This window comes from Nostoc sp. CALU 1950, from assembly GCF_051172895.1.
In the GTDB taxonomy this organism is placed as follows: Bacteria; Cyanobacteriota; Cyanobacteriia; order Cyanobacteriales; family Nostocaceae; genus Nostoc; species Nostoc edaphicum_A.
Map to the genome: position 1 here is coordinate 1 of NZ_JBDNJQ010000033.1, position 56,562 is coordinate 56,562.

General features: G+C 43.0%; 46 protein-coding genes. 22 read left to right on the plus strand and 24 right to left on the minus strand.

What is annotated here, in order from left to right; all coding sequences use genetic code 11:
• Positions 1–369: 369 nt before the first annotated feature.
• The 3 genes from ABF638_RS11870 to ABF638_RS11880 all read right to left on the minus strand — a co-directional run bounded on the left by ABF638_RS11870 (position 370) and on the right by ABF638_RS11880 (position 3,612).
• Positions 370–1,536, minus strand: a complete 1,167-nt coding sequence (locus ABF638_RS11870; protein WP_435022916.1) for an EcsC family protein — start codon at positions 1,534–1,536, stop codon at positions 370–372.
• A gap of 426 nt (positions 1,537–1,962) precedes the next feature.
• The gene (locus ABF638_RS11875; protein ID WP_435022917.1) at positions 1,963–2,790 is read right to left on the minus strand and encodes an alpha/beta fold hydrolase; all 828 of its coding nucleotides are present in this window, start codon (positions 2,788–2,790) and stop codon (positions 1,963–1,965) included.
• A gap of 96 nt (positions 2,791–2,886) precedes the next feature.
• Positions 2,887–3,612 carry a lysophospholipid acyltransferase family protein gene (locus ABF638_RS11880; protein ID WP_435022918.1) on the minus strand — a complete coding sequence of 242 codons (726 nt, stop codon included), beginning with the start codon at positions 3,610–3,612 and terminating at the stop codon, positions 2,887–2,889.
• Positions 3,613–4,006: 394 nt separating this feature from the next.
• Between ABF638_RS11880 and metG the strand changes: the two genes are divergently transcribed.
• The 5 genes from metG (at position 4,007) to menH (ending at position 9,242) form a co-directional block, all read left to right on the plus strand.
• Positions 4,007–5,611: a methionine--tRNA ligase gene (gene metG, locus ABF638_RS11885; protein WP_435022919.1), complete on the plus strand. Its 1,605-nt coding sequence runs from the start codon at positions 4,007–4,009 to the stop codon at positions 5,609–5,611.
• A 167-nt stretch (positions 5,612–5,778) separates the two neighbouring features.
• Positions 5,779–6,408 carry an NYN domain-containing protein gene (locus tag ABF638_RS11890; RefSeq protein ID WP_094348455.1) on the plus strand — a complete coding sequence of 210 codons (630 nt, stop codon included), beginning with the start codon at positions 5,779–5,781 and terminating at the stop codon, positions 6,406–6,408.
• Positions 6,408–7,616: an LPS export ABC transporter periplasmic protein LptC gene (gene lptC, locus ABF638_RS11895; RefSeq protein ID WP_435022920.1), complete on the plus strand. Its 1,209-nt coding sequence runs from the start codon at positions 6,408–6,410 to the stop codon at positions 7,614–7,616. Before ABF638_RS11890 ends, lptC begins: the two co-directional genes overlap by 1 nt.
• Positions 7,617–7,811: 195 nt before the next feature.
• A complete protein-coding gene (locus ABF638_RS11900; protein ID WP_435022921.1) occupies positions 7,812–8,213 on the plus strand; it encodes a metal-sensing transcriptional repressor in 402 nt (133 codons plus the stop codon).
• A gap of 210 nt (positions 8,214–8,423) precedes the next feature.
• Positions 8,424–9,242 carry a 2-succinyl-6-hydroxy-2,4-cyclohexadiene-1-carboxylate synthase gene (gene menH, locus ABF638_RS11905; RefSeq protein WP_435022922.1) on the plus strand — a complete coding sequence of 273 codons (819 nt, stop codon included), beginning with the start codon at positions 8,424–8,426 and terminating at the stop codon, positions 9,240–9,242.
• A gap of 14 nt (positions 9,243–9,256) precedes the next feature.
• On the opposite strand, the gene ABF638_RS11910 is transcribed toward menH, so the two are convergent.
• Positions 9,257–9,907 carry a glycoside hydrolase family 24 protein gene (locus ABF638_RS11910; protein WP_435022923.1) on the minus strand — a complete coding sequence of 217 codons (651 nt, stop codon included), beginning with the start codon at positions 9,905–9,907 and terminating at the stop codon, positions 9,257–9,259.
• A 212-nt stretch (positions 9,908–10,119) separates the two neighbouring features.
• Positions 10,120–10,779 (minus strand): NAD(P)H-binding protein, encoded by a 660-nt coding sequence (locus tag ABF638_RS11915; RefSeq protein WP_435022924.1) that lies wholly within the window; start codon positions 10,777–10,779, stop codon positions 10,120–10,122.
• Between the two features lie 177 nt (positions 10,780–10,956).
• Between ABF638_RS11915 and ABF638_RS11920 the strand changes: the two genes are divergently transcribed.
• The gene (locus ABF638_RS11920) at positions 10,957–11,631 is read left to right on the plus strand and encodes a DUF1997 domain-containing protein (protein WP_181928806.1); all 675 of its coding nucleotides are present in this window, start codon (positions 10,957–10,959) and stop codon (positions 11,629–11,631) included.
• Between the two features lie 225 nt (positions 11,632–11,856).
• Here the strand turns inward: ABF638_RS11920 and ABF638_RS11925 are convergent, their stop codons facing one another.
• The 3 genes from ABF638_RS11925 to ABF638_RS11935 form a co-directional block, all read right to left on the minus strand.
• Positions 11,857–12,111 (minus strand): hypothetical protein, encoded by a 255-nt coding sequence (locus tag ABF638_RS11925; protein WP_435022925.1) that lies wholly within the window; start codon positions 12,109–12,111, stop codon positions 11,857–11,859.
• 65 nt (positions 12,112–12,176) lie between these two features.
• Positions 12,177–15,281: a phosphoenolpyruvate carboxylase gene (locus ABF638_RS11930; protein WP_435022926.1), complete on the minus strand. Its 3,105-nt coding sequence runs from the start codon at positions 15,279–15,281 to the stop codon at positions 12,177–12,179.
• A gap of 84 nt (positions 15,282–15,365) precedes the next feature.
• Positions 15,366–15,620 carry a hypothetical protein gene (locus ABF638_RS11935; protein WP_069072037.1) on the minus strand — a complete coding sequence of 85 codons (255 nt, stop codon included), beginning with the start codon at positions 15,618–15,620 and terminating at the stop codon, positions 15,366–15,368.
• 442 nt (positions 15,621–16,062) lie between these two features.
• On the opposite strand from ABF638_RS11935, the gene ABF638_RS11940 reads away from it, so the two are divergent.
• The 3 genes from ABF638_RS11940 to psbA all read left to right on the plus strand — a co-directional run bounded on the left by ABF638_RS11940 (position 16,063) and on the right by psbA (position 22,132).
• Positions 16,063–19,077, plus strand: coding sequence for a DUF1574 family protein (locus tag ABF638_RS11940; RefSeq protein WP_435022927.1), 3,015 nt, complete (start codon positions 16,063–16,065; stop codon positions 19,075–19,077).
• A gap of 132 nt (positions 19,078–19,209) precedes the next feature.
• Entirely contained in the window at positions 19,210–20,709 is a 1,500-nt protein-coding gene (locus ABF638_RS11945; RefSeq protein ID WP_435022928.1) for an MBOAT family O-acyltransferase, read from the plus strand.
• Positions 20,710–21,049: 340 nt separating this feature from the next.
• Positions 21,050–22,132, plus strand: a complete 1,083-nt coding sequence (gene psbA / locus ABF638_RS11950; RefSeq protein ID WP_435022929.1) for a photosystem II q(b) protein — start codon at positions 21,050–21,052, stop codon at positions 22,130–22,132.
• A gap of 53 nt (positions 22,133–22,185) precedes the next feature.
• Here psbA and ABF638_RS11955 read toward each other — a convergent pair whose 3' ends face one another.
• Positions 22,186–24,477 (minus strand): PhoD-like phosphatase, encoded by a 2,292-nt coding sequence (locus ABF638_RS11955; protein WP_435022930.1) that lies wholly within the window; start codon positions 24,475–24,477, stop codon positions 22,186–22,188.
• Positions 24,478–24,921: 444 nt separating this feature from the next.
• Here ABF638_RS11955 and ABF638_RS11960 point away from each other — a divergent pair, with 444 nt between their 5' ends.
• From ABF638_RS11960 to ABF638_RS11975, 4 genes are all read left to right on the plus strand, one after another.
• Positions 24,922–25,905 carry an alpha/beta fold hydrolase gene (locus ABF638_RS11960; RefSeq protein WP_435022931.1) on the plus strand — a complete coding sequence of 328 codons (984 nt, stop codon included), beginning with the start codon at positions 24,922–24,924 and terminating at the stop codon, positions 25,903–25,905.
• 90 nt (positions 25,906–25,995) lie between these two features.
• Positions 25,996–27,180, plus strand: a complete 1,185-nt coding sequence (locus tag ABF638_RS11965; protein ID WP_435022932.1) for a class I SAM-dependent methyltransferase — start codon at positions 25,996–25,998, stop codon at positions 27,178–27,180.
• Between the two features lie 402 nt (positions 27,181–27,582).
• Entirely contained in the window at positions 27,583–28,461 is an 879-nt protein-coding gene (locus ABF638_RS11970; RefSeq protein WP_435022933.1) for an NAD(P)-dependent oxidoreductase, read from the plus strand.
• Between the two features lie 347 nt (positions 28,462–28,808).
• Positions 28,809–30,332 (plus strand): hypothetical protein, encoded by a 1,524-nt coding sequence (locus tag ABF638_RS11975; protein ID WP_435022934.1) that lies wholly within the window; start codon positions 28,809–28,811, stop codon positions 30,330–30,332.
• A gap of 75 nt (positions 30,333–30,407) precedes the next feature.
• On the opposite strand, the gene ABF638_RS11980 is transcribed toward ABF638_RS11975, so the two are convergent.
• Together ABF638_RS11980 and hslO are read right to left on the minus strand one after the other, a co-directional pair.
• Positions 30,408–32,495, minus strand: coding sequence for a chromosome segregation ATPase (locus ABF638_RS11980; RefSeq protein ID WP_435022935.1), 2,088 nt, complete (start codon positions 32,493–32,495; stop codon positions 30,408–30,410).
• A gap of 154 nt (positions 32,496–32,649) precedes the next feature.
• Positions 32,650–33,555, minus strand: a complete 906-nt coding sequence (gene hslO, locus ABF638_RS11985) for an Hsp33 family molecular chaperone HslO (protein ID WP_435022936.1) — start codon at positions 33,553–33,555, stop codon at positions 32,650–32,652.
• A gap of 221 nt (positions 33,556–33,776) precedes the next feature.
• Here hslO and ABF638_RS11990 point away from each other — a divergent pair, with 221 nt between their 5' ends.
• Positions 33,777–34,163 (plus strand): hypothetical protein, encoded by a 387-nt coding sequence (locus tag ABF638_RS11990; RefSeq protein ID WP_435022937.1) that lies wholly within the window; start codon positions 33,777–33,779, stop codon positions 34,161–34,163.
• 243 nt (positions 34,164–34,406) lie between these two features.
• Here ABF638_RS11990 and ABF638_RS11995 read toward each other — a convergent pair whose 3' ends face one another.
• From ABF638_RS11995 to ABF638_RS12010, 4 genes are all read right to left on the minus strand, one after another.
• Positions 34,407–34,832 (minus strand): universal stress protein, encoded by a 426-nt coding sequence (locus ABF638_RS11995; RefSeq protein WP_181928793.1) that lies wholly within the window; start codon positions 34,830–34,832, stop codon positions 34,407–34,409.
• Between the two features lie 363 nt (positions 34,833–35,195).
• Complete coding sequence (hisD, locus tag ABF638_RS12000) at positions 35,196–36,497, minus strand: histidinol dehydrogenase (RefSeq protein WP_181928792.1); 1,302 nt, start codon at positions 36,495–36,497, stop codon at positions 35,196–35,198.
• 665 nt (positions 36,498–37,162) lie between these two features.
• Entirely contained in the window at positions 37,163–38,389 is a 1,227-nt protein-coding gene (gene ispG, locus ABF638_RS12005; RefSeq protein ID WP_435022938.1) for a (E)-4-hydroxy-3-methylbut-2-enyl-diphosphate synthase, read from the minus strand.
• 155 nt (positions 38,390–38,544) lie between these two features.
• On the minus strand, positions 38,545–38,715 hold the full coding sequence (locus ABF638_RS12010) for a hypothetical protein (protein ID WP_435022939.1): 171 nt from the start codon (positions 38,713–38,715) through the stop codon (positions 38,545–38,547).
• On the opposite strand from ABF638_RS12010, the gene ABF638_RS12015 reads away from it, so the two are divergent.
• Together ABF638_RS12015 and ABF638_RS12020 are read left to right on the plus strand one after the other, a co-directional pair.
• Positions 38,714–38,932, plus strand: coding sequence for a hypothetical protein (locus tag ABF638_RS12015; protein WP_435022940.1), 219 nt, complete (start codon positions 38,714–38,716; stop codon positions 38,930–38,932). The genes ABF638_RS12010 and ABF638_RS12015 overlap by 2 nt on opposite strands.
• A 123-nt stretch (positions 38,933–39,055) precedes the next feature.
• The gene (locus ABF638_RS12020; protein WP_435022941.1) at positions 39,056–40,090 is read left to right on the plus strand and encodes an isochorismatase; all 1,035 of its coding nucleotides are present in this window, start codon (positions 39,056–39,058) and stop codon (positions 40,088–40,090) included.
• A 45-nt stretch (positions 40,091–40,135) separates the two neighbouring features.
• Here the strand turns inward: ABF638_RS12020 and ABF638_RS12025 are convergent, their stop codons facing one another.
• On the minus strand, positions 40,136–41,029 hold the full coding sequence (locus ABF638_RS12025) for a LysM peptidoglycan-binding domain-containing M23 family metallopeptidase (protein ID WP_435022942.1): 894 nt from the start codon (positions 41,027–41,029) through the stop codon (positions 40,136–40,138).
• Positions 41,030–41,391: 362 nt separating this feature from the next.
• On the opposite strand from ABF638_RS12025, the gene ABF638_RS12030 reads away from it, so the two are divergent.
• Positions 41,392–42,600 (plus strand): HhoA/HhoB/HtrA family serine endopeptidase, encoded by a 1,209-nt coding sequence (locus ABF638_RS12030; protein ID WP_435022943.1) that lies wholly within the window; start codon positions 41,392–41,394, stop codon positions 42,598–42,600.
• Between the two features lie 264 nt (positions 42,601–42,864).
• Here ABF638_RS12030 and ABF638_RS12035 read toward each other — a convergent pair whose 3' ends face one another.
• The 3 genes from ABF638_RS12035 to ispD form a co-directional block, all read right to left on the minus strand.
• Positions 42,865–43,212 carry a DUF760 domain-containing protein gene (locus tag ABF638_RS12035; protein ID WP_335104656.1) on the minus strand — a complete coding sequence of 116 codons (348 nt, stop codon included), beginning with the start codon at positions 43,210–43,212 and terminating at the stop codon, positions 42,865–42,867.
• 220 nt (positions 43,213–43,432) lie between these two features.
• Positions 43,433–43,975 carry an SMC-Scp complex subunit ScpB gene (scpB, locus tag ABF638_RS12040; RefSeq protein ID WP_435022944.1) on the minus strand — a complete coding sequence of 181 codons (543 nt, stop codon included), beginning with the start codon at positions 43,973–43,975 and terminating at the stop codon, positions 43,433–43,435.
• Between the two features lie 201 nt (positions 43,976–44,176).
• Complete coding sequence (ispD, locus tag ABF638_RS12045; protein WP_435022945.1) at positions 44,177–44,860, minus strand: 2-C-methyl-D-erythritol 4-phosphate cytidylyltransferase; 684 nt, start codon at positions 44,858–44,860, stop codon at positions 44,177–44,179.
• A gap of 69 nt (positions 44,861–44,929) precedes the next feature.
• Between ispD and ABF638_RS12050 the strand changes: the two genes are divergently transcribed.
• A complete protein-coding gene (locus ABF638_RS12050) occupies positions 44,930–45,889 on the plus strand; it encodes a glycosyltransferase family 9 protein (protein ID WP_435022946.1) in 960 nt (319 codons plus the stop codon).
• A 232-nt stretch (positions 45,890–46,121) separates the two neighbouring features.
• On the opposite strand, the gene ABF638_RS12055 is transcribed toward ABF638_RS12050, so the two are convergent.
• From ABF638_RS12055 to rppA, 3 genes are all read right to left on the minus strand, one after another.
• The gene (locus ABF638_RS12055; protein WP_435022947.1) at positions 46,122–46,496 is read right to left on the minus strand and encodes a DNA-binding protein; all 375 of its coding nucleotides are present in this window, start codon (positions 46,494–46,496) and stop codon (positions 46,122–46,124) included.
• 199 nt (positions 46,497–46,695) lie between these two features.
• A complete protein-coding gene (locus ABF638_RS12060; protein WP_435022948.1) occupies positions 46,696–48,159 on the minus strand; it encodes a sensor histidine kinase in 1,464 nt (487 codons plus the stop codon).
• A gap of 3 nt (positions 48,160–48,162) precedes the next feature.
• Positions 48,163–48,840 carry a two-component system response regulator RppA gene (rppA, locus tag ABF638_RS12065; protein ID WP_435022949.1) on the minus strand — a complete coding sequence of 226 codons (678 nt, stop codon included), beginning with the start codon at positions 48,838–48,840 and terminating at the stop codon, positions 48,163–48,165.
• Between the two features lie 31 nt (positions 48,841–48,871).
• Here rppA and ABF638_RS12070 point away from each other — a divergent pair, with 31 nt between their 5' ends.
• The gene (locus ABF638_RS12070) at positions 48,872–49,000 is read left to right on the plus strand and encodes a hypothetical protein (protein ID WP_435022950.1); all 129 of its coding nucleotides are present in this window, start codon (positions 48,872–48,874) and stop codon (positions 48,998–49,000) included.
• 35 nt (positions 49,001–49,035) lie between these two features.
• Here ABF638_RS12070 and ABF638_RS12075 read toward each other — a convergent pair whose 3' ends face one another.
• On the minus strand, positions 49,036–49,521 hold the full coding sequence (locus ABF638_RS12075) for a CRR6 family NdhI maturation factor (RefSeq protein ID WP_435022951.1): 486 nt from the start codon (positions 49,519–49,521) through the stop codon (positions 49,036–49,038).
• A 668-nt stretch (positions 49,522–50,189) separates the two neighbouring features.
• On the opposite strand from ABF638_RS12075, the gene ABF638_RS12080 reads away from it, so the two are divergent.
• A complete protein-coding gene (locus ABF638_RS12080; protein WP_435022952.1) occupies positions 50,190–50,636 on the plus strand; it encodes a Fur family transcriptional regulator in 447 nt (148 codons plus the stop codon).
• 124 nt (positions 50,637–50,760) lie between these two features.
• Here ABF638_RS12080 and ABF638_RS12085 read toward each other — a convergent pair whose 3' ends face one another.
• On the minus strand, positions 50,761–53,784 hold the full coding sequence (locus ABF638_RS12085) for a pentapeptide repeat-containing protein (RefSeq protein WP_435022953.1): 3,024 nt from the start codon (positions 53,782–53,784) through the stop codon (positions 50,761–50,763).
• Between the two features lie 143 nt (positions 53,785–53,927).
• On the opposite strand from ABF638_RS12085, the gene ABF638_RS12090 reads away from it, so the two are divergent.
• Positions 53,928–55,691 (plus strand): DUF3685 domain-containing protein, encoded by a 1,764-nt coding sequence (locus ABF638_RS12090; RefSeq protein WP_435022954.1) that lies wholly within the window; start codon positions 53,928–53,930, stop codon positions 55,689–55,691.
• 31 nt (positions 55,692–55,722) lie between these two features.
• Positions 55,723–56,433 (plus strand): diacylglycerol/polyprenol kinase family protein, encoded by a 711-nt coding sequence (locus ABF638_RS12095; RefSeq protein ID WP_435022955.1) that lies wholly within the window; start codon positions 55,723–55,725, stop codon positions 56,431–56,433.
• The last annotated feature ends 129 nt before the right edge of the window (positions 56,434–56,562 follow it).

The window sequence follows — 56,562 nt, forward strand, 5'->3', positions numbered from 1 at the left end:
GTCTTTGATACTCATTAATCCACCTCGGAACTCCATTAATGAGTCTTTGATACTCATTAATCCACCTCGGAACTCCATTAATGAGTCTTTGATACTCGTTAATCCACCTCAGAACTCCGTTATAGCGGTTCTCGATCCAGTGAAGTACAATTTTGACCTCTCTCCAAACCTCTCTCCTTTTAGGAGAGAGGCTTTGAATTGTTCCCCCTTCCCGCGTTCGGGAAGGGGGTTAGGTCTATTTGCACACCTGTACCTCACCGGATTGAAAATGGCTATAACGAGTCTTTGATACTCATTAATGAAGCGATGAACTGTACTTTATTTATTTCCTACCCCATGCCCAATGCCCCATGCCCAATCCCCAATTCCCTATCCCCCAATTGTATTTGTGTCAATGTCAAATTTGCTGGCGATCGCTGAGATTATTTCTTGCTCAATTGGTGTAGTCTGATTGTCAGTCTGGGCAATTTTATAACATTGAGCTAACAAAGGTATGGCAAAATCACGATTTAGCTGATTTAGTAATACATCTAAAGGTTGGGGTGATTTGATATTTTGGGCAATGGCATCCAAGGACTTAGGACTGATGTTTACAGCTTTTAATTCTGGCAAAATTTCTTCCCAAGTCTTTTCTGGATGACTGGCTAGGATCATGTGGACTAAGATTTGATCCATGAGAGTTTGTTGAGCGATCGCACTTTCGAGATACTTTTCGCTTTCGGCTTTTAAGGTTGCCAATGTCTCTGGCGATTCGAGGGATGTTGATTCATCCAGCTTGGCTTCGTAGAATCGACAAGCAGCATACCCCAATGAATAGATCATTGTCGCATTTGAACTAGCTCCGATCGCTGCACCCGCAAAAGGTACATTTCGCAGCAACCCTAATCCAGCAGCTTTTAATAAACGGCCTCCACCCAAAGCCAAACCAAAAATTGCCAAAACTTCACCTTTCCGGGCAGGATCTTTTAAATCTAGCCCATAGTCAGATGCAATCTCATAAATCATTTCTGATTGCAATTTTGTTGTTGCTGTTAAATCAATTGCCAATAATGCAACTGCTACTCCCGGCAAAATACTAGTTGCTAGTCCAACAGTGCCAGCTTTAGTTGCTTTTGCCAGCATGATTCGGTGAGCAATCTGGCTAGTTGATTCATTGGGATACTTTTGCTTTAGCTTCTTTACTGCCGCTTCTGCTTTTTCTAAATCAATAATGTCAGTACTACCAATTAGCCAGTTGAGATTTAAGACTCCAGATACTTTTCTAATCAGCCAATTCTGGCTGAGGTGGTTAACAAACTGACCGCTAGTTTGAGTTGTTTGCTCAATTAACTTGTGTGTTTGTTTCGCGGTGGCTTCTCCCACACCCACTACTGTGTCTAAAACTGCCATGCCAGTATCAGCAACAGTTTTAACAAAAGACTCTATTATAGATGGTTCATTTTCTACTGATGATTGAGCCTGAATTCCGACTTTTGAAGTTTCTGTGGGTGAATTACCGGATTTTTTCACTTCTATTTCTTGGGGTTTGTCTGCCATTCTTTGACACCATTCTCTAAAGCCTCTCTCTTTCTTTTAGCGAATCCTGAGCGGCTGTACATCCCTCTATAAACATAATTATCAGTTTCAGAATGAACTATTTTCTTGTTTTAAAAACTGTGTTAATCCATCAAGAATAGGAACATACTCTCAGAGGATGTTTTAAAAGTGGTCGGCTGTAATTTTAGGCACTTGTTGATCCCCCCAACCCCCCTTAAAAAGGGGGGCAAAAAATTCTCAAAGTCCCCCTTTTTAAGGGGGATTTAGGGGGATCTAAAACGTTTTGCTACCGACCAGAGGACTTTTAAAACATCCTCAAATCCCTGTGTTTGATCTAGGAAGACAATGAAAACACAGGTAAACCACCAGTATCAGATGAGAAACGCGGGTAGAAATATCCCAATTATGATGCGATCGCACCTCACCCTATCCTCTCACCTCTAACCCGGTACTGATATCAGCATTACTTTCTAAAAATTCGTTATCCTTAAGAATTTCATAGAGATTAGTATCTTGCTCTAGTAAGCAAGCATGTCCGCAATGGGGCAATATCACAATCTTGTTATTTGGTAGGATATTCCCTATGCGCTTTACTTCACTTACAGAAGGCAAAAGGCGATCGCTACCACCGGCAATCAACAAAACTGGTTGAGTCAAGCGACTTAACTGTTCCTGATCAACTTGAAACTCTCGCAGTAAAGACAATCGCCAAAGAACGGTTTCTGATGGTACAGAACGCATAGTTTTCAGTAAATCATGGCGATCGCTCCGAGAAATGCGTGGCAAAGATGCTAAAAACGGCAACAACCCTAGTGCGCCAACATCATACAATCCTGATGGCACTAAGTAAGTGAGTTGGGATGCCCAATGCAACCAAGGGCGAAGCTGAAAGGATGAAGCTGGGTTAATTAGGATAATTCGCTTAAATAAGTGAGGTGCTTTGATTGCTACTTTCATTGCCAAGCAACCACCAAAGGACTCACCACACAGATAAACTGCTCTCTGAGAACTTTTTTCTAATTCTGCGTGGATCAAGTCCAGTACACTTTTAGTTAGCACATCCCAAGTGGTAAGGTCTTGACGGGGGATCGCCAAACTGCGGACATCGAAGCCAGTTTCTAATCCAGTGGTTTGCGATCGCAATAGTTGACCTGTTCCATCCATTCCTGGCAAATATACCAATAGGGGATACTCTGGCTGTACTCGTTCAGGAGTCAGGAAACAAGGCTTTAACTCAACTTCAGAGATAGTCATTAGTCATTGGTCAGTAGTCAATGGTCATTTGTTAATGGTATAAAACTTTTGAACTGTTGATTGTTCGGACGATTCAAAATCCAAAATCGAACGGCTCTAATAGCAACCTTGGCGCAGTAAATCACTAATTTCACCATGACAGTGTTCTGTCAGTTCAGCCACAACAGTTCTGGCTTGTTTGCCATGATATTTTTGATGATGTTGGGGCGTAATCCAATAAGGACGACCGATTAACACTGCAACCCGACGATAAATTACCAAAGGATGCCAACCACTTTGGTTAAATAAAGGTTCTGAGGGGTCAAATACACTCAAAAGCCTTAGTGGGAAGCCATTCGTGTTTACCTCTTCTAAGGAGGCGATCGCGATCGGCAAAATCGCTAAATCCTGCACATTCCCTCGCAATGCCAAATGGGCAAATCCCCGCTGAAACTCACCCACCTGGTTTGGCTGAGTAAATTTCACCATTGGTTCAGTCCCTTCTGGAAATACTCCCACCATCTGCTTGGACTGCAATAGCAACTGCGACTGCGAAAAAAAGCTTTGCTGGCGGTTTTGAGTCTCCTCTAAGGGAAAACACCCCAATTGTCCGGTGACAATCTCCCGCATGACTGGCACTTGTCCCATATAGTGATGGCAAGCAAAGCGAATCGGATTCGATAACGCCGCCATTAAAATCAGTGCATCCATAAAGCTGCGGTGATTGCTAACTACCAACACGCTGGCATCCTGGGGAATGCGGTCTTCGTAATAGCGAAACATTTGCGTTGAGAATGCCGCCACCAAAGCGCGAGAAATCTCTAGGGGGCTATTTCGACTCATACCTAATCAATATATTTTTCCGGTAAATATGGCGGTTTATCTTAATTTAATTTTTACATTTCTTTACTATTGCCATGACCGTCTTAAGATAGAAATATCTAATCGACAAAAGCAAATAGATTTTTCACGTTCTCGATTATGTATTCTTGATCACAAGAATTTCTAATAGAAAGTATTCAAAAAGATTATGATTAGTTAATTTTCATCTTTTAGGCAAAAATTATCAGAATTGATGCATATTACAAAACAATTATTGACATAATAAATTTGCTAGTATGAAGGTGTTATTGGAAAAAATAGGAATATTATTGTATAATTGCGTGGTTTTGCCGCTAAAAACTAAGATGTAAAACGTCAAAACGTTTTAATTAAGTTAATTTTTATTTATTTTTACATGAATCTAGTGAATAAAACAGAAAAGACATTTGCACTAACCACACCCCTATATTATGTAAACGATGTCCCCCATATAGGCAGTGCTTATACGACGATCGCAGCAGATGTAGTTGCGCGATTTCACAGACTACTAGGACATCAGGTATTACTGATTACAGGTACAGATGAACATGGGCAAAAAATTCAGCGATCAGCAGAAAGTTTAGGCAAAGCACCACAAGAGTTTTGCGATGAAATTGTCCCTAGCTTCGTGAGTTTATGGCAGTTACTAGACATTCAATACGATCGCTTTAGTCGGACTACTGCACCTCGTCATGAAGCGATCGTCAAAGAATTTTTTGAGCGAGTCTGGGAATCTGGTGATATCTACCAAGGACAGCAACAAGGCTGGTATTGCGTATCCTGCGAAGAATTCAAAGAAGAACGGGATTTGCTAGAAGGACACCGTTGCCCAATTCATACTAACAAAGAAGTAGAGTGGCGAGACGAACAAAACTATTTTTTCCGCTTATCCAAATATCAAAATAAGCTGACAGAATTTTATCAATCTAGACCAGATTTTATTCAACCAGAAAGTCGGCGCAACGAAGTTCTCAGCTTTGTCAATCAAGGGTTGCAAGACTTTTCCATTTCGCGGGTGAATTTAGATTGGGGTTTTCCCGTACCAGTTGATCCCAAGCACACCCTTTATGTCTGGTTTGACGCGCTGCTAGGTTATGTCACAGCATTACTAGAACCAGATGCAGAACCGACTTTAGCAAATGCTTTAGAAACATGGTGGCCAATCAACCTGCACCTAATTGGTAAAGATATTCTCCGCTTCCATGCAGTTTATTGGCCCGCAATGCTGTTGTCGGCTGGCTTACCCTTACCAGAGCGAGTATTTGGGCATGGCTTTTTGACCAAAGATGGGCAGAAGATGGGCAAAAGTCTGGGTAATACCCTTGATCCTATCGCGTTAGTTCAGCGCTATGGTAGTGATGCCGTTCGTTATTACTTCCTTAAGGAAATCGAATTTGGCAAAGATGGAGATTTTAATGAAGTAAGGTTCATCAATGTTTTGAATGCAGATTTGGCAAATGATTTAGGTAATTTGCTCAATCGCACCTTGAACATGGTGAAGAAATACTGCGCCCAGAATAAAGTCCCATCAATCGGCAATGAAGCGATTCCTGACGAAAATCCTTTGAAAGCAATTGGTTTACGTCTAGGGGAACAGGTGAAACAAGCATACCAAGAGCTAGCTTTCAATCAAGCCTGCGGGGCTATCCTTTCATTGGTGCAAGCCAGTAATAAGTTTATTGATGAACAAGCTCCTTGGTCATTATATAAACAGGGACAGCAGGAGTCGGTGGAAAAAGTTCTCTACGCAGTTCTAGAATCAGTTAGACTAGCAGCTTATCTGCTATCCCCAATTATTCCGAACATCAGTAGCGATATTTATCAGCAGCTGGGCTTTGGAATAAACTTTAACGATCAAATACAAAGTTCAGTTACCGCCCCTTTTGCCACCCATGCTACATGGGGAATACTATCCAGTAAACAAGAGTTGGGTACACCCAAACCTATTTTTAAGCGAATAGAACCCCCGAAAAACGATTAGTCCTTATCAAAGTCTGATTTTGTTCAATCTCTTATTTTCTCAAAAAATTTATCGGGGCTGAACTTAAAATTAGCCTCGGAACATTATCATAAGCCGCTGTGACTAGCATCTAAAAGTTGGTAATTTGTATCAAAAATAACAGGGATAAAAATTGAGGTATCACAATGATGTTGAATAATTTGGAAAACGATTCGATCTTTACGCCAGAACAAGTTTTGGAGAATCGGGGTAGAGTTGCCATATTTATAGATGGCTCAAATTTATTTTACGCTGCACTGCAACTAGGAATCGAAATCGACTACACCAAGCTATTGTGCCGATTAACTGGAGGTTCCAGACTACTGCGATCTTTTTTCTACACTGGTGTAGACCGGACAAACGAGAAGCAACAGGGTTTTCTGCTGTGGATGCGTCGCAATGGCTATCGAGTCATTGCTAAGGATTTAGTCCAGCTACCAGATGGTTCTAAAAAAGCTAACCTGGATGTAGAAATAGCAGTCGATATGATGGCACTAGTAGATTCTTATGATACCGCAGTTTTAGTCAGCGGTGATGGGGATTTAGCTTATGCAGTTAATTCAGTGAGCTATCGTGGCGTGCGGGTAGAAGTAGTGAGCTTGCGTTCGATGACCAGTGACAGCTTAATTAATGTAAGCGATCGCTACATCGATTTAGAAGCCATCAAAGAAGATATTCAAAAAACCCCTCGCCAAAGCTATCCATACCGGCCTTTATCTGGCATCGGTTTTTTGGAAGACCCCAGAACTAGTGATGGACACCTAGAAATCCAAGAATAATGGCGTATAAATTTCATCAAAAGGGGAGATGGGGCAAGAGAAAAATTCAAAATTTCTCCTCCACTCCCTCTTTTCTTATTTTACCTTTGACCTTTTTCTTAGTATTTGGTTTAGTTGCCTGTGGGAGTAAATCTCCCTCAGCCTCCCAACAAAATACTGTGGATTCATCTAATTCAGATAGCGATTTGACTTTCTTTGATGTCACTTTAGAACAAGCAGATGAAGTGGGACGACCCATTTGGAAAGTCAGGGCTAAAACCGCAAAATACACCAAAGAAAAACAAATTGGTCAGGCTGAAAACCCTTATGGTGAACTATACCAAGATGGCAAAGTAATTTACCAAATCAAGGCAGATGTAGCAGACATTGAGCAAGATGGGAAGCAGTTGTTTCTTAAAGGTAAGATATTTGCCACAGACCCTAGTAATGGAATTGTATTGCAAGGTAATGAATTAGAATGGCGTCCCCAAGAAGATTTGTTGATTGTCCGCAATCAGATTAACGGGACTCATAAACAACTAAAAGCAGTGGCGCAAGAAGCGCGAGTTAAAACCCGCGAACAGCGAATGGAATTTTCTGGAGGGGTAGTAGCAAATTCTGCTGATCCCCAGTTACAAGTCAGAACCGAGCATTTGATCTGGAATATTAAAGAAGAAAAACTGATTGGCGATCGCCCCATAGAAATTGATCGCTACAAAGATAATAAAATTAGCGATCGCGGCAAGGGAAATTATGCCGAAGTCAATTTAAAAACAAAAATTGCCACTGTCCAGAAAAATGCCCAACTAGAATTACTAGACCCACCACTGCAAATAGCTAGTAACTCTATGATCTGGGACATGAACACAGAAAGTGTCACCACAAACTCGCCTACACGAATGTTCCACCGTGCCGAAAATGTCACAGTGACATCCAATCAAGGTCAAATGATAATACCGCGAAAAATTGTTTATTTAACAGGTAACGTCAACGCCGTTGGTCAGCGTCGCCAGTCTCTAAGATCCAATTCATTAACTTGGTATTTAGACAATAAGTTAGTTGAAGCTCAGGGAAATGTGCTTTATCGGCAAGTTGACCCACAAATAAATTTTGCGGGTGAAACAGCCGTTGGTAATCTGCAAACAGAAAATATTGTTGTCAAAGGTGGCAGTCCTAGCGGTAGGGTAGTAACGGAGATTATTCCCCAAGAAAGAGCCAATCGTCAGTAGTGGAGTTAGGGCGAATCAGGGAATGGGGAGTGGGGAGAAATGAACTAGCTTTTTAACTCCGTTAACGAGTCTTGGAGAGAGATAAACGAAATTACAACATTCCTTCATCCCGCTACTCGCCACTCGCCACTGATAAATTTTGGGTTGGTCGAGTACTAGGCTAGGATTTTAGTACTACAAGTCCTTTGATAACCCATGAATGGATCAAACAGATTAGGTAAGGAATCCTTGCCAACACCCCAGCAAGCAGAATATTCCCACCATCATGATACAGAGCAAGAGCAGACAGATCATACTCATGGGACTGGAGAGTTAGCTCATTCTCACGTCCATAGTGAAGAATCTCTACGGCGAATTGTCAATCGATTATCGCGTATAGAAGGACATGTTCGTGGTATTAAGGCAATGGTGCAGCAAAGTACCCCTTGTCCTGATGTTCTACTGCAAATTGCCGCAGTGCGAGGCGCATTAGATCGGGTAGCGCGAATTGTTTTAGATGAACATTTAACCGAGTGCATTGGTAGAGCCGCACAAGAGGGTAATATTGACGTTGAAATTAAACAGTTAAAAGCTGCTTTGGATCGATTTTTACCTTAAAAATTAAAAAAATAATGTAGGATACATTCGCTATTCAATAGTGCATCATGATATTCACCTCAGCAATATCATGTTGCGAACTTGTAGACAACCTATTTTAATAGACTTTCTCTGCTTTTACCTCGTTTCCTCCTATAAAAAGGGAACGAGAAAAGAACCTTACTCCATAAGATAATATGCTGTGCAGCAAAGATAGTTTTTAACTAGACGATGGTCAGAAAAAATTATCAATTTTACTATTCTTTCATGGGCAACCCAGAAAAAACACTGATTCTTTTTCTGCATGGTTTCATGGGTAACATTAATGAATTTGATGAAGCGATAAAATTACTATCTGATGAATTTTATTATTTAACAATTGATCTCCCTGGACATGGCAAAACCCAAATTTTGGCTGGGGATGATTACTATACAATGACAAATACTGCCCATGCTTTAATCAACTTGCTGGATGAGTTAAAAATTGCCAAATGCTTTTTAGTTGGTTATTCAATGGGTGGAAGATTAGCTTTATATCTTACCCTGAATTTTCCAGAACGTTTTTATAAAGTTGTACTAGAGTCAGCTTCCCCAGGTTTGCCAACAGAAGCAGAACGATTAGAACGCATTAAACTTGATACGCAAATAGGTAGAAAGGTAATAAGAAGTTTTGAAAAAAACGATTTTGCCGCTTTTTTATCAAATTGGTATGAGCAGCCGATTTTTGCTTGTATAAAAAATCATCCAGAATATGATCGCATGGTAAAAAGTAGGTTGCAGAACAATCCCCAGGAATTAGATAAATCACTACGCTTTATGGGTACTGGATACCAACCTTCTTTATGGGAAAAGCTAAAAGATAATACAATTTCTATTCTGTTATTAGTTGGCGAATATGATAAAAAATTTATATCTATTAATACAGAAATGGCTAAAAAATGTGAATTTGCCCAGATGAAAATAATTGATGATGCTGGACATAATATCCACTTTGAAAATACCTTGGCATTTGTGGAAAATATCAAATATTTTTTGTCCGCAGCAAGTTAAAAATTAATCTAACCTCACTGCTTCTTTATTGCCTTGCTAGAAGGAGTTGGGGATGGTGTCAAATTCGGGGCTGTTGGTTGATTAACTGCGGTTAATTCTTCTTGCAACATTTTCTGATAAATCTTAGGTAAAGAGCTACTAACAGAATTAGTTTCTATCCCATATCCTAAACTTGTCCAGGTGGGAGAGAGTCGCCGCAAAACATCATTTAACTTTCCCTGACGCAACAGTTGAGAAATATCAACTCCCCAAACTTTAGAATCATTTAACCATCGGTAAACTACTACATCTTGATACTCTGCTTCAAAACTATAACCAGTCCAAAACATCATCTGCATTGGATTTGGATGATAACGAGGGGCTAAACGATCCCAAGTAATGTTGATAATTTGATATCTGCCAGCAGCGGTAGAACAATTACCTGTGTTGGGGCCTGTGACAATTGTGACGCATATCTCAGGATGTCGGCTGAGGTCGTTGACTTGCTGTCCACCGTATAAAAGCGAATAGGGACGGTTACCACTTGCCTCACTCGCCGAAATGGTTCGCATTAAAGCGCGGATATAGGGGTCGCCCTGTTTCATCACCAAAGGCGGCTGTTTATTTTCAAAGATGGGATCAGAAGGCGATCGCAAGTCTCCAATATACCATTGCAATAAATACACAAAGCCGAGAAGCGCGGCTATTGGGCCAATAAGTTTTTCAACACCTTTGAATTCAAAGCCTTTCAGAGTCTAACTCCTTCAAATTTGCTCTGTTTGCTAACAACAATAATTGACGCGCTCATTCTGGCAAAGTTCACTTTCATTCAATACATACCTACTGTTCGTAGGGGGCGCATAGATGCGCCCCTTAGCGTTAACTCTTCACTGGTTCATTAGGCGACATTAGCAAATAATTCCCCAAAAGTTTTGGAGCTAGCTTCAGGTTTGGCAACAATTTCGACAATTTTATTCCGTGCATCAGCTTCAAACAGCGCCTCAACCGCAACTTGGGCGACTTTCTGCCTGGGGATGCTACCCTCAAACAGTGTATCTGCACTCTGCATCACAATGGGGTCAAGGTTATCTTCATTCTTCAAGCCACCAGGTCGCACAATCGTATAAGTCAGACCACTTTTTTGGATATACTCTTCGGCTTGCTTTTTCCACAACAAAATCAGCCAAAACAAATTCAGTGGATGGAAAAGCTGCGAAATACACAAAGAAGAAACTAAGACAAAATGTTCAATTCCCTTTGTTTTAGCAGCATCTACTAAATTTTTAGTCCCTTCAAAATCCACTTTATAGGGGCCAGTGGGGTCAAAGCTCGGTTTTGCGCCAGTTGCAACCAACACAACTGTGCTATCTCCCAACGCAGCAGCCAGACTTTCTGGTTGTAATACGTCGCCTACAACTAATTCGGCTTCAGGAGAGAGAATACCCCTAGCTTTCTCTATATCCCGCACCAAGGCTCGGACGGGAATATTCCGCGCTATCAATTCTTGCACAATCCGGCGACCTGTTTCACCCGTTGCCCCTGCTACAAATGCTTTCATGAGAAATGCTATCCTGGGAAACTATTGTGTGCTTGTTCAGTTCTTTATTTTAGTAATTCTATGGAGTTGATGGCAGATTAATAAGGTTTCAGTAAAATGGGATTTGAATGCGAAATGACCCAGGCGCGTGGGGAATCATTAATATAGACGAACGCCAAAGTATACAGTAATGCATTTATGCTTTCAAGAAAAAGCGAATATAAATCCTGGGAAATAACAGAAGCAGTTTTACCTGTAGCCTCCACCCAAGAAGAAGCTAAGGAAACATTAACCGAAGCAAATGTAGCAACGCTCACAAAATTTTACGGTCGTTATCAAGACTGTATGGAAATGGCTGCCCCAGTAGAGAAGGTTGCTGAGTATCTCAATGCTCACGCCTCATGGTTTTCGCGCTGCGCTGAACCCATGAAGGTACAATCACTTGGGGAAAATGGCTATGCTTTAGTAATTGGTCGTTTTGGTTCTTTCGGTTATGAAGTAGAACCGAAAATTGGTTTAGAATTGTTGCCCCCAGAGGAAGGTATTTACCGCATCCGTACAATCCCCATTCCTGACTATCAGCCGCCTGGTTATGACGTAGACTACCACGCAGCCCTCAAGTTAATAGAAACGGATGTTTCCTCTAGTATTGGGGAGGTTACAAGGGTTGAATGGGAATTGGATTTAATAGTTTATATTCACTTTCCCCGGTTTATTCAGCGATTACCCAAGTCTCTAGTTCAATCTACAGGCGATCGCGTACTTAACCAAATCGTCCGCCAAGTCTCCCGCCGCTTAACTCGCAAAGTTCAGGAAGATTTTCATAAGTCTTTGGACATACCCTTTAATGCCAATTCCAGGCAAAAGCGGTGAACGAAAGTGTTAAGAAAAATCTGACTAATGGATAGTCACAAGTGGGGACAATACAATTCGGATAAGCAGGCGAGGTAGGGGAGGAAAGAGAGTTATTAAGCAATTTGTCTTCCCCTACTCGCCTCAACAGATAACTTTGTTGTAAGTGCAAAGGGACAGACTTGAACTAAAGTTCAAGTTAAGGAGAGATTCGTCGAATTCACGTTTAATTAATTAGTCAACAGACTAATCACGAGTTTGTCGCGTCACCAAACCACCAACAAACGCCCCTAAAACAGTACCTGTCCACAGTCCTGTTGTGCTACCTTGCCATATTGCTCCTGGTGTCATCCAAGCGTTGCACATCTCCTTTAAACCCCAAGGTTGGTTTTGGCACTTTTGGCTATGCAGCATTATGGTAATTTGCCCACTGGTGTAAGCACCAAAAAAACCTGATGACAACGCCAAAAAAGTGCAAATTAAAATTTTATTTTTTGTCATTAGTCATTAGTCATTTGTCATTTGTCCCTTATTCCCATGCCCCATGCCCAATGCGCCATTCCCAATCAACCAGTATTTCTCATCCCAGCGGCAATACCATTAATAGTTAGCAATGCTCCTCGCAGTAACTCGCCTTTGCTGTAACGAGAGTGGATGACTCCAGAAGTAGCATTAGTATTTAGGGACTGGCGTAGGCGCTTAAGTAGTGAAACTTGGATAAATCCCAAGGGGACAATTGTGCCATTGCGTAACTGCACAGATCGCTGCAATACAGGATCACCATCTAACAGTCGATTGTGATCGGTGATTTTTAACACCAAATCCCTTGTCAGATAGAACTCGCTGGCAATTTGGTCAAAAACCTTGGCAAAACGAAGTTGATCTTCTGGTTTTGACAATTCTTGGACATAGTGATGTGCCATTTGCATATCTACTTTTGCCAAGGTCATCTCGGCTTTAGAAATCACCATCTTGAAGAACGGCCACTTAACATAAAAGTAGCGCAGCAATTTCAAATGTTCTTCTGGTTCTGCGTTCAAGAAGTCTTGTAAAGCTGTGCCAACGCCGTACCAGGAAGGCAGCAAAAATCTAGTTTGTGTCCAGCTAAATACCCAAGGAATAGCTCGCAGACTACTTAAATCTTTCTTACCAGATGGACGGCGGGCTGGACGAGAGCTAATTTGTAGCTGGCTTATTTCTTCAATTGGGGTTACTTGGTGGAAGAAGTCAACAAAATCAGGCTGTTCGTAGATTAGAGCACGATAGTGTTGACGCGATCGCGCTGCTAATTCTTCCATAATCTCGTTCCAGGGTTCAATATCATCAAACCCTGTCCGCAGTAGACTAGCTTGAATCACAGCTGTAGTGATGGTTTCCATGTGGTACAAAGCCAAGTCCAACAAGGAGTATTTAGAAGCCAAAACTTCTCCTTGTTCGGTAATCTTGATTCGCCCATTGATACTATGACCGGGTTGAGCCAAAATCGCCTCGTAAGCAGGGCCGCCACCGCGTCCCACAGAACCGCCGCGTCCGTGGAAAATCCGCAAATTTAGATCATAGCCTTCTGCTATTTGTTGCAGTGATTTTTGGGCTTTATGAATTTCCCAGTTGCTACTTAAAAAACCAGAGTCTTTGTTGCTGTCAGAATACCCCAGCATTACTTCTTGCAAGTTGGGGGTGAGGGGGGAGGAGGTTGGGGATGAGGGAGCAGGGGGGGCAGGGGAGGCAGGGGAGGATGAATTTTCATCCACGACAACGCTCTCTGTTTTTGTCTGTTCGTAGCCGCCGGCTAATAAGGCGCGATATAAGGGGAGTTCAAACAGTTTCCGCATGACGCTTCGGGAGCGTTGTAAGTCTTCTACTGTTTCAAATAGGGGGACAACTTGAATAGTTCCGACGGCAATGGCGGGGTCAAAAAGTCTGGCTTCTTTGGCTAACAGCAACACTTCCAGCACGTCGCTCACGTCGCGGCACATACTGATAATGTAAGTTTGGCAGATATTTAGACCAAATTCTTGTTGGAGCGATCGCACGACGCGAAAAGTTTCAATTACATCGTTGGTTTTTTCGGAAAATGGCAATTCTGCCGGAATTAATGGCCGACGGGTTTGCAGTTCTCCTGTGAGCCAAGCAACTCTTTGCTCCTCAGAGAGTTCGTTGTAAGGTTGAGGTAATATTTGCAGGTATTCCAGGATTTCATTCAGCGCATCGGCGTGGCGGGATGATTCTTGGCGAATATCTAGCTGTGTCAAGTTAAAACCAAAAATTTCTACTTGACAGATGAGATTTTCTAATTCTCGACAGCTTAAACCTGTTTCTGTCAAGTTGCGCTGAATCATCCGCAGTTCTGCTAAAAAATCGGCTCCGGAAAGATACAGGGGGCTATCTTGATTTTTTGGCGTTTCTCGATTGTATAAAGCTAGATTGCGATCGCGAGTATTTTCCAGCCGTTTCAGCACATAAGCTAGTTTGAGCCGATAGGGTTCTTGTCGATAACGCAGCGCCAGTGCGTCATAAACTTCGCTCAACTGGGACTGATCCAATTCTAGAGATTCCAGTAAGTCTGGTAAGACATCACTCCAGTGCATCGATACACTCAACAATTCAATCAGATTTTTCACTGACTGAATATATCTCCCGATCACCATTTTGCGCTGATAGCAAGCTGTCTTCCAGGTAATTTCGGGTGTGACTGATGGATTCCCATCCCTGTCTGAGCCTACCCAAGAGCCGAAAGAGCAAAAGTTTTTACTCGGTGGTTCTAGCCAAGGAAAGGTATTGGATAAGGTATGTTTGAAACGTTTATAAAGTTGGGGAATGCCATCAAACAAAACTTCTTGGAAGTAGTGCAGGGCATAATCTACTTCGTCTAGCACCGTGGGTTTAAACTGGTGAAGTTCATCTGTGCGCCACCACAGGCGAATTTCTTCGAGCAATTGTTCGCGGACATCTGCTGCTTCCCAAGCATATCCCCCAGATGTACCACCAGAATGGTTTTCCAAGGCATCCAGTTTTTGTAATAGTTGTACCACCTGGCGCTGCTTATCGCGGATGGTATGACGAACAATTTCCGTTGGGTGTGCTGTGAAAACTAAACGCACATCCAGATGTGCAATTAGACGTTGAATTTGCTGGGGTGGTACATTCAGTTTGAATAAATAGGGAAATAAAGCAGCAAAAGTCCCCTTTGGTTTGACTGGCGCTTTTTCTAGATAACTCTTTGTCAACAATTCTGCTGCTATTCCCTTGCTAACAGGCGCATCATCTTCTCTTTGATTGGAAGAATAGTTGACATTGGATGCTCTTTCTGCGTCTGTAGCCTCTGTTTCTGCTTCATAGCGGCTCAATTGCTGCCGTTGTTCGTATTCCTGCTCTATGATGTTGATCAACTGAAAATATAGAGCGAAAGCACGAGCCGCACGGATTGCTTCGTTGATATTTAGTTGTTCAATTAATTTAACGGCTGAGGATGCTTGGTCATTTGTTGCTTGTCCTTCTGGTGAACATAGATCGCGCAACTGCCGCAACAGATCTACCATATTTTGACCGCATTCTTGCCGGAGAACTGACTCCCACAATTCTTCCACTACCTGGAGACGATGACGCAAAAATAATTCCGACACCGGGTATATATCCGCAGTTTGAGACGAAGAGTATAAAAGGGAACCCATATTCTCTATTCTTGTAAAGCTAATTACTGTTTACGGTTCTAGGTTTTGCACTGAATGCTCACCGGGTTGTTCCTGAGCAAATAATTATTTGGTGTATATCTTCTCATCTTGATTGATTTCGTGTTCATCTGGGAAGTCGAGGTTGGGTAGGCGATCGCCTCGAAATAATTCTTCACTGGCTTCCCCGATAGATTCTAGTGCTCTTACTGTAGTTTTTCCGGTAATGAGCAGCAGTAATATAGACGCTGTACCTATTTGTAAAAGGAAAGATTGGGGAATGCTAAAAAAATCCAGATTAGATGGCGGGTTAGTTGAGGGTTGTTGGTTGGTAGGAGGCATTGCTAATTTTTGGTTATGGGAATATGGGTCAAAAGGAGTTATGAGTCAGGAGTTAAGAGTTAGGAGTTAAGATGACTCCAACGATCAAGGGATGGAGTTGAAATGAGATAAGCTTGTTGTTTGTTTCGCCTATCAGGGGCGTTACATTAGCACATTGGGACGCGAGTCCGGTTTTAAAGGACAAGTCATCAGCCAGTCATATAAAATTATTCTGACTCCTGGCTCCTAACTTCTGATTTCTGACTCCCTATTAGTAAAATAAACGCAAAACTCAACATTAGTCAGACTTGCAACCTGTACAAGACTATCTTGGCCGATTTTGTGAGCTACGAAGGTAACAAAATTGTTAAAAAAAAACGTCAGAGTGTGATAGACCTATGGTTCTAGTTTACAAGTGCAGGCACTATCCCCCAACAATCGCTTCCTGTAAAGTTAACTGAGCATGAAAACAGTATTACCAGATCGCCAGCAATCCTTAGTGCAATGGGTAAGCCAAGCAACAGGGATCAACACTTTCGGGGTGAAAGTCCGGTTGCGGGGAAATGACCTTCATATTCTTTGTGAAGGTACAGAATGTCCGCAGCGTTGGCACACTTTGTCTGATTTGCTGCAAGCACTACAGCAAACAAACTTAGATATCCTCACAAGTAACGAACAACCCTCAATATATCAAGTATTTGTCTATGGCCGAAGAAAAGGGGAACAGCGCCCCAAATGGTGCCATCGGGTTTACTTGAATCAAATAGATAAACATCTGGAGCAGGTGGAGCAAGCCTTGCTAGCAGACTCGGAAAAATCCAAACAATCGGGTGGAGCGTTAATTGTCTCTAACGAAAGTTTGGCACGCCAAGGCAACCCAGAAGCGATCGCTCGATATCTCAGCGAAACTCTGAGTACCTTAGGTGTATCGGTACAGGCAAAGATTAAGCTATATAAGCCAAAGAATTCTCAGCCAGAAGAAAATCGCCTGTGGATATTTTGCCAGTCGAGCTATAGCCCTGATGCATCCTTGCTTGCTGAACCAATAGCACAAAAGTTGCGTTATCTCAAGCTTTCCGGCTACCAAGATGCAGTTATTGTTTCTCAGGTGAGCGGCGAAACTGTACATGATTGGCTGCTGCGGGTGGATTTGACACCACCAGAAGTGATGCTGAAAGAGTGGGCGCGTTGGGGGGATATACAAGCGATCGCTCGATTATTAACTGAGGTACTATCAGGGTTAAAAGTTGCTGTCCAAGCTTCTCTGAAAGAATCAACGCTACATATCTTTTGTACCCCAGCTTTTGATCCCTTAGGAACTGCCCCAATCCCAGACAAGGAAGTGTGCTTAAAGGCGATTGTACCCCAACTAGAAGCGATCGCACCTCAAGGCATTCTCGCTGCCACCGTATACGGACAAAAAGCAGGCGACAAGCAACCCACTTGGATTGATTGGCTGGCTTTACCCGCTGCAAAACATCCCGCCTTTGCCCCATCACCACTAGAGTTGGCAAATACTGGCGATGAACCAGCCATCATATTTTTACTAGAGCGCTTACTCAATCCTGACTTGGATTGGCGGCTATTGACAGGTGGAATTCGCGTACTTTTACTGAACAAAAATGATTTATTGCACATTATGTGTGATGCACCTGTTTGTCCAGGGCGGCAACAAGTAGCAAGTAAAATTACGCAGTTTATTCGCCAATTAAAAATTCCCGGTATGATGGGAGTACGTATCTACGGTCGCCGGGCTGGGAATAAAGAACCTTTTTGGCATTATGGCGTTGATCTTGAACATCGCCAACGTTTAGTGCCAGAAGCAACCCCAGAATTTGCTGCTACTTCTAAATACGTTAACGATCTGGTAACCTCTGAGACTAGTGAGCCAATTTTGCGCCCCGACTTAACAACAGAAGAAGTTCAAAGTTTTGTAACCGAAGTAGCGCGAGATTGGATGGCAACGGCGAGTTCAACAGCGAAAAAATTCCTGTTGAGAAGCCAGTTATTTACCGAAAGCAACCAGTCAGCGGAACATAACCATGATGTTCAAGGAATTAAGATTGCTTTAGTTTGGGGAACACTGGGATTATTACTCACTCTCCAAACTGATTGGGTATTGGGTCGAATTATTGCACGGACTACGCCAAGTTCGCCAAAAGTCGCTAGTGCCATCCTCCCATCATCTTCTGAGCACAAGGCATCTTTGACATCTGAAAAAAATCAGACTGAAAAAACAACATTTTTTAGCAGCACTTCCAAGACAAAATCTCCTCCAAATCAGAGTTCTGTATTTAATGCTTCGGAATTTACCCAAAATGATGATACCCCGACTAAGAATTTGGCAGCCGCACCACTGAAAGAAAAAGCAACCGCAACAGCTATTCTTTTAGCAGCGCGATCGCAGATGCCAAGTTTCAATGTCAGGCAGTTAGATGAACAACTAGCACTGTATAAACAGCGTTTAGCGAGAACTGGTAATCCGCCAGATGTATTAATTATCGGCTCCTCCCGCGCCCTCAGAGGAGTAGATCCAGCAGCACTTTCTAAAGCTTTAGCGACTCAGGGCTATCCAAATCTGGACGTGTTTAATTTTGGGATCAACGGTGCTACCGCACAAGTTGTAGACTTTGTGATTCGCCACGTATTAGAACCATCAGAACTGCCTAAAATAATTATCTGGGCAGATGGTGCTCGTGCTTTCAACGGTGGACGCGAGGATATTACCTTTAAATCCATCGCTGCATCAGCTGGTTATAAACAAGCATTCCAAAAAACAGCAACAGATGCAAATAGCGATGATTTAGCCGAAAATGCAGTAAATTCGGGAGATAAAAAGACAAATGAGGACGTACCGGAGATTAGTACGTATCAAGCTGTTAATGAGTCATTGAATCAAGCTCTAGCATCTGTTTCCAGTAGCTATCCAAATCGCGAGCAAATAAAAAGTTTACTGCAAAAACAACTACTCATACTTGGTCATAATCAGACAGTTGCATCAGAAAGACAGCTAACAGACGGTACTTCAGATGAAAGTACTTCTCGGCAATCAGTTGACTTTGATGGCTTTCTACCTTTGTCTATTCGTTTCAATCCCGCTAGATATTATCAAAAATATTCTAGAGTTACCGGAAATTACGACAATGACTATAAATCTTTCCAAGTAGAAGGACAGCAAGATGCTGCTTTTCAAGAAGTGCTTCAGTTTGCCCAATCTCAGAAAATTTCCTTAGTGTTTGTCAATATGCCTCTGACAGGAGATTATTTAGATCCAGTGCGTAGGCAATATGAGCAGGAATTTCAGCAATATATGTTGCGTTTGGCTACTAATCCCAACTTTATTTATCGTGATTTGAGCCAACAGTGGATAAAAGTAAATGACTACTTTTCTGATCCTAGCCACCTCAACCGCTTTGGCGCATACGAAGTCTCGAAAAAGCTGGCTAATGACCCGATGATTCCTTGGCCAGTGAAGTAGGGGATTGGAGACTGGGGATTGGAGACTGGGGATTGGGGATTGGGAAGAATAATCTACAATACCCAATGACAAATGACCAATGACCAATGACAAATGACAAATGACAAATGACGAATGACAAATGACTAAAAAATGAACTTTATATCAATTTTCTATGGGCTGTTCTTATTGAGTGTGTTAGGAATTTACTGGTCTTTGGCACAACAGAAATTGCGATTGTGGACGCTGCTAATTGCCAGTTTGGTTTTCTATGCATCTTTGCATATTCAGTACATACCATTACTATTAGCCTTGACGTTTGTTAATTTCCGTGTAGGGCTGGAGATTGGGCAAAATACATCACCAGGAAAACATTCTCTTGATTGGCAAATTTCTAATGAAGAGTGGCAATTTGCTCAAGGTGATTGGAATCGTCGCCGTTTAAAAGTTTTGTGGGTGGGTATAATTCTAAATGTTTTACTGTTATTAGGTTTTAAGTATCTTACCCCTTTATTCAAGTTTGTTTTTCATGTGCAAACAAACTCACCAGATAGCTCTTTTAAATTGATTGCACCATTAGGAATTTCCTTTTTTACCTTTGAATGCATTGCCTATTTAGTAGATGTCTATCGTGGTGCCCCTGCTAGTGATAATTTTCTTAAATTTGCCACCTACAAATTATTCTTCGCTAAACTCATTTCAGGTCCGATTACGCGCTATCACAACTTAGCAAATCAATTCAATACACTCAACTTTCCCAGTAGCGATAGAGTAGCTGAAGCGCTGTGGTTGATTGCTAGGGGCGCAGTCAAAAAAGGCATTTTTGCAGACCACCTCGGAATTTTCGTCGATTTATGTTTTGGTAATCTGCAACGGGCCGGTAGTACCGATCTCTGGTTAGCTACATTCGCCTACGGTTTGCAGTTATATCTAGATTTCAACGGTTACGTAGACATCGCCCGTGGTAGTGCTATGCTTTTCGGCTTGGTTCTACCTGAGAATTTTGACTTTCCCTACTTCAGCACCAATATTTCAGAATTTTGGCGGCGCTGGCACATGACTCTAGGAGATTGGTTGCGTAACTATGTCTACTTTCCTTTGGGTGGTTCGCGTCGGGGTTTAGTCCGTACCTGCTGGAATTTATTTATTGTGATGCTAATCGCTGGTATCTGGCACGGTGCTGCTTTGGGTTATGTAGTTTGGGGCATATTCCACGGGTTAGCCTTGGTGGTTCATCGACTTACAGATACTATGAGCGATCGCTTTGAAAATCTAGAACATTTCTGGCAAAATCCTCTGGGTATCTTTGTAGCTTGGTTCTTAACTCAATTGATGGTTTTTACCTCTTGGATTTGGTTCCGTCTACCTAATCTTCAAGACTCTTCTTTGGTAATTCGCCATCTTTGGGGTTATCCAGCTGATGCCCAGTTTGCTCAAAAGGTCTATGTAGATGCCTTAAATATGAGTCAATACCAACTCACTTGGGTACTTCTAACTTTAGCTGCCTTCATGGCTATAGTCTATGCCTTCAACCGAATGCTGAAGTTAGAGTTTAATTGGCCTCTTAAGCTTGTCTTCGTGCCCATCTGTTTCTACGCTGTTTGGTTATTCGCTCCTGAAGGGAGTTTGCCCTACATCTACTTTGATTTTTAACAGAAATATAAGACAATTTACAACTTATTATTTCGTTACAAATCAACAGAACTTAAAATTTTTCTAACAGCTTATTTGTAAAGGAATGTAAAGACAACTAACTAGGCGATCGCATTATTGAAAGTTATAGCTAGGTTGGTCTTGAAGTGGCTTACAAAGGCTCAATCGATTACTTTTATCTAGTGGAAAAACTTTATATTTCGATGATCTTTTTAAAGAATACTGTTACAGAATATTAAGTCAAATATCGCGTCAAAGTAAATTCATGTAGACTGTATTTCAACAGGCAAAATCAATCTTGCTTGTTCCATATTTAACAACAAATAGCACTTATAAAACAATGACCACAACCTTACAACGGCGCTCTGGCGCTAGCGTATGGGATCGCTTTTGCGAGTGGATCACCAGCACTGACAACCGTATTTACATCGGTTGGTTTGGTGTTTTGATGATTCCTACCCTGCTAGCTGCGACCACCTGCTTCGTAATTGCCTTTATCGCTGCTCCTCCTGTGGACATCGATGGTATCCGCGAACCAGTTGCAGGTTCTTTGATCTACGGAAACAACATCATCTCTGGTGCAGTTGTTCCTTCTTCAAACGCCATCGGCTTGCACTTCTACCCAATCTGGGAAGCTGCTTCCTTAGATGAGTGGTTGTACAATGGCGGCCCTTACCAATTGGTAGTTTTCCACTTCTTGATCGGTTGCGCTGCATACCTTGGTCGTCAGTGGGAACTTTCTTACCGCTTAGGTATGCGTCCTTGGATCTGCGTAGCTTACAGCGCACCTTTGGCTTCCGCTACCGCAGTATTCTTGATCTACCCAATCGGTCAAGGTTCTTTCTCTGATGGTATGCCTTTGGGTATCTCTGGAACCTTCAACTTCATGATTGTGTTCCAAGCAGAACATAACATCTTAATGCACCCCTTCCACATGTTAGGTGTGGCTGGTGTATTCGGCGGTTCCTTGTTCTCTGCAATGCACGGTTCTCTAGTAACTTCTTCCTTGGTGCGTGAAACCACCGAAACCGAATCTCTAAACTATGGTTACAAGTTCGGTCAAGAAGAAGAAACCTACAACATCGTTGCAGCCCACGGCTACTTCGGTCGTTTAATCTTCCAATACGCTTCCTTCAACAACAGCCGTTCACTGCACTTCTTCCTAGCAGCTTGGCCTGTCGTCGGTATCTGGTTCACCGCTTTGGGTATCAGCACGATGGCATTCAACCTGAACGGTTTCAACTTCAACCAATCAATCATTGACTCCCAAGGTCGCGTCATCAGCACCTGGGCAGACGTAATCAACCGCGCTAACTTGGGTATGGAAGTAATGCACGAGCGTAACGCTCACAACTTCCCACTCGATTTGGCTGCTGGTGAAGTTGCACCTGTAGCAATGACCGCTCCTGCTATCAACGGTTAATACTTCAGTATTAGCTAAATAAAAAGCGCCCTCCAGAGATGGGGGCGCTTTTTTTAATTACGTAATAAGGACTGATTGGGTGTTAACTGGCTCTCAAAACGGCTGTAAACAATTTGGGTTGGATACCAAGAAGAAAACCAATACAAATCTTGAATAACTTTGCAAGAACTACTCCCATCTGCTAACTCAAAGTGAACCAGAGCTAAATTATTCAATCCAACTACTTCCCGCCCCTCCTGAAACCAACGAAATTTCCAAAACATTAGGGGTTGTAACCATTTCCATTTGGCATTTTTGGCTCGTTTCCAGGGAGCTATCAACGAAAATATATCTGCTGTATAGGCAGAAGTTTGAACACTGTTTCGAGGTATCCACTCAAGTACACAATGCCAGTCAGAGTTAGCTAGCATCTGGCGATTATGGTGTAATTGTTTCTCGGAAACTTCTACCATATTGGGTGGATTGAGCCACCCTATCCAATGTCTCACCTTTTCTGGTAACAGCCAATCTTTCAATCGTGTATGAATGAGCCGCGTCAAAATCTCTTCATTCTTTAATGCACTAGCTGTTAACTGCACTAATACAGACTGTAATTTGGAATGGGTACGTGCATAAGACAAGTGAGCAACAGAACTGTAGTGAATATCCCCGGATAGAATCACGACTTGTTGACGTTCCTCAAACAAGGTAGTTAGGAATTTTGCCAGCGCTTCAACATTAATGTTCCAGGCATCTCCAACATCAGTTGAAAAAACTTTCTCCCGTTTTAAATGCCAATGGTGAATCCAATCAATCACTTGTAGTCCAAATACATTAGTGGGCGCAATCACAAATGTAGTTTGAATCTGAGTTTGTTCAGCTACTTCTTGTAAAGGTAAAAGTAGTTGTTGCTCAAAGGCTTGTGGACACAACAGCATCGGCGGCGCGATCGCTTTTTGATCGGCTGGATAACCCCGCCAAGTACGCGTATCAAGCACAATTACTTCATGGCAATCGCTCCTGACTATGTAGTGCCAAGTCAGTGCTTCAGGATGTCGATCCAGAATAAATACTGGACCGTCTCGGACTAAGATAGGTAAGCCTGTGTGCGGATCGTTGGCTGGCATACCTACATAACGAGCGATCGCCTCATCAGCCTTTACATCCGTTCCTTGGGAAGCTGACCAAGCTTGTGCAGCCATCAACAGCTTTTCACCAGATTGACCTTCAGCAAATTGCCCTGGTGTGTTGCCCCACGCTTGAAATACCGTGTAGGCTAACAATGCATTTTGAACTATTCTTCGCCCTAAAGGACGCCCCAGCACTCGCAAACACCAAGCTTGGTTTAGGTTCCAGTCATCACTAACATCATGGTCATCAAAGATGGTGTACATGGGAATATTGGCAAGGGCGCGACGCACTTTCCAAAGCGTATAAATTAATTGTCGCAAATGCCATACTGCCCGATTCCAGTCCTTGATAGCGTGGCGATCGCGCATTACTTGGTGTCCTTTGGGAAATGCGGTCGGCCAGCATACTGGCGACCATGCTAGTAAATAAGTAGCGTAATACTCGCCGAGGCTGAAAAGATGACTGTTAACTTTCTCAGGTTTATTATGTAGTCCTGCGGTCAAGCCTGCTTGATTTGTCGCAACTTCAGACCGCTCTCCAGGGGGTAGTTGCTGGGGAGTGCAGTATACTCCATTTACAGGAAGTTGTTCTTCCCAACCCAAGAGTGCATCACCAAGAGTACTGGCAACCCACAACGACGGTTCTGATACATCGTCGCCGTAAATTTGATCTCCGGTGAGAAACAGCTGGTGAGGGCGGTGTTGGGGTTGATTAGCCGCAGCCTCAATTAAAGTGTCAAGAATTGGCAGTGCATCAAACCCATGACCATGAGGTTTACGGCAGGAAGCATGGACAATTTGTAAATCTTGCAGACAGGTAGGCGGCAAAACAAAGGTTGGTTTTTGATGATCGAAGTAGCTAATGCTGACTGTAGGAGAGGAGTTTGAGCATAATGCTTGTTGCAGAGTTTGCGGGGTTTGGTCAGCAACAGTAAACTGGAGATCGTATGCATAGATGTGACCTCCAGTTAGGCGATGTCCAACCGTAGACCGAGCCGTTATTGCAACTACATGAAGATGCTTACCCAGAGAAAAGGTAGAGCGTTCCCCATCCAATAAGCAATTTTCTAGTGCTTTACCATCATCTGTTGTGTCATAAACTTTAAGTTCTACCTGACAAGACTGTTTCAGTGCTACCCATACCGTTACTGACTCTGGTTCAGTATGTTGGAGGATTGGCCCCGCTAAAATCAGTGGCAGTTCTTGTAAAAACTTGTCCCCAACTTGATACTTCATTGCAAACAGTTAACAAAGTGGTGGTGTTTTAGATGTGTTATTTTGCTCCTAAATTGGTAGCCCAAACTCATCTAATCACCAATCATGCATCAATTCTTATCTGTTTAACATCAGTTCATAGCGCAAATTGATTGCAGCCCAAAAGTTCAGGGAGAGACTTTTCGGAGATTGGTGTCAATTTAAGGCTGATGCCCAGATGTCAAGCGACCTAGAGGCGTTGCGTCGGTGTCGTTGACTAACGCTTTAACCAACCCCATAGAACGCTGATGCTCGATTAACCAAGGAATGAGTTGCAAAAATGGGTTTTGCGATCGCCTCTAAAAAATCAATACCTAATTTTCTGATACTGATATTAGTTATTTCGACCGCACTGGATCAAATTTGACATAATATGCTATCGTTCCACAATGCGGCGCGGCCGTTAACTAGCAAGAAGACTTAACTATGTTGATCCTAATCAGAGTTTTTCTGCTAGTTGCTACAACACTTTATCAAGCGATCGCGTGCTGGTTTGAAGACCGAAAATTGCCCCCTGGTCAAATGTTTGATGTGGGTGGATATAGTTTACATCTCTACATCGCAGGAAACACTAATCCAACAATTGTCCTAGACCACAGTTTAGGGGGAATTGAGGGCTATCTTCTAGTTGAAGAATTGGCAAAGTTAGCGCGAGTATGTATCTATGACCGAGCGGGGTATGGATGGAGTAATCACAGCCCACATCCCCGAACCAGCAATCAAATTGTGACAGAATTAGATACGCTGCTTACTCAAGCAGGAATTGAACCACCCTATATTTTGATAGGAGATTCTTTTGGTAGCTACAATGTCCGGCTGTATGCCCATCGATTTCCAGAGAAGGTTATTGGAATGGTACTCACAGACGGACTACATGAGACTGAAATGCTCAAAATGTCTTTTCAGTTGCAAGCTTTAAAACTCTTTTTTCTATCTGGCTTTGTGATGTCTATTCTCGGCTCAATACTTGGCATTATTCGATTAATGAGGATATGCAAAATATTTGAAGTGCTGAAGCCGGAATTAGGTAAATTTCCTCAGCGCTTACTTAATTCAATCAAACGTTCCTTTTGCCGTCCTAAACACTGGATTACAATGAGTCGAGAGATGTTAAATCTCAGCGTTAGTGGACGTGAGGTGAGAATAGCTAACCAGTTTGGTGATCTGCCTATAGTTAATATCAAAGCAAATTCTTTTTTAAAACCTTCTCTTTGGACTGTTTTTATTCCTCTGCGAGGTGCTAACCAATTGAGGAAGCAAATGCATATAGAGTTACTAAAGTTATCAACGAACTGTACTCAAGTTAAAGCAAGTAAAAGCGGTCATTTTGTATGGGTAGATCAACCTGATGTAATCATAGATGCTGTAAAAATTGTTCTCAATAAAGTTGATCCTTCTCGTCCGGGTTAAGGAGCATAGATGCTGAACAGGGAAATTATGAATTTTGTTTTGCATCATCCATAATTCATTTATTTTCTTTTCTCCCCAATATTAAATTTTATGGATTCAAATTCAGCATTGTGTGCAGCGATCGCAAATCACATTACCACTAGTCCCCAACAACGAATTACTTTCGCCGAATTCATGGATATGGTATTATACCATCCTGAACATGGCTACTATTCCAGCGATGCAGTCAAAATTGGCTTTGAGGGTGGTGATTTTTTCACCTCTCCCAACCTCTGCCCTGACTTTGGTGAGTTACTAGCAGAACAATTTTTCCAAATGTGGGAAATTTTAGGAAAGCCTGTACCCTTTTCTTTGGTAGAAATGGGAGCAGGTCAAGGATTGCTGGCATTGCACATCCTTAAATATCATCAGCTACACTATCCAGATTTTTTTACCGCGCTGGAGTACATCATTGTTGAAAAGTCCCCAGCTTTGAGAGAAGAACAGCAGCAACGCTTGCAAGATTTTCCTGTACGTTGGTGCAATTTAGAGGAGATAACACCAAATGCGATCGCAGGCTGCTTTTTTTCTAATGAGTTAGTAGATGCGTTCCCCGTCCATCAATTCGTCCTAGACAAGGGGGAACTGCGAGAAATTTATGTAACCACAAAGAATGAGAAAGCAACCAATGCCCCATGCCCATTATTTATAGAAGTCACAGGAGAACCTTCAACGCCCCAACTAGCTGAGTATTTAGACTTAGTGGAAATGGACTTGACCCAAAGTGCATATCCAGATGGCTACCGTAGTGAAATTAATTTAGCTGCTTTAGACTGGTTGAGTATAGTAGCAGACCGCTTGCAGCGTGGCTATGTGTTAACAATTGATTATGGTTACCCCGCCAATCGTTACTATAATCCCAGGCGATCGCAAGGAACGCTACAGTGTTATTACCATCATCGTTTCCATGACAACCCTTATATTAATATTGGGCGACAAGATATCACTGCCCATGTTGACTTTACGGCTTTGGAACGCTGGGGCGAGAAGTACAACTTAAAGAAAATTGGTTTTATCCAGCAGGGATTATTTTTGATGGCGTTGGGGTTAGGCGATCGCATTGCTGCCCTTTCTTATCAAAAGCAACTCGTCTCACAGTTACTACAGCGGCGGGATGCACTACACCAACTTATAGATCCCACGGGACTAGGCGGCTTTGGAGTCCTAATTCAGAGCAAAGGTCTGAACAATACAGAAACTTCTCAGCCACTAAAAGGATTGACTCTGCCAGAGTAAACGTAAATTTGAAAAGTTAAAACTCTATTTAAGAATGCAGTATCAGTCTTATTTAGACTAGCATAACAGTGATTACTGTAAAGTTAAACACACTACCAAAGTAATAATTATGTCCACTCATGACCTGCTAATGCTAGCAACACTACTTACCCCTGGGATTTTACTTTCAGTGATAATTATGGTGACTTTTGCCGCTGGTGGTTGATTGCCAGAGTTAGGGAGTAGGAAACTGGGATTTGGGATTGTATCTTAAGTCTCAAATAACTACTTCCCAACAAATTTGAATAAATAATGTAAACGCAATGTCCACGATGGGCTATGACGCTTAATGACTCGCTAACGCTTCTCTACGAGACGCTACACGAACGCTATCGGTGATGCTGTATTAAAGGAACGTGAAAAATGAAGGTGGCATTTCTGGGAATTGGACTGATGGGACTACCAATGGCTCAAAGGTTATTAGCCGCAGATATACAGCTAGTTGCCTACAATCGTACCCCAGAAAAATTAGCACCACTACAAGCCGCTGGGGCTGAAATTGTCACACATCCCCGCCACGCCATTCGTGCTGCTGAGTGCATAATCCTCATGCTGACTAATGCCCCGGCTATTTATAATGTGTTGCTTTCAGATACTGCTTGGCAAACTTTGGAAGGACGCACGATCATCCAAATGGGAACAATTACTCCCACAGAAAGCCAGGAAATTAGAGATGCAGTTGTTGGGGGTGGTGGTGAGTATTTAGAAGCACCTGTATTAGGGAGTATCCCAGAAGCAAAAGCTGGCAAGTTGAGTGTTATGGTAGGTGCCGAGCCAGAACAATATCAACGCCATTTCAAGTTACTCCAAAATTTTGGGACAGAACCTTTACTTATAGGGCCAGTGGGATCTGCGGCGGCGCTCAAGTTGGCACTAAATCAACTAATAGCTTCCCTAACAACTAGCTTTGCTCTGAGTCTAGCTTTTATCCAGCGTCAGGGTGTCGATGTGGATGTATTTATGCAAATATTGCGCGACAGTCCACTCTACGCACCTACCTTTGACAAAAAGCTACAACGGATGTTGGATGGCAATTATGCTGATCCTAATTTCCCCACAAAACACTTGCTCAAAGATACAGAATTGTTTATCTCGGAAGCTAAATCTCGGAGTTTGGATCTTAGCAGTATTAAAGGTGTGCGGGAAATCTTGCAAACAGCCGTGAAAATGTCATTTGCTGATGATGATTACTCATCACTATTTTCTGTAATTAAAGAATGGGGAGAAGGAATCGGAGAATAAAGAGTTTAAGCTCATCCCACGCCTAGATTTCGCAGGTATTGGGGAGGCAAGTCCAAGTGCGTTGGGCTGGTTTCCTGACTTCCTTGTGCGTAAGCATCTCTGACAAGAGAAGGAACTGCCTTCAACTGGCGTTTGAGGAACGAAGCCCAACAAATACCAAAGTATTTGTTGGGCTTCGTTGATACTCAAGACAGTCACTACAATTTTTCTTAAACCAAGTGTATTGCGCTCCTCGAAAATTAGAAATTAAAACTTTTTAAAATATAGTCAAATTCCGAATATACTTTGGGAATCATGACTTTTGTCTTAGTACTTACACGCAAAAAACTATATTATCAAGGTATTACATGAAACTTTTTACAATTGGTGACAGTATTTCTCAAGGCTTTATGTCCTTGGCAGCAGCACGCACAGACCTTTGTTTTTCAACTTTGATTGCTAAGTCAATGGGGCTAGAAGTTGGTGCTGAATATCTATACCCTGAATGGTTAGTGGGCGGACTACCAGCCAATATTGAGAAGATTCTACGGCGTTTGGAGAAAAAATATGGTTCAGATATCAATGCCCTAGATTGGCTGACCATATTACCAACTATTGAGGGGGTACTTGATGAAGCTGAAGATTACTATGAACGGCAAGGAGGTAGTGCTGAACAGCGTTATCCAGGAGGAATTGAATTCTTCCACAATGTAGCAATTCAGGGCTTTGATATTGCTGATTCTTGGATGATCACGCCCGATGTTTGCAAGTATCAAATTGAACTTAGTAACGACAAAGGAGAGGGTAAAGATGATTTCTTCGGTCTACCGAATGCTGTCTTCTACCGGACTGCACTTAAAGTTCTCAACCCGTCTTTAAATCCTTCTTTTGACAACCATAGCCAACTTGGTTGGTTAAACCACCATACAATCGCTCCAGGAGGAGTTGAGAATTTAATTATCTGGTTAGGAGCAAACAATGCGCTTGGAACTGTAATCGGTTTAGAAATTAATCAAACTCCCAATGACCCAGATCAGATTCTCAAAAACCCAAGTCAAGAACCAGAATCATTCCGTGAGGTAAGAGAAAAATGGAACCTGTGGCATCCCAAGGATTTCGAGGCTGAATATCAAGAATTGCTTAATCGGGTTGATGCAATCATGCAAAATAACACCAACCCCAAATGGAATGTTTTCATTGGGACAGTACCGTTTGTAACTATTGCGCCATTGGCAAAAGGCGTAGGCCCAACCACTGAAATTCACGTGCCGGGAGAAAAGAAATCTTCAACTTACTACAAATACTACACCTATTTCCCCTTTGAAGAGGATACGGTTAGAGAAACCGGAACCCTATACCTGACACTACAAGATGTCGTCTACATTGATGAATGTATTCGCACATACAATGAAGTAATCAAAGAACTGGTCAAGAGTAAGAACAGTAGGTATCCACAACCACGCTATCACATTGTTGATCTTGCCAATGCTTTACAACAAATTGCCTTCAAACGAAATGCTGGAGAAGTGCAGTATGAATTCCCAGAATACTTCGATTTCGTCTATCCGCAGGTCAATACAAAATACTACCACGCAGATACGAGTGGACGAATACGGCAAGGTGGACTATTTAGTTTAGATGGTATTCATCCGTCTGCCATCGGTCAAGGGCTGATTGCTTATGAATTCCTCAAAGAGATGAAAAAAGTTGGAGTTGTTAATAGCACCGAACTAGATTGGAAGTCGATCTTTTCCAGCGATCAACTTTATTCCCAACCTATTACTTTGATGCATGAGTTTTACGATAATAAAGAATTTGCTGAAACCATCATCAAGCTGTTTGCCAGAAATCCGCTTGCCAGAAATCCAGCTATAACTAGAAGAATTGGTTAAGCTAAGGAGCTTAATCCTAGATTGCCTCTGGTCATAGCTTCGTATTTATTTCATTGAAAATGCCGTAATAGATGGTCACTGACCATTAGTAGTTGTTGATGAAGGAAATGGTAGAGATTCAGGCTGAGGCTGAACTTCCGGTTGAGGCTGAGGTTCCGGTTGAGGATTGAGAAATTCCTGCCAAATCCTAATTTGCTCTTGCGCTGCACTGTAAGCAGCACTACCTCGCGGAACCGATTTTGCAATGTCAATCCCTCTAGCAATATCAGACTGACCTTGAGAGCGTGCTATTTCTAACAATTGCTGACTCCATTGGTCAATAGCCAGATTTGCATCCATACGTAAAATGCTATTGTTTGAAACTCGATTTGCTAGTCGCATTGCTTCAACCAAAGCTTCTGATGTACCAGCTGCACCCACCTCTTGAGCTTTTCTCCAGTTTTCTCTAGTGCGGATTTGCCCTTCCCAGTCATTTATCGCAGCTTGTGCTTCTCCAGCAAGTGCCCTTCCCGACGAGGCAATTTGTTGGGCTGCGCTAATGGCGGCGGTGAGATTTCCACTCTGAGCCAGTTCTTGCGCTTGATCTAAGTAAGGCTGGTCTTGAATTCGCTGAATTTTTCCTACCCAAGTACGAATTTTTTTCCGTGCTTCTGGATATAATGCACGACCTCTACGAATTTCGCTAGCTTGAGCGATCGCAGCTTGCAAGGAATTGATATCGTCGAATATGGCTATCTGTTCGGCGCGTTCTAAGTAAGGTTGGTCTTCAATTGTCTCTACTTGGGCACGCCAGCGACCTATTTCTTGTCTAGCTTCTGTGCCCCTGGGATTATTCACAGGAATCAGCTGTACTTGAGCGATCGCTGCTGTTAAATTATTGACTGTTCCCTGGCTAGCCAATATTCTCGCTTTTTCCAGATGGGCAACATCTTCAATTTCCAGTTGCCAACGAGCAATTAGTTGTTGTGCTTCGTTATACACTGGTCTGGAAGGATCAATTTGTTGTGCTTGAGCGATCGCTGCCTCTAAACCAGAAACGTTACCTATCCAAGCACTCCTTTTCGCGTCAGCTATGGCGATAAAGTCATCTGTTTCGCCCTGTAGTTTCGTAATCTCTGGAATTTGTCTAGCAATATTCAGTGCTTCATCGGCATCTTGCTTGTCTAGTTTTGCCTGTGCTAATTGCAGCATTTGGCGTCCAAATGCGGGAATTGCTTCCTGAGCTTTTTGGTAAAGGTAACTTTCCTGACCAATGGACTCCGCTAACTTGATCGCTTCTAATAAATTATCAACAACTTGGCTTTTTGCTAAACTTTCAGCTTTTCCTAACTTATCGCCATCTTCCCGTGCTGTGGCAATTAGACGATTTAATTGGTCGTATTTCGTACTCGCCCAGTATTGATTGTCTACGCGCAGCATTTTGGCGGACAACATGAATGCAGATTGCCAGCGTCGTTCCTTTACTTCGGCGATCGCACCGTTGTATGTTTCTTCTGCCTTTGACCAAATTGACTGCCATTTGCCAATTTGCTCATCGACTAACTTATAAGCTGCCACATCTTCGGGTATTTTCTGAGCAGTAGCGATCGCTTCCTCTAAATTCCCAGTTTGGAAACTTTGATCGGCTAGCTTCAAAATATCCCGCGACCATTCTTCGATGAAACGATCAATTTCTCCATGCAACGGGTGATTTTGTGGTAGTTGCTTCACCAGAGCGATCGCTTGTAATAGGTCGTTCACTGTCTGCTTAGAAGCCGCCAACTGAGCGCAGTGTAGCCGCACAGAAGCACTAGCTAGAGGCCAAAAAATTGAGGGGCAATTCGGGGCAGTTGGCAACTTTAGCAGCATTGCCATTGCCAAGAATGCTACACTGCCAGGAATCAAAGTTAGCAGTGCTAGCCACAATACCCAGCTTTTCATCCACCGTGGCAATTTCCCAGAATTACTACTGAGTTGGGCAGTTTCTTCTGAATGACTATTTATAGGTAATCCTTCCCTATGGTTTTTTTTTCGCCGTTTCACTGACTTGGAGGTAGAACCAGTAGCAGGGACATCAAATGGTTGAGTTTCACCGAATTGTTCTGTTCGGGATAATCTTTTGTTTTGATCTGGCTCTCTTCCACTGGCTGAAGACCAACTGTCTGGAATATCCCGCTCTGTCATCTCTCACACCAAAATAATTGAATAGCGCTCTGTTTTAGGTCGATAATTCCATTGATGTCATAGTAACTTTCTGATAATTAAAAAGCTACTTTTTTTCAGGCTCTCTCCCCACAGATACCATTAGCGATCTAAAAAAATAGTGCCCTTTTATACTTTATCCTGAAACGGTAGATTCAGCTTGCAAATCGGTAATTAGTTGAGCTAAGTGATCGCTACTTGCCTGGTAGACGTTGCCGCAAAACTCGCAAGTTGCTTCAGCACCATCATCTTTAATAATCATATCTTGCAGTTCAGCTTCTCCCAAAATCTTCAGTGCCCCCAAAACGCGATCAAAAGAACAACCACAGTGGAAGCGCAGCATTTGCCGTTCGGGAAAAATTACTAGCCCCATATCTCCCAACAAGTCGCCAAGAATTTCAGGTAAGGTTTTCCCAGCTTGCAACAATGGCGTAAATCCTGCTAGACCAGCAACCCGCGATTCCAACGTTTCTACTAGGGCTTCGTCTCTGGCAGCTTTGGGCAATACTTGTACTAGTAATCCTCCAGCCGCAGTTACTCCCCCTGCTCCCACGAATACACCTAAAACTAAAGCTGAAGGTGTTTGTTCGGAATTCACCAGATAATGAGCTACGTCATCGCCAATTTCGCCAGAAACTAGTTCTACTGTACTAGAGTAAGGATAACCATAACCGATATCCCGTACAACATAGAGGTAGCCATCACCCACAGCACCACCAACATCTAGCTTACCTTTGGCATTGGGAGGCAATTCTACAGATGGATTCCCCACATATCCGCGTACCGTGCCATCTAAGCCTGCATCTACCAATATGCCACCTAAAGGCCCATCGCCCTTAACCCGGACATTGACCCGTGATCCAGTTCGCTTCATACTAGAAGCCATTAACAAACCCGCCGCCATCGTCCTACCCAGTGCTGCCGTCGCCACATAAGAAAGCTTGTGGCGTCCTCGCGCTTCTTCTGTTAAACGTGTGGTGATCACACCTATGGCACGAATTCCACCTTCGGCTGCTGTTGCACGAATTAACTGATCCGCCATGAATAACCTTACATTTCTTAACAAGTTCACTTTTTCTATTCTAAGTTCTCTGCTGGTAGAAAAGTAACTTAGTAGGGTGTTACGCAAATAAACTGCTGTTATTGGTCATTGGTCATTGGTCATTAGTTATTTGCAAAGGACAATGGACTAATGACTAATGACAAAAACTATTTGCAATATTAGAAATAGCGATGTAAACAACTTTAGGTAATCCTAGAAAAATGCTGGGTAATTTTCAACAAAGTCAACTACGGATCGAAATCGAAGCATCAACAGATGCAATTCGTGACAGTCTGCTGTATCCGGTGCAATTAAAAAAATGGCTCTTAGGGCAACGTTTTGCGCCAGGAATGCCAGAAGAACTACTTCCCGGATTCCAGTTTACAACCTGGACTGGGCCAGTTGCGATTCATCATCAAGTAAATGTTATCAAATCTAACTGTCTCCGCTTGGTACTCAGCGGAGGCATTGATGGGTTCCATGAATGGTACTGGGGAGAAGGTTGGGTACAGTCCCGCTTAGAAGGAATTTCAATTTTGCCCTTGAATTTGGGTCAAACGCTGAGTTTGTTAAGCTTGCGTCAGTTTCTCGCAACTCAAGAACGTTAAATCGATTGAACGTAGAAGGGGGATTTTCCTTGTCTACTAGGACTAGTTCTTTCAAGGTGACTCGAAAAATCTCTTTTTTCTCTCTGTGCCTCTGTGGTTTAAAAGTAATTTATCTAACCACAGAGACGCAGTTAACACAGACTCGCATAAGTTAAAATACTTAAATTATTTTTAATTGTCGGCTGTTGAGACTTGTTCAACAGTTTTGGGGTGGTTATAGTCATTGCTTCCCCTTGCACATTGTTACCTTGGTTTAACGACCAACACCGAACAATTAGCCTCTTCTGCAACTTGACTGCTGACAGAACCCTGAACAATTCGCTTCATCCCCATCAATCCCCGACTGCCAATTATGATCAAGTCAGTTTTGTAAATATTGGCAAGGCGAATAATTTCTTCAGCAGGATCACCAGTTACTAGTTCTAACTCACTTGTGACTGATAACTTTTCCTGATAGGATTGCAGTTGTTTTTCAATATGAAAATAAGAAAATGTTGGGGACTCTGGCTGAGGGCGATCAGCGGGTAGTTCCATCTCTGACTCTGGCGTAGGAAACACATGGCAAAGAATAACCTTGGCGTCTTTTGAAAACGCCAAATTATCTAAAGTCTGAATTACTCGTTCTGAAATTTCCGAACCGTCCAGAGCTACCAAAACACTATTTAGCACCGCTCTCGTCTCCTAAAGAGTAGACCCCTTACATAAGTATGTAGCAAAATCCGCCGGCAGCGACACTAAACAAATTTTTTATTTGCCAATTTAGTTTATATATTTGAGGCTATGCCATAGGTAAGTTTCACGCTACTTTTACGCTAGTGGGTTGTAGCAACTATTGTGGAGAAGCTTTTCACGAGTTTGTTGGAGAGGAAAACCCTCTCCAATAAACTACCGGACGCTTAAAGGGCGGCTGAAATTAGGATAGCAAATGGCGTGCGTTAGCGTAGTTTACCGTAGGTATCGCTATCTAAACTTTTAGTTTGAAGCTAGCGAGTTACTTTTACCAACAGTACAAGAAAAATTAAGCATTCCAAATCACTCTTCTTGCTGAATTCGGCGTCGTACTGAATCAGCATGAGAAGGTAAACCCTCTGCTGTTGCTAGCACATCAATTGCACCAGCCACATTTTGCAGTGCGGTTTGGGAGTATTGAATAATACTGGAGTGTTTTAAGAAAGTTTCAACCCCCAATGCCGAAGCATAGCGGGCAGCACCAGAAGTTGGCAAGGTATGATTAGGGCCTGCCAAATAGTCTCCTACAGCTTCTGGTGTTGAGTAACCCAAAAAGATTGCCCCAGCGTGGCGAATCTGTGGTAAGAGTGCCCAAGGGTCTTTGACTTCTAATTCCAGGTGTTCGGGAGCAAATTCATTTGAGAGTTCTGCTGCTGCTTGGAGCGATTCCACAACGATAATCAAGCCGTAGTGAGCGATCGCTTTTTCTGTGTCTATTCGCCGTGGGTGATCCACTAGCTGTCTTTCCAAGGCTACTTGCACGTTCTTCGCCAAAGCCGCATCTGTCGTCAGCAAAATCGCTGCCGCCATTGGATCATGTTCGGCTTGGGCCAACAAGTCAGCAGCTACATGCACTGGATTTGCGGTTTCGTCGGCAATCACCAGCACTTCGCTGGGGCCTGCCAAAGAATCAATCCCAACTGTGCCGTAGACAAGTTTTTTCGCTAGGGTGACATAAATGTTACCAGGCCCAGTAATTACATTCACTTTCGGAATGGTTTCAGTGCCATAGGCTAAAGCGGCGATCGCTTGTGCGCCCCCAATGCGATAAATTTCTTGCACCCCTGCTTCTTGGGCAGCTACTAAGACTGCGGGATTAATTGCACCCCCTGGACCTGGTGGTGTTACCATCACCACGTGGGGTACAGCAGCTACCTTGGCCGGAATTGCATTCATCAGCACCGTACTGGGATAGGCGGCACGGCCACCAGGCACATACAACCCGGCTCGGTCTACGGGAGTATAGCGTTTGCCCAGCACTACTTCATCGTCGCCAAAGTGTACCCAGCTTTTCGGTACTCGCTGACGATGAAACGCTTCAATTTGGCGGCAAGCTAGCCGAACTGCATCAAGCAATTCCTTTGACACCTGTTGATAGGCTGCATCCAATTCCGAGCCTGTAACTCGGAGTTCTTCTGCTTTTAGGGTTTGTTTGTCAAATTCGGCTGTGTAATGCAATACAGCTTTGTCGCCTTGGCGCTTCACTGCTTGCAAAACTTCTCGTACCGTTGCTTCTTTGTGAAGCACCTGTTCGTCATGGGTGCGATCGCAGATCCGTTGCAGTTCTGCTCTGACGTCTGCCTGCTGAGTAATGATTCGCAGCATGGAGTAAGGACAATGCCAAAATTATAATATTGCCACCTGAGACTTAGTATTGCTCTTGACCCACTGGGGTATGCAAGCTGACTCTAATTCTCTTCTCTAGCTTAACCTGGATTTTTTTGATACTCTCAAGGCTGCCAGCATATAATTTGCTTGAGAAGGCGACTTAATTGCTCAGTCCGACAAGCCTTGATAGGCTAGCGGCAGGAAGCAGGTGTGCCATTCCCCGCTACCCTTATGCCCTTACCTTCACTCCTTGCGAAGTGTAGGTGGTGTGTTTTCACATCCAAATCCCCAGGATTGACAGGGGGTAGGGTCTGAGTATGATTTTTACTTAATTTACCTAACTTATTAGTAGTTAATCTGTGTACAGACACGATATGTTCGATTCTGTACCTGGAAATTCCTGAAATTTAGCTCTTTACAGTTCTTTGCCTCTGACAATACATCTGCTTTAAGGACAGATTATATTTATTGGCAATCACGTTGCTTTAATCAGGTGGTGAGTTAGGCTCACTATTTTCTTTGATGTAGCTTATTTTAACGCATTTTCTAAATTGACGACACACTGAATTGAGGAGTCGGGAGCAGAGGGGAAGTTCCAGTAAGTCTTTCCCCTCTGCTCATTTGCTCCTCTGCTTCTTCCAATGCCCGCTCGCCTAGTTGCTTTATGGTTCTACCCAGCGTTCATCTGCCTTAATGAGGTTAATTAATTCCTCTACACCTTTATCTTCTGGGACTTTTTTAATTTCTTCTCGGCCACGGTACAAAGAAATGTAACCGGGTGTTTTGCCAACATAGCCATAATCGGCATCTGCCATTTCTCCGGGGCCATTGACAATACAACCCATAACTGCAATATCCAAACCAGTTAAGTGTTTAGTTGCTTCCCGAACTTTGTGCAGCACTTCCTCTAGGTTAAACAAAGTGCGTCCACAGGAAGGACAAGCAACGTATTCCACCATTGTTTTTCGCAATCCCAAAGCTTGGAGAATGCTATAGCAAACGGGAATCTCTTTTTCTGGTGCTTCTGTAAGTGAGACGCGAATTGTATCGCCAATGCCATCAGCAAGTAAGGTAGCAATACCAGCCGTGGATTTAATTCGCCCGTATTCGCCATCACCGGCTTCCGTAACGCCTAAATGTAACGGATAATCCATACCCAGGTCATCCATCCGCTTGGCGATGAGGCGATAGGCGGCTACCATCACCGGTACTCGTGAGGCTTTCATGGAAATTACCAAGTTGCGGAAATCCAAAGATTCACAAATGCGGATGAATTCTATAGCGGATTCCACCATTCCTTCGGGGGTGTCACCGTAAGTAAATAGCATTCTCTCTGCAAGGGAACCGTGATTTACCCCAATTCGCATCGATTTCCCTTGATCGCGCAAGGAAACTACCAGAGGCTCTAAGGTTTCGCGGATTTTATCGCCAATTTCGTCAAATTCGGTTTTAGTATATTCAGTTCTATTGATGTTTGGCTTTTCGAACACATACAAGCCCGGATTAATCCGTACTTTCTCTATGTGCTTGGCGACTTCCACGGCGATTTTCAGCCCATTGTGATGGACATCAGCCACAATTGGCACGTCTTGGTAAGTTTTAATTAATTTTTGTTTAATTTCGGCTAAAGCTTTAGCATGAGCCATACTTGGCACTGTGACGCGGACAATTTCGCAGCCAATTTCGTGCAGACGACGAATACCAGCCACGGAACCATCAATATCAAGAGTGTCTTCGTTAATCATTGACTGCACCACAACGGGGTAGCCACCGCCAATGGTGACATTTCCCACCTTTACGGGACGGGTTTTACGCCGCTTGATGGTTGTATCAAAGGTGTCTTGACTTGATGTGGGATTTGAAGTATTTGCTGCGGGCAGAGTTTGCATAACCTGATTAGGTAAATTTATTGTTGCTCAAATATCAGATTTGATAAATCTCTGTTTCCCAGATTGCCACAGCAGGGGCATTTTTGGGCGATTAAATAGAAAAAAAAAGGAAAAAAACACACGTAAAGTAATAAAGAGCGATTTAGAGGTTTTGCTCATTTTTTAAAGATATTTTGCTTAAAAATCTTTTTATCTGAGTAGCTTGAGTAGCGATCGCTAAATTTATATTTCCATAATACAAATATACTATTTAACCAAAAGGACGAGGAGCGATCGCCCCTAGCACCAGCTAAATTAGACTTATCACTAAATTCTTTGACGCCCATGCTAGAAAGAACATCTACATTTCAGAAAGCCATAGAAGCGGTAGAAGCATTAGATCCAGAAGCTCAGGCTATTCTTGTAGATATTATCCAAAAGCGCCTCAAACAACAGCGACGGGATGACTTATTGAAAGAAATCGCGCAAGCAGAGAATGATTACGCTCAGGGTAATGTCCGGCGTGGTTCAGTTGCAGATTTGATGGCGGAGTTAGATGAGTGAAAAATTTGGTTTGGAGTCCGACTTTTGTTCGTGCTTTTAAGCTCTCACGATGACGTTTACTAAATTCACCATTATTTTTAACTAAGGCAAGCTTAATAATTAGAAAATAATTACAGATTTTAGATGAACACCCAAGAAACAACCCAACTATCCATTCCTCTGCACTTTAAATCCGATAAGGTCGGCGAAGTTTCACGCGTACCTTATCAAGAACGTGCCGCCGAAGCTGAAATCTGGGCAAAACAACACGATATCAAACCAGCATCTTTAGATAAAACCCGTATTTGCCTACTATTAATTGATGTCCAAAACACCTTCTGCATTCCTGGTTTTGAATTATTTGTAGGTGGAAAATCTGGTAATGCGGCGGTAGATGATAACGTCAAATTATGTGAGTTTATCTATCGAAACTTGGGGGTAATTACAAAAATTGTACCCACCTTAGATACTCACACAGCAACGCAAATATTCCATCCGATCTTTTGGGTGAACGCCGCTGGAGAACATCCCACTCCAGCAGCGACTAGCATCACACCATTAGATATTGAACAAGGTATTTGGAAAGTTAACCCAGCCGTTGCTAACAGTGTTACTAATGGGGATTATGAATTATTAGAAAAACACGTTTACCATTACGTTAAAAAACTCAGTCAAGACGGTAAATATCCCCTCACAATTTGGCCTTATCATTCTATGTTGGGGGGTATTGGTCATGCTTTAGTTTCATCGGTAGAAGAAGCGATATTTTTCCACGGTATTGCGCGTCAGAGTCAGACGCAATTTGAAATCAAAGGTGAAAATCCTTTAACAGAAAACTATTCCATATTACGTCCAGAGGTGTTAGAAGATTTTGAACAACGTCCACTTGCTCAGAAGAATACGCGCCTGATTAAACAACTTTTAGAATTTGATACTGTAATTATTGGCGGTCAAGCTAAAAGTCATTGTGTCGCCTGGACAATTGATGATTTATTAACAGAAATTAAACAGGTAGATGCTAACCTTGCGAAAAAAATATATCTACTAGAAGATTGCACTTCTCCTGTTGTTGTCCCCGGTGTTGTGGACTACACAGAACAGGCAGATGCAGCGTTTAAAAGGTTTGCAGAGGCAGGAATGCACATCGTAAAATCTAGCGAATTTGGTAATTGGGCATAGGGCATAGGGCATTGGGTTTAGTAGTCTCCCTCATCGCCTATTCCCTCATTTCTTTAAATAACCCTTGGGATCTTGCGCGACCCAACCCAGAGATGAGGTAGAACGCACTTCAAAATGGAGATGCGGTTGAGTGGAAGTTGGTCTTCCACTAGTGCCTACCGTTCCTAGTAAGTCTCCTTTTTTTAGTTGCTGACCGACGGTAACTTTGATACTGTCAAGCTGGGCGTAGCGGCTTTGGAGTCCGCCACTATGGTTGATAATGACCAACTTGCCATAAGAACCTTGGTCGTTGGCAAAGGCTACGGTTCCAGGTGCGATCGCTAGCACATCTGTACCCATTGGTGCTAATAAGTCAATACCACTGTGGAAGAAAACTTCACCAGTTGCAGGATTAATTTGCCAGCCGTAAGGTAATGCCACAGTTACCACTTGCGCCAAGGGGTATCCAGTCAGGGATGCAGGGTTTGGTGTACCTGTATCAGCAGGTAAAGGAGATTTAGTTACAACACCATTTGGCGACCAATTTACCCCCGGAACAAACACAACTCTGGGGTCTTGTTGGCAACCATTCACTTCAAAAAGACTATCAGCACGAACTTTGTATTGTGCCGCCACTTGTCGCCAAGTTTGACCACGAGGTACTTCGACTACAATCCCATTGTAGGGAGGAATCTGAAGCACACTACCAACGGCGGCAGTTGCACCATTCTGCAAAGCTGGATTCATGCCAATAATAGTTGTAGGAATGAGATTGTAGCGCTGCGCTATGCTCTCCAAAGTTTCGCCACGAACAACTTTATGGCGTTGGAAGCGAGATAAAGCTGGAGTTGGGCAGCCACCCACAGCAGCATTGGCGCTATTGGTGTTTGGCAGTATGGATACTAGGCCCAAGGCGCTAACTAAGCTACAGAGAAACAGTTGACGAAAAGGTAAAGTCATGTATAAACGTCAAAAGCGCATTAACTTTAGATTTTAGATGGGAAGAGTGGGGATTGGGGATTGGGTATTGGGTATTGGGTATTGAATATTAGAAAACTCTTCTCTAGTCCCTATTTCCTAGTTCCCACTTCAATCTCTTAGTCCCCAGTCCCCATTCCCCAGTCCCTATTTCCTAGTTCCCACTTCCGATCTCCTAGTCCCCAGTCCCCAGTCCCTATTTCTTAGTTCCCACTTCCGATCTCCTAGTCCCCAATGCTCAATACCCAATCCCTAATTCTTCGTAAATTGATCTGTCCACTTGCCGTTAGCTTGACTACACTTAGAAATTAGCAACTGCATTGCTGTCCTTGAGCAAAATGATTATGAAGTTATCTTTAAAGCAACTGGCGGTTTATGTGTTTTTACTGGTGATTGGCGGTGGTGCAGGTTTGTTGGGCAGTCGCTATCTCCTGCCACAAAGTCGCTCCTTCCAACAGTTAAAAAATGTAACGATGGCTTTGCCACCAGAATCCGTAGTTCCGAATTCTCCTAACGGAGCAATTGGAGCTACTGGGGGCGATAACGTGAATTTTATTGCGACGGCAGTCCAAAAAGTTGGCCCGGCTGTAGTGCGAATTAATGCCACTCGCAAAGTAGCTAATCCCATCTCTGATGCATTGAAAAATCCCCTCTTGCGGCGATTCTTTGGAGAAGATGAGCAACCAATTCCCCAAGAACGTATTGAGCGCGGTACAGGATCGGGATTTATTTTGAGCGAAAATGGAGAATTGCTCACTAACGCTCATGTGGTAGCCGACACAGATACAGTACAAGTCACCCTCAAGGATGGTCGGACTTTAGAGGGGAAGGTGGTGGGAGTGGATTCTGTGACAGATGTGGCAGTGGTGAAAATAAAAGCCGATAATTTACCAACAGTAAAGTTGGGAAATTCACAAAACTTGATACCAGGACAATGGGCGATCGCAATTGGCAATCCTCTGGGTTTAGATAATACTGTCACTATCGGCATTATCAGCGCTACGGATCGCACTAGCACTCAAGTTGGTGTCCCCGATAAGCGAGTCAGCTTTATCCAAACTGATGCTGCAATTAACCCTGGTAATTCTGGTGGCCCGTTATTAAACGCTCAAGGCGAAGTGATTGGTGTTAATACAGCAATTCGTGCTGATGCTCAAGGACTCGGTTTTGCCATCCCCATTGAAACCGCCGCCCGCATCGCCAATCAACTTTTTACCAAAGGGCGTGTGGTACATCCCTTTTTGGGTATTGACATGGCAGACCTTTCTCCAACCAGAAAACAGCAGATTAATCAAGAAAAACAACTGAATATTCAGCAAGACGCTGGGATTGTGATTAAAGAAGTCACAGACGATTCCCCAGCCAAGCGTGGAGGACTGCTTCCTGGAGATGTGATTCAAAAAGTTAACGGTAAACCAGTCAAAACCTCAGCCCAAGTTCAAAAGCTGGTAGAGTCCAGCCAAGTTGGCGACGTTTTAGCGATCGAAGTCAACCGTAGCGGTAAAATTCAAACCTTTAAAGTCCAATCAGGAGCTTATCCTGAAAAGAAGTAGTCAGAATAATTCGTAATTGATAATGACGCTCTCTACGAGACGCTAAAAGCGTAGCAAGCTTTAAGAGTAAGAGGACTCGTTAACGCTGTGCTATCAGTGGAAGTTTGAACTCTCCACTGTTTTGTTGAACACTGAATTTTTACAGTGTGGGTTGCTGTACCCTTATTAATTACGAATTACGTTAGCGCAGCGGTAGCGAGTCCGCGAGCGTCATTACGAATTATTTGGTCAATAGTCCCAGAATGTTTGACTATTGACTATTGATTATTGACCATTAGACAAATGCTCTAACTGCATTCTCTGCTCCATCTGGCGCAGAAAATACCCCGTCATCATGGCCGAGGCTAGAAGTCCAGCTAAGTTATCCCGATCTGTTGTGATTTGCACGTTGAAATTCTCTGCGGGGAGCATTCCTACTAGCCCTTGGACATTTTGCGAGATGATTTGTTTAATTTCGGGGCTGGCGGACTGAGCAACCCTTGCTAAAACATCAGGAGACTGATGCTGTAAATATTTGAGTAACTGATTAGGGTATTCCTCAGAGTGGTCGGAAAGAAGTTGATTAGGGTGTTCCTCGGAGTTGTCATTCAAAAAGTCAGGATTAAACACCATTGGCAGTTTTATTTAGCTTAATTGCTAACTCTACTTTAAACCATAGTACAAGGGTAGCGCATTCATCATTGGTATAAGTCAAAAGGAGGGGAATGGGGAATGGGGAATGGGAAATGAATGGGGAATAGGGAAATGAATGGGGAATAGGGAAATGAATGGGGAATAGGGAAGGGAATAGTTCTTCTTCCCCTACCTCCCCTGCTCCCTCATCCCCCATTCCCTACTCCTCACTCCCCACTCCCTTTAGTTCTAGTTCTAGTTCTAGTTGTTCTTCCTTTTGTGTGGTGGCAAGTATTTGGGGGAGTTGTTCGATTTGGAAATACTGATGAAATTTTGGGGTTACTTGGAGTGAGTAGGAACGAGAATCGCTGTCTCGGCGTTTGCGGATGAAACCAAGTTCTACGAGTTCTGGAACGTGCTGATATACTCCTGAACCTCGCAAATTAATCAAGTCGCTCTGGAGGATGGGACTATTAAGGGCGATCGCAGCTAAAGTCCTTAATGCACCTACACCCAATTCTACTGGTATCATCGTTTGCACTAAATCATGAAAATCAGACCGGAGTTGCAAACTGTAACCATCTGGAGTTTCTACCACCTCTAAGGCGCTATCTCGGTGGGCATAGTTGTCCATGAGTTCAATTATGCCTTCTTTGACACTGGCGCGATCGCACGCGGCATACTCGGCGATTTCACCGAGCGACAAGGGTTTACCCTTTAAATAAAGAATTGCTTCTATCTTCGTCGCTGTGGCTGTAATCATTTAGTTATTAGTCATTGGTCATTAGTCATTGGTCATTAGTACATGACAACTAACAATCAACAAGTGTGTGGCATTATATCGTAAATTGTCAAAATATTGTTTGAAACTCTCAAATTGGGTATTGGGATTAGGGGAGAGGTGACAGGTGATAGGGAATAATCTGTACCCTGTAACCTGTAACCTATTCCCTTCTTCGCTTTCTCAAAAGCCTCTAGTTGTGAGAATAAATTCTGCGATCGCTAAATCTTGTGGAGTTGTCACCTTCAAATTTGTCTCCTCTCCCTCGACAATTCGCACTTCAATACCGCACTTTTCAAATAAAGCGGCATCGTCAGTTACTTCCCAACCTTGACGGACACCTTCAGCGTGGCACTGTTTCAACAACTTGACATCAAATCCTTGGGGAGTTTGTGCTGCCCACAATTTTCGTCTATCGGGTGTTTCTTGAATTATGCCTTGTTCATCGACAACTTTGATGGTGTCTTTGACGGGTACACCAGCAATTAAGCCGGGACAGTGGCGAATGGCCTCGGCACATGAATTAAATAAATCTGGTGTGGCTAGGCATCTGGCGCCATCATGAATCAACACTTGTTCTGCGTCTACCGGCAGGGATTGCAAGCCATTGTAAACAGATTCTTGGCGGGTGGAACCGCCTTGAATGAATTCTACTGGTTTAGTCAGCTTGAGATCGGCGAGAATTGCCTTGAAGTCTGGCCAATCAGTCGGCTGAGAAATAATCCCGATCCAACTGATGGTACTGGCGGCTTCTGCGGCTAATAGAGTCCAAGCAATAATTGGTTGCGATCGCACTTTCAGCAGGAGTTTATTGCGGTTACTCCCCATTCTTTTTCCGATGCCCGCAGCTGGAATTAGTAAATACACAGAATTCCTCAATCTTTAAGCTATATATTTTCCCCTAAAATAGGGAGCGAGTAAGCGTCAATAAATATTATGCGAGTAGTAGCCCTTGTACCTGGCGGAATTGGCGACCAAATTCTCTTCTTTCCGACTCTAGATGACCTGAAGCGCCATTACCCTAACGCTCAGATAGATGTCGTTGTTGAACCCCGGTCAAAGGCTGCCTACCGAGTGAGCAAGTCAGTTCACGAGGTGCTGAACTTTGATTTTCAAGACCGTAATAGTCTGGCAGATTGGGGTAACTTGATCGGCAATATTCGCGATCGCGAATACGATGTCGTCATTGTTGTTAAGCAAATTTGGTTGCTCGGTCTTTTGCTCTGGTTGACGGGAATTCCCATACGTATTGGCTACAAAGGCAAAGGTTCGGTTTTTCTGACCCACGCTGTGCCATTTAAAGCATCCCAGTATGCGGCGGCAGTATATCACGATTTGCTGCAACCATTGGAAATAAATAGTCCTGTCCCAGAGTTAGCAGTAAATGTGCCCAAACCAGATATTGAGTGGGCACAAAAAGAACAAAAACGCTTAGGGGTAAATGAAACAGGCTATATCTTGATTCATGGCGGTTTTGGCCAGTTATCCCAGGCTAAAGAACAGGATAAAATTTACCCTGTCGAAAGTTGGCATCAAATTATTCAAGGCTTCCAAGACAAGCAGCCGGATCTGCCTGTGGTGGTGATTAAGGGAACTGACGATGAGCAGTTTGTGCGATCGCTTCTGGGGTCTTCTCCAGATATCAAGGTGACTTCCCCAGATGATATTGGCAAGTTAACTGCTATGATCGCCGGGGCAAATTTGATGTTGTCTACTGATAATGCGGCGCTACAACTCAGTGTTGCAGTCCAAACTTATACCATTGCTCTATTTGGGCCTACTGATCCAGCTAAGTTGTTGCCGAAAAACGATAAATTCCTGGCCATTGCATCCCCCACGGGAAAAACGGCGGATGTTTCACCAAACGCCGTTTTAGAGAAAATCTGGGGTGGCTAAACCAGCACTTTGTCGCAATTTCTGCAATCAGTGTATTGGATATCCAATGTAGTTATGCGTTTGTGAATGACCGCAAGACCTGGTTGTGACAGCTAGATTTTGCGGTTATTTCAGTATTGACAACCAGGCTCAAAGCCAATACGGTTGGGTTAAGGGTTATTGGTGTAGATAATTGGTCTAGAGAAGACGCGATTCATCGCGTCTCTACAAAAACTAGATCAATGCTTTGTGCTTATTTGCGATCGCGCCTTTCCCGTCCACCGGCCCAAGGGGGTGGCCCTCCCGCATTGCGAATGCGAATAACTTCTCCGTTACTGCGAGTGATGCTAAAGGCATCAAAATCATAGTCGTCGTATTCTCCTACGACAGTTACTTTTTCACCCTGGCGCAAATTTAGCTGATGATGCCAACGTGGCCCGGCATCGACAATAATCTGTCCAGTGCCGTCCTCTAAGATAAATTCATTGCCAACAACACTGCGAATTTCACCAGAAACGCTGACTCCTGGATCGCGCTGCAAATCACGGATTGGGATCTGTGCTTGAGCGGTGGGAATAACTACCGCTAACAGTGCAGATGTAAAGGTCATAGCAACAGTGGATTTCATAAGAATTTATTGGTTTGAACTTCACTGCATAAACTGTAAACAGGAAGTATGACCAAAAAATGACCAGAATTTATTCGGTTTTGTGGGTCAAAAGTCAATACAGTTCAAATAAGACCAAAACACTTGTAGAGATGGCGATTTATCGCGTCTTCTAGAGATGGCGATTTATCGCGTCTCGAAAACCCACAATTTTGTACAATTAGCCCTTAACCCAAGCGTATTGGGTCAAAAGTGGCAGGGTAATTTGAAAGGTTGAGCCTTGATCAAGAGTACTGGTGACGCTGATTTGTCCCCCGTGAACCTGTACAATTTGCTGGGCGATCGCTAATCCTAGTCCAAATCCACCCGATGCTCTAGAACGTTTTGGATCGGCTCGGTAGAATCTTTCAAATACATGAGGTAATGCATGGCTGGGAATGCCAATTCCAGTATCTTTTACTTGAATTAAGGCTTGTTCTAGCTGTCTAATCAGTCGCAGTTCAATGGTTCCGCCAGCGGTTGTATAGCGACAAGCATTGCTGAGGAGATTAGCGATCGCTTGTTGTAACAAATTTGCATCACCCTGAACTACAACAGCCGTATCGGGTAACTGGCAGGTGAGTTCTAAAGAATGGATTTTTGCCTGTGACAACCATTCAGTAGACATACTCTCTAAAAGCTCTGTTAAATTCACCGATTCCATCGAGTCAGGAGCCAATAATCCTTCGTGTCGCGCCAGAAATAACAAATCACCCACCAACGTACTCATCTGTTTGGTAAGGCTGATAATCTTCTCAATGCGCTTTCGCAGTTGCATTGGTGAGTCGTCTAGCTCATCTAAATCCATTAGCCCAACTTGGGCATTGCTCATGATTGCTGCTAAGGGTGCCCGGAGTTCATGAGAAGCATTGGCAGTAAATCGCTGGAGTTGATCGCAGACTATTTCTAAACGCTGATTAGTTTCTCGTAGATTGATTTCTCGGTTCGCTAATTCTCGCTCCAGTTGATAGAAAAGATGAACTGCAAACAAAGCTGCGATCGTTCCAAATACAACAGAAATACACAATACAATCCAGGTGATTTGCCGATAAAAATCTTGATGTTGTATGCGTTGTACTAATAATTCTTCCTCGGTTTGAGCGAAGCGATCTATTTGTTGACGCGCCTGATCCATCGTTAATTTCCCTTCTTCTAACCACTCATAAAGGGACGCTACGGGAATCAAGGTATCAGTTTGTCCACGAATTCTTTTCAGTTCTCGCTGTAAGGTTAATTTCTGCTGAAAGATTTCTAAATTATCATCAACCAGTGTGCGAATTTTTTGAATTTGCTGGGTTTGTTGGGCATTGTCTTGTACCAGTTTTTCTAATCGATTCAAGGATGGGGGAATAATTGTCTGAGCTTGCTTATAAGGAGCCAAAAATTCCTCCCGTTGAGTTAGCCCATAACCTCGAACTCCAGTTTCAGCATCAATCAAGGCGTTAAGAAGCTGTTTTGTTTCTAGGCGTACCGTTTGAGTATGTTGCACCCAGGTTTCATCTTCTACCAGACTCGCTTTTAGCCAAGCAAAGGCTGATAGAGCCATAAACAAGCAGGTTATGGGAATGGCAACGATCGCTGTTCCCCGCACTCGAATCGGCAAAGTTTGCCAGCGTTGATAGAGCCGTTGAACCCGATAAGCCATAGATTACCCCGCAGGAGGTTCTAAACGATAGCCAGTGCCATAAACGGTTTCAATCCAAGTTTCTACACCAATCTCGCGCAGTCGTTGACGCAAGCGTTTTACACGAGCAACTACGGCATTACTCTCAGGTTCTTGTCCCCATTCCCAGAGTGCCTGTTCGATCTGATCGTGGGTGAGAATTTGGCGAGGATGGCGCATCATGTACTCTAGTAGCTGAAAGTCTCGGCTTTTCAGTTTCAGGCTAGTGCTTCCCCATTCCAGGCGCATGGTGTCGAGATGGAGAGATAGCCCGTTGACTTGCAAAGCATCACCACACCACAGGGGCGATCGCCGCCGCAATGCCCGCACCCGTGCCAGTAATTCTTCAATATCTACAGGTTTGACAAGGTAATCATCGGCTCCGGCATCTAGCCCCATCACTTTATCGACAGTGGTATCTTTTGCTGTCAACATCAAGATAGGAGCCGCTTTTCCTGCTTGACGATACTGTTTGCACAGAAAGATACCATCTTCATCGGGCAACATCCAGTCAAAAATCAGCAAATCATAATCTTTTTCACCCATCAACCATTGGGCTGTTGCCCCATCTTCGACGGCATCCACAATATGCCCTGAACGAGCCAAGGCTTCATGGAGCGGTTCTATTTGCTCTGGATCGTCTTCTACTAGCAAAATCCGCATTGTTCAATTGCAGCTAGTTGGGGAATTGGGGATGGGGAATGGGGAATGGGGAATGGGGAATGGGGAATGGGGAATTGGGAGTGGGGAATGGGGAATGGGGAATGGGGAGTGGGGAGTGGGGGATGGGGAATGGGGAATGGGGAATTGGGTTTTAGCCTAGTTTGATTTTATTGTGCCAACTTAACTTTCACCCAGCTAAAATATCTCAAAAAAAGCATCATCTAATTCATAACCCAGCATTTGGGCCATAGATTTCAGCCGCGAGAGACTGGGGATGTCTTGCTGTTTGAGCCAATCACCTAAAACAAAGATTTTGTGCATCAAAAATATTTCTAAGGCTTCCGGGTTGTACTGAATGCCTTCTTTGGAACTGAATTGGTGTGGTACAAGCATGGCGGCATAACGAGCAAATTCTCCAGCTTTCCAATCTAGGAAAAATGCTAACCAGGGATATTTGGCATCTAGGCGCACAAACCACAGCCGCACCTCTGGAATTTCTGAGAGTTCCCGTGGATCGTCAGGTTCGAGATCGTAATTGATATCAAACTGTAGCTGCTGTTCATGGGATGCAGCCCCATCTTGCAGCAGTTGTTCAATCACCGTTGACGCAGGAGATATATCCAGATTGTTAATCAGGTCATTATTGAGTGCGATCGCAATTGTCTTTGACTCAGCAGCCACTTTTTTTTACTCAACTGTAGGATCGAGAATCTACAGTAGCAGCTTTCAGGGATTGACGCTAGATTGACCTTTAGTAGCACAAAGTCTTGTTCACAAATCAATTAGTATTTACTGATACTTTTTTGCTGATAATTTGGTCAACCTATACAAGCTTTAGACGCAAGCCTGAACTGATCAAATTTCTTTGATACTTTGGCTTAATTTTTGCTGGTTATAACAAAATACATTCCAGTTAGTAGCATGGATATGAGACAATAGCCATTCCTGCGGCTGGCTACGCCTACGCCGCTCACTTCCCCGATTTTTAATAAAGTTAAATATTACTTTTATTATTGTTATAATTACTCACATTTCACTAATAAATTACTACACGATTTACACACTATGCCATTAGAATTAGCCTACTTGAGTAAGGTAACACTTGCCCCAAGGTGGACATTTACAGCAATTTTAAGTTAAAGTTGTAATGAGTTTGTTTTAGATTAAGGTCTGACAAAGTAGCCATCAAAAAGCAAAAAAAAATCATTATCGCCACCTATGACTTCCGCAGCATCAAAAGCCAAAACACAAGCATAGGTAAAACAGCGGTGTGCAATATGATTGCATATATTAAATAACCAATAAACATTTAGACGGGAAAATTCCCCCAACAGTTAACAAGCTGTAATATGCAAAAACAAACAATTACTACAAAACCAATTCGTTCCCTAGAAGATGCGCTTGAGCGCTGTCAAATTCTGGGTATGCGCGTCAGTCGTCAGCGTCGCTTTATTCTGGAATTACTTTGGCAGGCAAATGAACACCTTGCGGCAAGAGAGATTTACGATCGCTTGAATCAACAAGGCAAAGAGATCGGTCATACTTCTGTTTATCAAAACTTAGAAGCATTATCCAGTCAAGGCATCATTGAATGTATTGAACGCTGTGATGGGCGTTTGTACGGCAATATCAGTGACTCTCACAGTCATATAAATTGTGTGGATACAAATCAAATTCTTGATGTTCATGTGGAACTACCAGAAGATTTGATCCGCAAAATTGAAGAAGAAACAGGAGTGCAGATTACTGACTACAGTATTAACTTTTTTGGCTACCGGAATCGGCAAGAGGGATAGGTAATGGGGAATGGGGAATGGGGAATGGGGAATGGGAGAAAGGGAGAAGAGTTTTTCCCCTCAGCAGGAGTAGCACCTCTCCCTCTTTTCAACGCCCAATGCCCAATGCCCAATGCCCAATGCCCTATTCCCCAATAGCATTATTGCCAAAAACTGTCTCATCATCGGCATCATCATCGTATAAATCTATTGGTAAAATAGTTCCTTCGCAGCTTTCAATTAGTCCGATCGCAGGGGTTTTGCTCCAATTAACATCTGTGTTTGTTGGAATTTGGACGGTGTTTAAGAAGGGTTGCTGCGATGCCTGCGGCGGTAAACCACGCAAATTTTTCAGTTTTTGAAATGACTCTTTAGAGAACAAGGCACCATTATCGGTAGCTAATTTTTTGTTAGCCTCAGTAAGAATTGCTTCAAATAAACAGGCATTAATAAGATTGGCAGAATTAAGATTTATCCCCATAAGGTTAGCCTGTTGCAGGTTTGCGCCTGTAAGGTTAGCCTGTTGCAGGTTTGCACCTGCGAGGTTTGCCTGTTGAAGGTTTGCGCCTGCGAGGTTTGCCTGTTGCAAATTAGCTCCAACCAAATTCGCCCCAATTAACTCCGCATTGGATAAGTTTGTTTGCTCAAGATTTACCCCAGTTAACATTACTTGCAGCAAAGAGGCTCCCGATAAATTGAGTCCAGCCAAAGACTTGATTCGGGTTGCAAAGGCGTTTTTGTGCAAAATGCTTGTTCTCGTAACCAGCGCACTTAAAGCCTCTGGATTGAATTCTGTGAAATTGAGTGGATTGCCACAAGGCCAAAAAGGGATTTTTGTTTCTCGGTAGCACGCACAAAGCAATAAAAACACATTTAGTCCCACAGCAGCATTCACTTGCTCAACATTCACCGGGTTTTGCAGTGTGTGGAAATGAGTCAAAGCTTTGTGGGCTATTCCTTCGTCTAGCCAACGCCCTTGACAGTAAGCACGCCAGAAAGACAAAAGCCGTTGGAACAAAACTTCAAAGGAAAATTTGTGCTTTTGCTCTCGGCGTAAAATTGCGATCGCCAGTTCTTCAATTTCTTGGCTAAGTATCCCGTAACCCTGTAAATTGTAAATATGCTGGGCAACGCTACTAGGAGAATCAAGCACAAAAGCAAGGCTACCATAAGCCTCATCTTGGTACTGAGTTAGAAATTTAAGTTGGGCAGCAATGGCATCTGCACAAAGAGATTCTCCTAGCTTGAGATGCGAAAACTCAATTAAACTACTTTTGGCTGCGCTTTCTAAATCCCGAATTTTAAAATAAAATCCTGGTAGAGTATTAAATTCACCAGCTAAATTAATTTGATGACGTTGCGAGTGTAAAATTTTGAGAGCGATCGCTTGCATCTGCTCAAGTAAATCTTGGGGATGACGATTAGCGAGTAAATTAGCGATCGCTTCTGGAGTCCGGTGGATATGAGCCGATCCTGAACGCAGTAGCATCGTCTTGATCCCACCAGTTAGCGGATAGCCCAATAACCATCGACTCAAGCGATGATGAATTTCCCATAACAGAGAAGACTTTGGAGCATTAGCAGCTAATTGCAATAGTTCATCATCTAGTAGTCCGTCGCGGTGTAAAATACCCAATAAATGCAGCATTAAGGGTTGGCGGATCAGAGCAGATAATTCTCTTAACTTGGACTGGTTGGTAAATAAACCCGCCTGTTTTAACAATGTAAAGAAATTTTGAGCGATCGCTAACGATTGCACTTTTGCCCATTGCTGAAACCATTGTTTGAGTTCATCCACATCGAAGGGCTGAATGATAATTCGCCTCAATGGCAACGGTATCTCTGGGGCAATTTCCTGTAATGTTGTTGACCGACTCGTTAACACAATTTTGTGTCTATGCTGAGATTGAAAATTCAGTAATTGCTGAATAAAAATTGCTTTTGCCCTGATACCCTGAGCAGAAGGGGGCAGTTCATCCAAACCATCCAGCAGCAATAGACAAGGCAGATTTTCTTGCTCTAACCAAGTTGAAAGATTAACAGGAAAAGCAGAATTTAGGGTTTCAGTAAAAGTTTTGCCATATTTTACATCCCGTAACTTAATTAATATAGGCATCCAAGTAGGGTACAATTCTTCTGCTACCTGTGCTGCCCAGAGTTGGCAAAAACTAGTTTTGCCATAACCAGGTTCCGATTCAATGACAGCGATCGTTTCTAAATCAGTTAGCTGTTGTTGCGCCCAAGTTTTTAAATCACCTGGTTTAACAGTTTTTTTATCTTGCTCATAAATATTTTCTTCTATTGGTAAGCCTTTTTGCGGCACATAGAGATCCTTAAGGGCAAAGGATTCTATGAGTAAAGGCATACTCAGATTTTTAATCAAACTTGCACGATAATGTTCTCGATGCAAATCAATTTTTTCAGCGATTGTAGAACCAACTTCTGGAGTGATCAAGCTGGGAGATAATGAAATTCCCAAACGGAAAAATTTTTGCAGTTGGGCTAAAGGGGGAGCATTTTCAGTAACGACTATGAGTATTTCACCAGGAAGTGAGTTGACTAAACGCTGTATTAAGAGTTTAGCTTCAGGTTCCTCTGCACCATTGGCAACTAACCAAGCTATGGCAGCATTATTTATTTGTTGCACCAGTAATGAATCTGCAACCAAAGACAGTGCTTGTTCAGCTTGAGTATCAGTCAATCTACCTGGACTGAGAGTTTTCAGCAATCCTTGCAGTTGCGAATCTTGGAGGATGAGTTTACCCACATCCTCTTGAAGTATTTGTGCTTGGATTGGTATACTTGCCCGGTCTAGCCACGGTCTTTGTAAGCTTACTTCTTGCTCTAAAATTGCTTGCAAAGCTTGAAGATAGGCGATTTGAAACGCTAGCCATGTGCCTTCATTACGTTTTAACGGTTTTTTTTGGCTGAGACTACGCAACAGATTTTCTGTCAACTGGGAAATGACACTGATTTCTTCCCAAACAATCCCTAAAGGCAGTTCTAAAACCTCTGCCAAGGTACAGATATCAAAAGGCATGAGGCTTTTGACTTCCATATCCTGAACAATCCGGTAGGCAATACCTGCCAATTGTCCCGCTGAAAATCCTTTGATTTGATTGATTGCGATATAGCGTTCCGCCAACCAGTGCCGAATACTCAAGTTCATCTAATTACACAGTGAAGGCTGCACAAGGCAATTATGATCCATTTATCAGTTTGCGAAAACAGGTGACAATGAGGAAGACAAAGTTTTGTATCAAAGCTGTTTTCTGATTGGTAAAAAACAGTGCTTGCGTAATTAAGTAGACTATGAGCGATCGCCATCTAAAATTACTGTTAATCGACCAAGACCCGATTTTTCGTCTGGGATTACGGGTAACTCTAGAAGCAATTCCTAACCTAGAAGTAATAGCAGTGGTAGAAACTGATACCGCTGCCTTGCAAATTTTAGCAGAAATTGCCCAAGAAGACCCTAACCAGCTAAATCTGGTAGTTTTGGAATTAGGTAATGGTCGCTCTAGCATCAGCCAACAACTAGGTTTACAATTCTGTCGGCAACTTAGAGCCTTATATCCCAACCTGCCAATTTTGCTTCTCAGTTCTGTGCAAGAACCAGGACTACTATTGGCTGCAAAATCTGTTGGTGTAAATGGCTACTGCCCCAAAGGTACACCACTTCCTGAATTAGTCGCCGCCATGCAAGAAGTTGCAGATGGTGGTTCCTATTGGTTTCGAGACACAGAAGCAATCACAACCTCACTCCCTAATACAGACGCGATTAATCACGTCTCTCCTCACTCCCCACTCCCTTTTTCTAAACTGCGAAATAATTTACGTTTGTCAGGAATTGGTTACATTGACGCTACCCTAGCCGCAGTCACAGCCCAATTACAAGTTCCTGGATTACCAGTATTAGATCGAGCAATTCTAGCTGGACAGCGACGAGAATTGCTAGCAGCTCGTTGGTTGCTAAATCGGTTGTTGGTTTCATCACAAGAAAGGCAAGAGGAAGATATTCCGGTTGCTGATGAGCAGCCTTTGACCCCTTCGTTGAGTAGTGCTATTCAGCAAAGGCAAATGTCACCTCTACTTAGTCCAGGAGCGCTACAATCTGCCTTGTTTGCGTCTTGCATTACCAAACTTCAATTTCCCTTGCAAAACGTCACAGATGTAGCTTTAGAAATTGACATTTTTCGTGAAGAGAAAAAACGAGAATTACTTTATCTTATCCTGCAAAAATTGGCTAATCAGTTGGATGAACTGCGGGCTTCTCAAATTGAAATTAATCAATTATATGAAGTGAAATCTATCTTGTTGCACGATTTATGGGAATCAGCAATTACAGATTTTTTTGGAAGGTTTTCTAGAATAAAAGTAGGTGATAAAAACATAGAAATTGTTAATTTATTACTGCAAAATACAGAAGTAGTGCAAAGAGATATCCTCAATCAAATTCCGCTAGTTTGTGAGTTGTATTGTTATCTTCTATTTCAAACAGAATTGTATATTGATAATGGCTCTTATCCCGCAGTGAGCCATGAAGCCAAGTCCCAAGCATTAATGATTTTAGAGAACTTGTTGATTCAGATAGCTAATGGCGTAGTGCAACCACTACTCAACTCTTTAGCAGATGTAGAAACGATTAAGCAAAATTTATATAGTCGCCAATTTATTTCTACAAGAGAGATTGAACGGTTTAGAAACGATTTATCATGGAAATATCGGTTAAAAAATTATATAGATGAGCCAAAAGCAGTTTTTGAAAGCCGTTATGATCTATTTGTAATTGCACCTCGTGGTATTGCCAAGACTTCAGTTTATGCTCCTCGAAATCAGGAGTTAGCCAAACTTTCTAATATTCCTTTAGTAGTGACATTATTTTTAGAATTTAGTGATGCGATCGCACCGCGTTTAAAAACATTAGTAGCCTTTGTAGGTAGCGGTATAGTCTTCATTCTCACCCAAATAATTGGTAGGGGTTTAGGTTTAATCGGTCGTGGTATTCTTCAAGGTATTGGTAGTGTTTCGTTAATAGAAAAGAACTTTAGAAAAAATAGCGATCGCACGAAGTGAACAAGCCAGGAAGCAAAATGACAAATGACAAATGACAAACAATGATTTTATCGGGCTAGCAATTTCTTATATTTACGCAATTAGTCTGCTTGTTATTGGCGAAGGACTGCGTAGGCTATTGGGCGTAAAGCCAGATTTGACTCGCAAAGTGATCCATATTGGTGCAGGAATGTGGGTTTTCGGCGTGCTGCTGCTATTTAATCGGTGGGAAATCGGAATTATACCTTTTGCTACCTTTATCGGACTCAACTACCTGTTTTACCGTTACCGATTCATCGGCGCAATGGATAGCCAGGATAGCTCACCTGGTACAGTTTATTTCGCTATCTCAGTGACGCTGTTGTTCGGGTTACTGTGGCGACCAGATGGGCCAGTAGATAGTGTTGCGATCGCTGTAGCTGGGATAATGGCAATGACCTGGGGTGATGCATTAGCAGCATTAATCGGTAGACGCTTCGGACAGCATAAGTACCAAGTGGGAAATTCTGTGCGTTCCTGGGAAGGTTCAGCAGCAATGTTTGTGGCGAGTACAGTGGTGATTTTCTTGGTGCTATTGTTGCTACCTGGCTCGTCCCTGAGTCCTCTAGCAACGCCTTTAGGTTTAGGATGGGCTTTGTTAACGGCTGTGGTAACTGCTACTTTCGCAACCCTAGCAGAGGCAGTCTCACCTCACGGCACAGATAACCTCAGCGTGCCTCTAATAGCGGCGGGGGTTGTTTGGATTATCATGCAGGGATTTTAAAGAACTCCCAATGACCTCGTACCCAATACGGTTCGGTTAAGGTTTTTTGATGAACATTCTAGATCCAAAGACGCGATAAATCGCCGTCTCTACAAGAATCAATCTTTTGTAGAGACGGCGATTTATCGC

Coding starts and splice junctions, on each gene's coding strand:
- ABF638_RS11870 (WP_435022916.1), bottom strand. CDS start 1,536: ATGGCAGACAAACCCCAAGAAATAGAAGTGAAAAAATCCGGTAATTCA.
- ABF638_RS11875 (WP_435022917.1), bottom strand. CDS start 2,790: ATGACTATCTCTGAAGTTGAGTTAAAGCCTTGTTTCCTGACTCCTGAA.
- ABF638_RS11880 (WP_435022918.1), bottom strand. CDS start 3,612: ATGAGTCGAAATAGCCCCCTAGAGATTTCTCGCGCTTTGGTGGCGGCA.
- metG (WP_435022919.1), top strand. CDS start 4,007: ATGAATCTAGTGAATAAAACAGAAAAGACATTTGCACTAACCACACCC.
- ABF638_RS11890 (WP_094348455.1), top strand. CDS start 5,779: ATGTTGAATAATTTGGAAAACGATTCGATCTTTACGCCAGAACAAGTT.
- lptC (WP_435022920.1), top strand. CDS start 6,408: ATGGCGTATAAATTTCATCAAAAGGGGAGATGGGGCAAGAGAAAAATT.
- ABF638_RS11900 (WP_435022921.1), top strand. CDS start 7,812: ATGAATGGATCAAACAGATTAGGTAAGGAATCCTTGCCAACACCCCAG.
- menH (WP_435022922.1), top strand. CDS start 8,424: ATGGTCAGAAAAAATTATCAATTTTACTATTCTTTCATGGGCAACCCA.
- ABF638_RS11915 (WP_435022924.1), bottom strand. CDS start 10,779: ATGAAAGCATTTGTAGCAGGGGCAACGGGTGAAACAGGTCGCCGGATT.
- ABF638_RS11920 (WP_181928806.1), top strand. CDS start 10,957: ATGCTTTCAAGAAAAAGCGAATATAAATCCTGGGAAATAACAGAAGCA.
- ABF638_RS11925 (WP_435022925.1), bottom strand. CDS start 12,111: ATGACAAAAAATAAAATTTTAATTTGCACTTTTTTGGCGTTGTCATCA.
- ABF638_RS11930 (WP_435022926.1), bottom strand. CDS start 15,281: ATGGGTTCCCTTTTATACTCTTCGTCTCAAACTGCGGATATATACCCG.
- ABF638_RS11935 (WP_069072037.1), bottom strand. CDS start 15,620: ATGCCTCCTACCAACCAACAACCCTCAACTAACCCGCCATCTAATCTG.
- ABF638_RS11940 (WP_435022927.1), top strand. CDS start 16,063: ATGAAAACAGTATTACCAGATCGCCAGCAATCCTTAGTGCAATGGGTA.
- ABF638_RS11945 (WP_435022928.1), top strand. CDS start 19,210: ATGAACTTTATATCAATTTTCTATGGGCTGTTCTTATTGAGTGTGTTA.
- psbA (WP_435022929.1), top strand. CDS start 21,050: ATGACCACAACCTTACAACGGCGCTCTGGCGCTAGCGTATGGGATCGC.
- ABF638_RS11955 (WP_435022930.1), bottom strand. CDS start 24,477: ATGAAGTATCAAGTTGGGGACAAGTTTTTACAAGAACTGCCACTGATT.
- ABF638_RS11960 (WP_435022931.1), top strand. CDS start 24,922: ATGTTGATCCTAATCAGAGTTTTTCTGCTAGTTGCTACAACACTTTAT.
- ABF638_RS11965 (WP_435022932.1), top strand. CDS start 25,996: ATGGATTCAAATTCAGCATTGTGTGCAGCGATCGCAAATCACATTACC.
- ABF638_RS11970 (WP_435022933.1), top strand. CDS start 27,583: ATGAAGGTGGCATTTCTGGGAATTGGACTGATGGGACTACCAATGGCT.
- ABF638_RS11975 (WP_435022934.1), top strand. CDS start 28,809: ATGAAACTTTTTACAATTGGTGACAGTATTTCTCAAGGCTTTATGTCC.
- ABF638_RS11980 (WP_435022935.1), bottom strand. CDS start 32,495: ATGACAGAGCGGGATATTCCAGACAGTTGGTCTTCAGCCAGTGGAAGA.
- hslO (WP_435022936.1), bottom strand. CDS start 33,555: ATGGCGGATCAGTTAATTCGTGCAACAGCAGCCGAAGGTGGAATTCGT.
- ABF638_RS11990 (WP_435022937.1), top strand. CDS start 33,777: ATGCTGGGTAATTTTCAACAAAGTCAACTACGGATCGAAATCGAAGCA.
- hisD (WP_181928792.1), bottom strand. CDS start 36,497: ATGCTGCGAATCATTACTCAGCAGGCAGACGTCAGAGCAGAACTGCAA.
- ispG (WP_435022938.1), bottom strand. CDS start 38,389: ATGCAAACTCTGCCCGCAGCAAATACTTCAAATCCCACATCAAGTCAA.
- ABF638_RS12015 (WP_435022940.1), top strand. CDS start 38,714: ATGCTAGAAAGAACATCTACATTTCAGAAAGCCATAGAAGCGGTAGAA.
- ABF638_RS12010 (WP_435022939.1), bottom strand. CDS start 38,715: ATGGGCGTCAAAGAATTTAGTGATAAGTCTAATTTAGCTGGTGCTAGG.
- ABF638_RS12020 (WP_435022941.1), top strand. CDS start 39,056: ATGAACACCCAAGAAACAACCCAACTATCCATTCCTCTGCACTTTAAA.
- ABF638_RS12025 (WP_435022942.1), bottom strand. CDS start 41,029: ATGACTTTACCTTTTCGTCAACTGTTTCTCTGTAGCTTAGTTAGCGCC.
- ABF638_RS12030 (WP_435022943.1), top strand. CDS start 41,392: ATGAAGTTATCTTTAAAGCAACTGGCGGTTTATGTGTTTTTACTGGTG.
- ABF638_RS12035 (WP_335104656.1), bottom strand. CDS start 43,212: ATGGTGTTTAATCCTGACTTTTTGAATGACAACTCCGAGGAACACCCT.
- scpB (WP_435022944.1), bottom strand. CDS start 43,975: ATGATTACAGCCACAGCGACGAAGATAGAAGCAATTCTTTATTTAAAG.
- ABF638_RS12050 (WP_435022946.1), top strand. CDS start 44,930: ATGCGAGTAGTAGCCCTTGTACCTGGCGGAATTGGCGACCAAATTCTC.
- ABF638_RS12055 (WP_435022947.1), bottom strand. CDS start 46,496: ATGAAATCCACTGTTGCTATGACCTTTACATCTGCACTGTTAGCGGTA.
- ABF638_RS12060 (WP_435022948.1), bottom strand. CDS start 48,159: ATGGCTTATCGGGTTCAACGGCTCTATCAACGCTGGCAAACTTTGCCG.
- rppA (WP_435022949.1), bottom strand. CDS start 48,840: ATGCGGATTTTGCTAGTAGAAGACGATCCAGAGCAAATAGAACCGCTC.
- ABF638_RS12070 (WP_435022950.1), top strand. CDS start 48,872: ATGGGGAATGGGGAATGGGGAATGGGGAATGGGGAATGGGGAATTGGG.
- ABF638_RS12080 (WP_435022952.1), top strand. CDS start 50,190: ATGCAAAAACAAACAATTACTACAAAACCAATTCGTTCCCTAGAAGAT.
- ABF638_RS12085 (WP_435022953.1), bottom strand. CDS start 53,784: ATGAACTTGAGTATTCGGCACTGGTTGGCGGAACGCTATATCGCAATC.
- ABF638_RS12090 (WP_435022954.1), top strand. CDS start 53,928: ATGAGCGATCGCCATCTAAAATTACTGTTAATCGACCAAGACCCGATT.
- ABF638_RS12095 (WP_435022955.1), top strand. CDS start 55,723: ATGACAAACAATGATTTTATCGGGCTAGCAATTTCTTATATTTACGCA.